This is a genomic window from Streptomyces sp. NPDC101191 (genome assembly GCF_044767915.1).
Classification (GTDB): domain Bacteria; phylum Actinomycetota; class Actinomycetes; order Streptomycetales; family Streptomycetaceae; genus Streptomyces.
The window spans coordinates 4,564-45,248 of sequence record NZ_JBIWOU010000007.1 but is presented as its reverse complement, the minus strand read 5'-3'; the positions used below and the strand labels follow the sequence as shown (position 1 = coordinate 45,248).

The following is a 40,685-nucleotide window of genomic DNA, read 5'->3' as shown; positions in this document are numbered from 1 at the left end:
CGCCCGGGGGGCTGGGGCCGCGGCCGGGTTGGGTGTTGGGGGCGGGGGCCCGCGGGCCCCCCGGGGGGGGGGCGGGGGGTGGCCGGCCCGCCGGGGGGGGGGGGGGGGGGCCCCCCCCCCCCCCCCCCCGGCCGCTGCCGTGTGACGGCTGCCGTTACTTCTTGCGGCCGCGCTTCTCGCGCACACGCACGGAGATGTGGATCGGGGTGCCCTCGAAGCCGAACTCCTCGCGGAGGCGGCGCTCGACGAAGCGGCGGTAGCCCGCCTCCAGGAAGCCGGAGGCGAAGAGGACGAACCGCGGCGGCTTGGTGCCCGCCTGCGTACCGAACAGGATGCGCGGCTGCTTGCCGCCGCGGATCGGGTGCGGGTGGGCGGCGACGAGCTCGCCGAGGAAGGCGTTCAGCCGGCCGGTGGGGACGCGGGTCTCCCAGCCGGCGAGGGCGGTCTCGATCGCCGGGACCAGCTTCTCCATGTGGCGGCCGGTCTTGGCGGAGACGTTGACCCGGGGCGCCCAGGAGACCTGCTGCATCTCGGTCTCGATCTCGCGCTCGAGGTAGTAGCGGCGCTCCTCGTCGAGCTCGTCCCACTTGTTGTAGGCGATGACGATCGCGCGGCCGGACTCGACGGCCATGGTGATGATGCGCTGGTCCTGGACCGAGATCTTGTCGGTGGTGTCGATGAGGATGACGGCCACCTCGGCCTTCTCGACGGCGGCGGCCGTGCGCAGGGAGGCGTAGTAGTCCGCACCCTCCTGGAGGTGGACCTTCTTGCGGATGCCCGCGGTGTCCACGAACTTCCAGGTCTTGCCGCCGAGCTCGATCATCTCGTCGACCGGGTCGCGGGTGGTGCCGGCCAGCTCGTTGACGACGACGCGGTCCTCGCCGGCGACCTTGTTGAGCAGGGAGGACTTGCCGACGTTGGGGCGGCCGATCAGGGCGATGCGGCGCGGGCCGCCGACGGCGTTGCCGAAGCGCTGCTCGGGGGCCTCGGGCAGGGCCTTGAGGACCTCGTCGAGCAGGTCGCCGGTGCCGCGGCCGTGCAGCGAGGAGACGGGGAACGGCTCGCCGAGGCCCAGGGACCACAGCGTGGCCGCGTCGGCCTCGCCGGACTGGCCGTCGACCTTGTTGGCGGCGAGGACGACCGGCTTGCCCGCGCGGCGCAGCAGGCGGACCACGGCCTCGTCGGTGTCGGTGGCGCCCACGGTGGCGTCCACGACGAACAGGCAGGCGTCGGCGGCCTCGATGGCGTACTCGGCCTGGGCGGCGACGGAGGCGTCGATGCCGAGGACGTCCTGCTCCCAGCCGCCGGTGTCGACGACCTTGAAGCGGCGGCCCGCCCACTCGGCCTCGTAGGTGACGCGGTCGCGGGTGACGCCCGGGCGGTCCTCGACGACGGCCTCGCGGCGGCCGATGATGCGGTTCACCAGGGTCGACTTGCCGACGTTCGGGCGGCCGACGACGGCGAGGACGGGCAGCGGGCCGTGCCCGGCCTCCTCGATCGCGCCCTCGACGTCCTCGAGGTCGAAGCCCTCGTCCGCGGCGAGCTCCATGAACTCCGCGTACTCGGCGTCGCCAAGTGCCCCGTGGTCGTGCTGGTCGTTCATGAAGTCCGTTCCTCGATCATTCGTGGTCGGTGGGTCCCCGTCGCCGGGGCCCACTACTGAGAGTGTCACTCAGCGCCCGGTGAGGCGCCTGGCGTTTTTCAGGTGGTCGGTGAGCCGCTCCTGGATGCGGACGGTCGCCTCGTCCAGCGCCTTGCGGGTGCGGCGGCCGCTGCCGTCGCCGGCCTCGAAGGCGTCGCCGAAGACGACGTCGACGTGGCTGCGGACCCGGGGCAGTGCCTTGACCAACCGTCCGGGCCGGTCGGTGCTTCCCAGCACCGCCACGGGGACGATCGGGGCGCCGCTGCGGAGGGCGAAGTAGGCGAGGCCGGCGCGGAGGGAGGCGAAGTCCCCCTCGCCCCGGGTGCCCTCGGGGAAGATCCCGAGGACGCCGCCGTGCTCCAGGACCGCGAGGGCGTTGCCTATCGCGGTGCGGTCGGCGGAGTGCCGGTCCACCTTGAGCTGCCCGATGCCTTCCAGGAAGGCGCCCAGCGGCCCGACGAACGCTTCCTTCTTGATGAGGAAGTGCACGGGCCGCGGAGCGGTGCCCATCAGCATGGGGCCGTCGATGTTGTGCGCGTGGTTGACGGCGAGGATGACGGGGCCGGAGGCCGGCACCCGCCAGGCGCCGAGGACGCGCGGCTTCCAGAGGCCGTACATCAGCCCGATGCCGATGCCCCGGCCGACGGCGGCTCCCCGCGCGGAGGGCTGGGTCACCTGGCGGCCGTCCGCTTCTCCTCCACCAGGGTGACGACGCACTCGATGACCTGGTCGAGCGTGAGCTCGGTGGTGTCGACCTCGACGGCGTCGTCGGCCTTGGCCAGCGGGGAGGTCTTACGGCTGGAGTCGGCCGCGTCCCGCTTGATCAGGGCCTGCCGGGTGGCGTGGACGTCGGCGCCCTTGAGCTCGCCGGAGCGGCGCGCGGCGCGGGCCTCCGGAGAGGCGGTCAGGAAGATCTTGAGGTCGGCGTCGGGCAGGACGGTGGTACCGATGTCCCGGCCCTCGACGACGATGCCCAGCTCGGCGCCCTTGGCGATGGACCGCTGCAGCTCCGTGATGAGGGCACGCACCTCGGGGACGGCGCTGACGGCGCTGACCTGGGAGGTGACCTCCTCGGTGCGGATCGGGCCGGCGGCGTCGACACCGTCGACGGTGATGGTGGGCCGGAGCGGGTCGGTGCCGGACACGATGACAGGCTTGGCGGCGGCGTTGGCGACCGCGTCGGCGTCGTTGACGTCGACGCCGTTGCTGATCATCCACCAGGTGATGGCCCGGTACTGGGCCCCGGTGTCGAGGTAGCTCAGCCCCAGCTTGGCGGCAACCGCCTTCGAGGTGCTCGACTTGCCCGTGCCGGAGGGGCCGTCGATGGCGACGATCACGGTTTCCACGGTGGGGAACGCCTTCCTGGGTGAGCGGGAGGTCCCGGCGGACGCGCGGGGACTCCCACAAGGTTACCGAGTCCCCCGCACCCGTTCGGCCCAGCGCCCCTTACCTCCGGCCGCGCCCTCCGCCCGGCGTCCACCCGCGCGGCGCCGGCCGGGCCCGCAGGGCGTGCGCCGGGCCGGGCGGCCGGTGCCGTCCGGCCGGCCGTCCGGGCCCGCGCGGCCCGCGCCCGGACGGAAGGGCGTCGCGCCCGTGAGCGCGGGCAGCGGCCGCCGTCAGCTCTGCCGCAGGGCCCAGCCGCGGTCCCGCAGGGACTCGGCGAGGACCGGGGCGGCCGTCGGCTCGACCATGAGCTGGACGAGGCCCGCCTGCTGCCCCGTCGCGTGCTCGATGCGGACGTCCTCGATGTTGACGCCCGCACGGCCCGCGTCGGCGAAGATGCGGGCGAGCTCGCCCGGCTGGTCGCTGATGAGGACGGCGACCGTCTCGTACGTCGCGGGGGCGGCGCCGTGCTTGCCGGGGACGCGGGCGCGGCCGGCGTTGCCGCGGCGCAGGACGTCCTCGACGCCGGACGCGCCGGCCCGGCGCTCGGCGTCGTCCTCGGACTCCAGCGAGCGCAGCGCCCGTACCGTCTCCTCCAGGTCCGCCGCGACGCCCGCGAGGACGTCGGCGACGGGCCCGGGGTTGGCGGAGAGGATCTCGATCCACATGCGCGGGTCGGAGGCGGCGATCCGGGTGACGTCGCGGATGCCCTGCCCGCAGAGCCGCACGGCCGACTCGTCGGCCCGCTCCAGCCGCGCCGCGACCATGGACGACACGAGCTGCGGGGTGTGCGAGACGAGCGCGACGGCCCGGTCGTGGGCGTCGGCGTCCATGACGACGGGGACGGCCCGGCACAGCGCGACCAGTTCCAGGGCCAGGTTGAGGACCTCGGTGTCGGTGTCGCGGGTGGGCGTGAGGACCCAGGGGCGGCCCTCGAAGAGGTCGGCGGTGGCGGCCAGCGGGCCGGAGCGCTCCTTGCCGGACATCGGGTGGGTGCCGATGTACGCGGTGAGGTCCAGGCCCAGGTCGAGCAGTTCCCGCTTGGGTCCGCCCTTGACGCTGGCCACGTCGAGGTAGCCGCGGCCGAGTCCGGCCCGGATCGCGTCGGCGAGGGTGCCGGCGACGTGCGCGGGCGGCACCGCGACGATCACGAGGTCCACCGGCCCCTCGGGCGCCCCGTCCGTGCCGGCGCCGAGCGCGGCGGCCGTACGGGCCCGGGCGGGGTCGTGGTCGCGCAGGTGCACGGCGATCCCGCGCCCGGCGAGGGCGAGCGCCGCCGAGGTGCCGATCAGGCCGGTTCCGATGACGAGCGCGGTTCTCACTGGGCGATGTCCTTGCGCAGGGCGGCCGCGGCACCGAGGTAGACGTGCGCGATCCGGGACTTGGGCAGATCCGTCTCGACGTGCGCGAGGAGCCGTACGACCCTCGGCATCGCGCCCGCTATGTCGAGCTCCTGGGCACAGATCAGCGGAACGTCCACGATCCCGATGCGGCGGGCCGCCGCGGCGGGGAAGTCGCTGTGCAGGTCGGGCGTGGCCGTGAACCAGATGCTGATGAGGTCGTCCGCGCTCAGCCCGTTGCGTTCGAGGACGGCGGTGAGCAGCTCCTCGACCTGCTCGTGCATGTGGCCGGCCTCGTCCCGCTCCAGCTGGACGGCGCCTCGGACCGCTCGTACCGCCACCTCGTCACTCCTTCGTCGCCTGCGTCGGTGCTCCGTCGGCCAGCCTAGTCAGCCGTACGGAGTCACCGTCGCGGCGCCCGCCCTCCGAGACGGGCCGGTCGGCAGGCGAGCTCGGAGGTTCCGCTGCCGGAGAGGTCAGGGGTTCTGCTGCCCGACGAGGTGCCGACGAGGTCCTCCGGCGACTCGCTCCGGGGCGGCGATCCGCCCGGCTCGGCTCGTCCACGACCTGCGTTCAGGGACCGGGCGATCCCGTCGGCCGCCTGGGCCCGGCTCACGCCGGCCTCGGCGGCGACCTTCCGCGGGTCCGGTCGTCACCCGGACCGACCCGTTCCGCCAGTCGGGGCAGCGGCCGCGCACGGGGTACAACTGTCGCATGTTGCTGCACGTCGTACCGCTGGACGAATGGTCCGCAGACCCCGAGCTCCCCTACGCCCCGCCCTCCCTCGCCGCCGAGGGCTTCGTCCACTGCTCCCCCGACGAGCCGGCGGCCCTCGCCATCGCCGACGCGCGCTACCGAAACGTGCCGGGGACGCTGCTGGTCCTGGTGATCGACGAGACACGGCTGTCCGGCGAGGTCCGCTGGGAGGGCTCGGAGGACATGCTGTACCCGCACGTGTACGGGCCGGTCGAGCGGGCCGCGGTCACGGCGGTCCTGGAGGTGCGGCGGGACGGGGACGGCCGAGCGAGGGAGCTGGCGCCCCGGGCGTAGGCGTGTTGCGGCGCGGGCGGCGGGAAGCTGGCCAAGCTGGGCGGCATGACTGCTGACGCCCTGCCCCGCCTGTCGCGCCGTGCGACGCTCCTCGCCGGCACGGTCCTCGTCACCGGCTGCGGTGACGACGGATCGGACACGACGACGGAGACCCCGCCCGCGCCGACCCCGCCCGCCGCGTCGTCCGCGCCCTCCTCCCCCGACGCCTCGTCCTCCTCCTCCGGCGCCTCGCCCGGAGCCTCCTCCGGCGGACCGGCGCTGGCGAAGACCTCCGACGTCCCGGTCGGCGGAGGCACGGTCTTCAAGGACGCCAAGGTCGTGGTCACCCAGCCCACGGCGGGCGACTTCAAGGCCTTCTCGGCGGTCTGCACCCACCAGGGCTGTCTGGTGAACAAGGTGGCGGACGGCACGATCGACTGCCCCTGCCACGGGTCCAGGTACCGGATCACGGACGGTTCGGTCGTGGCGGGCCCGGCACCCCGCCCGCTGCCCGCCGAGCAGATCCGGGTCTCGTCGGGAACGATCACCCTGGCCTAGCCTGTCGCGCATGACTCCTGAGCAGCTGGTGCGCGACCACACGATCTACTCCTGTGTCATGGGGTCACGCGCGTTCGGTCTGGCGACCGAGGACAGCGACACCGACCGCAGGGGCGTCTTCCTCGCCCCCACCCCGCTGTTCTGGCGCTTCGACAAGCCGCCGGCCCACGTGGAGGGCCCGGCCGAGGAACAGTTCAGCTGGGAGCTGGAGCGCTTCTGCGAGCTGGCCCTGCGCAACAACCCGAACGTCCTGGAGTGCCTGCACTCCCCCGTGGTCGAGCACGCGGACGTCCTCGGCCGCGAACTGCTGTCCCTGCGCGGGGCGTTCCTCTCCCGCCAGGCCCACACCACGTTCGTCCGCTACGCGGGGGGCCAGCGCCGCAAGCTGGACGCGGACGTCCGCCAGTACGGCGCGCCGCGCTGGAAGCACGCGATGCACCTGCTGCGCCTGCTGACCAGCTGCCGCGACCTCCTGCGCAGCGGCGAACTGCGCATCGACGTCGGCGACGAACGGGACCGCCTGCTCGCGGTCAAGCGCGGCGAGGTGTCCTGGCCCGACGTCGAGTCCTGGATGAACCGCCTCCAGGACGAGGCCGACCGCGCCCGTGCCACCACCCCCCTCCCCGACGCCCCGGACCACGCCCGCGTCGAGGACTTCCTCGTCCGGGCCCGGCGCGCCTCAGTCCTGGGGCTGCTGGAGGCGGACCCGGACGACGAGGTCGTGCAGCGCGCCGAGGGCACCGGGCTCGTCCGGTAGCCCCGACCCGGCCTGCGCCGCGTCCAGGACCGCGTGCAGGCGCTCCACCTCCGCGCGTACGGCCTCCGTCGGCACCTGCGCGGCCCCGTGCTCGGCGGCCTCCTTGGCCGCGACGAGACCGGGCAGCCGGGCCGGCGCCTCGGGCACCTCGGCCGTGAGCGTGGGCAGGTGTGCCTGGACCTCGCCGGACCGCATGAGATGGATCCCGGTCAGGAGCGCCCGGTAGGTGTAGAGCAGCGGCTTCAGCTCGCCGCTCCGCTCGTACAGACGCCACTGGGTGCCGGCGAACCCGCGGTAGTGGTGGGCGTGGTGCGAGGTGAGCACGCCGGGCACGAGCGCGCACAGCTCGGCGTGCGCGGCGGTGGTGTGGGCGACCAGCGGCGAGGTCAGCTGTTCGAGGACGTAGCCGTTGCGCCGCAGCATGAGCCGGACGAACTTCCGCAGGTCGTGCGTCACCAGGTCCATCTCGACCCCGTCCCGGTCCCACATCCGGCTCCGGGTCTCCTCGGGCTCGCGCAGCCCGACGAGCCCCTCGACGGGCAGCAGGTGCACGCCCCGGAGGTCGACGTCCGAGTCCCGGGACGGGAAGCCGTAGAGGTGGGCGCCCGAGACGGTCGCGAAGAGCAGCGGATCGGGCTCCTCGGCGACCACGGCCGCGAGGTCGAGCCCGGAGAGCCCGGGCAGGTCGGAGGGTTCAGCAGGGTGCGGCACGGTTCACGCGTCCCAGAGTGCGCCGAAGGCCAGCAGTTCGTCGCGGTACTCGACGGGGGCGGTCCACTCCTCCGGCCAGGCGTCCGCGCCCAGATGGGCGCCGGCGAAGGCGCCGGTCAGGGCGGCGATCGAGTCGGAGTCGCCACGGGTGCAGGCGGCCCGGCGGAGAGCTGTCAGGGGCTCGTCGGGGAAGAGCAGGAAGCTGAGCAGGGCGGTGGCGAGCGCCTCCTCGGCGATCCAGCCGTCGCCGGTGTACTCGCAGGGGTCGACCTCCGGGTCGGCGGTCCGCTGGACGGCGTCCAGCCGCTCCAGGATCGCCAGGCACTCGTCCCAGCCGCGCCGGATGAAGTGCACGGCGTCGGGGTCCTGGGAGCGGGTCCAGAGGTCGCCGAGCCAGCGCTCGTCGTAGCGGGAGCGGTTGTCCAGGGCATACGAGCGGAGCCGGCCGACCAGGCCCGTGGGGTCGGCGCCCTCGGCGAGCAGGTACACGGCGCGCGCCGTCAGGTCGGAGGCCGCGAGGGCGGTGGGGTGGCCGTGCGTCAGGGCGGACTGGAGCTGGGCCGCTCCGGAGCGCTGCTCGTCGGTGAGTCCGGGAACGAGGCCGATGGGGGCGACGCGCATGTTGGCGCCGCAGCCCTTGGAGTGGATCTGGCTGGCGTCCTGCCAGAGGCGGTCGGTCGACAGCAACTGGCAGGCGATCATGCACGTACGGCCGGGGGCGCGGTTGTTCTCCGGGGACCGGTGCCAGTCGACGTACTCCTCGCGAAGCGGCCGGGTAAGCCGCAGCGGCGCGAGGACACCCCGGTCCATGGCGGTGCGGATGCCCCGCGCGAAGGCGAGGGTCATCTGGGTGTCGTCGGTGACCCGCCCCTTCTCCGGCAGCGCGAGCTGCCGCCAGGGCCCGTACCAGCTGATGATCCTCGGTACGTCGATGAACTCCGTGGGCAGGCCCAGCGCGTCGCCCAGTGCCAGGCCCATCAGGGCCCCCGTCGCGGCCTTCTTCGTCCCCCGTGTGGTCATTCCGTCCGTCCTTCCGGTCGCAGCAGCGGCGGATGCAGGGCGGTCGCCTCGCCCGCCCGGTAGAGGGCGGCCGGTTTCCCGCGGCCGCCGGTGCGGCGCGGTGGTGCCTCGACGGGCCGGACGAAGCCGGGGGTGGCGAGGACCTTGCGCCGGAAGTTGGGGCGGTCGAGTGCGACGCCCCAGACCGTCTCGTAGACCTGCCGCAACTCGCCGAGGGTGAACTCGGACGGGCAGAAGGCGGTGGCGAGACACGTGTACTCGAGCTTGGCGCCGACGCGTTCCCGGGCGTCGGCGAGGATGCGGTCGTGGTCGAAGGCCAGGTCGCGGGCGTTCTCGTACGGCAGCCAGCGGGCCTGGGCCGCGTCGCCGCCGCCGCGCGGTTCGGGCAGGTCGGGGACGAGTGCGGTGAAGGCGACGGACACGACCCGCATCCGGGGGTCACGGTCCGGGTCGCTGTAGGTGCGCAGCTGTTCCAGATGGAGCCGGGCCGTGGTGGTGCCGGACAGGCCCGTCTCCTCGGCGAGTTCGCGGCGCGCGGCCTGTTCGGCGGACTCTGCGGGGAGGACGAAGCCGCCGGGAAGGGCCCAGGCGCCGGCGTAGGGCTCCTGACCGCGTTCGACGAGCAGGACGTGGAGGCTTCCCTCGCGGACGGTGAGGACGGCGAGGTCGGCGGTGAGGGCGAAGGGCTCGAAGGCGTACTTGTCGTAGCCCGCCGGGCTCGGCCGTGCGGTGGTCATCTGCGTTCCGGGAGGGGGTCGGTGAACTGCCAGCCCTCGGCGAGCAGGGCGTCCACGGCGGCGACGGCCGTCGCGAGGCGCTCCTCGTGGGGGCCGGTGAGGACGACGGTCCGGCGGCCGGTGTGGGCGAGCTGGGTGAGGAAGCGCGCGGTCATCCAGGGCCGCAGGTGCTCGCCGTCGCGCAGTCCGTCGTCCTCGAAGGGGACGCCCCGGTGGTCGGTGAGCAGCCACAGGTCCTGCCGGCCGCGTGCGGCGATCTCGCCGGTGCCGGCGCTGGTGGTGCCCATGTAGCGCTCGTGCCAGATGGTGGTGGCGAAGGCGTCGGTGTCGCAGAAGAGGACCGGCGAGCCGTCGCGGGCGGCCTCCTCCTCCAGCTCCGACTGACGCAGGGCGATGACGGGGAAGTCGGCGGAGTGGAAGCTCACGTCGGACCAGGAGGCGCCGGGCCGCTCGGCGCGGAGCTCGGCGAGCTTGAGTTCGCTGTACTCCCGCCCGTACTCGGGTACGGAGCGGGTGCGGGACCAGACCCCGCCGCGACCCCGGTAGTGGTCGGCGAGGGCGAGCGTCATGGTCGTGGTCCCCGTGGACTCGGCGCCGAGGACGACGACCCGCCGGGTGAGCGCGGCCCGTACGGGGGCCTCCAGGTAATCCCAGCAGGCGACGGGGTCGGCGCGGACGGCCGTCCCGGAGACCGGGTGCCGGAGCCGGTCGGGGTCGACGCAGACGGACACGGCGCCGAAGCGGCGGCCGAGTTCCTCTCCGTACGGCTCCGAGGTGAAGACGGCGTCGACGGGCTCGGGCACGGCGGCCCGGAAGATCTTCATGTGGGCGTCCCACACGTCGGGGTCCCGGAGGTCGACGGGGACGTCGTCGAGGGCGCCGACGACGAGCGCGTCGGGGTGGATCTCGCGCATCCAGGCCACCCGGTCGGCGAGCGGCACGGACTCCACGGACGAGGCGCAGACCAGCACCGTGAGGCGCTCGCAGCGCTCGCGCGCGGTGCGGACGAGGTGGTGGTGGCCGGCGTGCGGCGGATAGAACTTGCCGAGGACCAGACCGTGCCCGTAGCGGCTCATGCGCCCGCCTCCCGGACGCGGAGGGTCCCGGCCAGGTCACGGCGCCAGTCCCGCAGCCCGATGGCGCAGAGCGTCATGAAGCCGACGTAGAGCAGGGAGGTCAGGTAGAGCTCCTTGTACGCGTACAGCGGCACGTAGATCACGTCGGCGGCGATCCAGAGCCACCAGGACTCCAGGCGCTTGCGGCACTGGCCGTAGGTGGCCATCAGGGAGAGGGCGGTGGTCAGGGCGTCCCAGAAGGGGACGGTCGAGTCCGTGGCCCGGTCGAGGAGCAGGGCGAGGGCGAGGGTCCCCACCGCCCCCGCCGCCAGCAGCCAGGTCCACTCGGTGCGGCTCGTGCGCCGTACCGGGAGGGTGCCGGAGCCTGGTCCACCCCCGTGGGTCCAGGTCCACCAGCCGTAGACGGCGAGGGCGATGAAGACGAACTGGAGGCCGGCATCGGCGTAGAGCCCGCTCTGGGTGAAGAGCAGGACGAAGAAGAGGTTGTTGGCGATGCCGATGGGCCAGTTCGCGACGTGCTGGCGGGCGACGAGCCAGACGCAGAGCGCGCCGCTGCCGAAGCCCAGGACCTCGGTCCAGCTGACCGGGGTGTCGAGCAGGGTGAAGAGCGGCCGCTGCAGTGGTTCCAGGACGTTCGCGAGACTCATCCCGCCTCCTTGAATCCTTAAGAGTCAGCCTGACTATAAATGCTGGCGCGACTCGACCACAAGTACGAAAAAGGCCCGTGACCGCCGGGCATGGCGGTCACGGGCCTTCAGGGCCGAGAGGGGCCACCGGTGTGGTGGCTCCCGGGTGCGGGCTACCGGTGTGCGGCGGGCCGGTACGCGGCCGGCGGGTGCATCGCTGCCGGAACGCGGCTACCGGCCCGGGTCCACGGGCCTCGGCCTACAGGTCTCTGTCTACAGGTCTCGGTCTACAGGCCGACTTCCTTCATCAGCATGCCGACCTCGGTGTTGCTCAGGCGGCGCAGCCAGCCCGACTTCTGGTCGCCCAGGGTGATCGGACCGAAGGCGGTGCGGACCAGCTTCTCCACCGGGAAGCCCGCCTCGGCGAGCATGCGGCGCACGATGTGCTTGCGGCCCTCGTGGAGAACTACCTCGACGAGGTAGTTCTTGCCGGTCTGCTCGACGACCCGGAAGTGGTCGGCGCGCGCGTAGCCGTCCTCCAGCTGGATGCCGTCCTTGAGCCGCTTGCCGACCTCACGCGGCAGCGGGCCGGTGACGGCGGCCAGGTAGGTCTTCTTCACGCCGTACTTCGGGTGGGTGAGACGGTGGGCCAGCTCGCCGTGGTTGGTGAGCAGGATGATGCCCTCGGTCTCCGTGTCGAGCCGGCCGACGTGGAAGAGCCGGGTCTCACGGTTGGTGACGTAGTCGCCGAGGCACTGACGTCCGTCCGGGTCCTCCATGGTGGAGACGACACCGGCCGGCTTGTTCAGCGCGAAGAACTGGTACGACTGGGTCGCCACGGTCAAGCCGTCGACCTTGATCTCGTCCTTCGGCTCCACGCGCATGCCCTGCTCGAGCACGATCTCGCCGTTGACCTCGACACGGGCCTGCTCGATCAGCTCCTCGCACGCACGGCGCGAGCCGTAGCCGGCCCGGGCCAGCACCTTCTGCAGGCGCTCGCCCTCCTGCTCGGCGCCCGGGAAGGTCTTCGGGGTCTTGATCTCCGGCTTGTTCGCGTACCGCTCGCGGTTGCGCTCCTCGGCCCGGGCGTCGTACTCGCGCGAGCGCGACGGAGCCGTGCGGCCGCCGGCGCGCTTCGGGGACTGCTTGGGGCCGCCCTTGGCGCCGCCGCGGGCCGCGTCGCCGCGACCGCGCTGCGGGCCGTCGGACGGACGGCCGGCCATGCCGTCGACGTCGTAGCTGCGGTCCTCCGGGCGGGGGCGACGCGGACGGTCGGCGCCCTGGGCGCCCTGGCCCCGGCCGCCCTGACCGCCGCGGCCGCCCTGACCGCCCTGACCGCCCTGGCCGCCGCGGCCGCCCTGGCCGCCCCGGTCGTCGCGGCTGTTGCCCGCGCCCCTGTAATTGCCGCGGCCGCCGCTCTTGGCACCACGGCTCCCGCCGTTGTTTCCGCTGTTCCTGCCGCTGCTGCTTCGCATCAATCTTCCGTCGTCTCGTCTGCGTGATCTTCTGCGTCCGGATCGAACGACGGCACTCCTTCGAGGCTGTCCGGCTCGACCGCCTCGGCCTCGGGGAGGAAGGGGGCGAGCTCCGGGAGTTCGTCCAGGCCGCGCAGGCCCATCCGCTCCAGGAAGTAGTTCGTCGTCCTGTACAGGATCGCACCTGTTTCGGGTTCCGCGCCCGCCTCCTCCACCAGACCCCGCTGCAGGAGGGTGCGCATGACGCCGTCGCAGTTCACCCCGCGCACCGCGGAGACCCGTGAACGGCTCACCGGCTGGCGGTACGCGACGACCGCGAGCGTCTCCAGGGCCGCCTGGGTGAGCCGGGCCTGCTGCCCGTCCAGGACGAAGGCCTCGACGGCCGGGGCGTACTCGGCGCGGGTGTAGAACCGCCAGCCCCCGGCGACCAGGCGCAGCTCGAAACCGCGTCCCTGCACCGTGTACTCGTCGGCGAGCTCGCGCAGGGCGTCGCCGACCTCGCGCGGGGTGCGGTCGAGCACCTTGGCGAGGTGGGCCTCGGTGGCGGGCTCGTCGACGACCATGAGGACGGCTTCGAGGGCGGGCTTGAGATCGCTCACGGGGCGGCCTCCTGGTCTCTCGGGCCTTCCCGGTCTCTCCGGTCCGCCTGGTCCTGTGGGTCTGTCCGCTGGTCCTGCCGGCCCTCTCGGCCCTGCGGGCCCTGCGGGTCCTCCTGGTCGAACTCGTCGGTCACGGCCCCGGAGAGGTCCGCCTCCCCGCCCGTCCAGGACACGGTGAGGTCGCCGAGGGCGGTCTCCTGGTCGAGCGCGACCGCCTTCTCGCGGTAGAGCTCCAGGAGGGCCAGGAAACGGGCGACGACGGTGAGGGTGTCGTCCGCGCCCTGGACGAGTTCGCGGAAGCTGAGCGTGCCGCGCCGGCGCAGCAGGGCGACCACGATCCCCGCCTGCTCGCGGACGCTCACGAGCGGGGCGTGGATGTGGTCGACGTACACCTGCGGCTTGGCCTTGGGCTGCATGGCCTTCACGGCGAGCCGGGCGAAGCCCTCGGCGCCGATGGAGATGACGACCTCGGGCAGCAGCTCCGCGTGGTGCGGTTCGAGACCGACGGTGCGCGGGTAGCGCCGCCCCTCGGCCTCCCACCGCTCGTTGAGGATGTCGGCGATCCGCTTGTACGCGCGGTACTGCAGCAGTCGCGCGAACAGCAGGTCCCGTGCCTCCAGGAGCGCCAGGTCCGCCTCGTCCTCGACCTCGGCGGCCGGCAGCAGCCGGGCCGCCTTGAGGTCGAGCAGGGTCGCGGCGACCACGAGGAACTCGGTGGTCTGGTCGAGGTCCCAGTCGGGCCCCATCGCGCGGATGTGCGCCATGAACTCGTCGGTGACCTTCGAGAGCGCGACCTCGGTGACGTCCAGCTTGTGCTTGGCGATCAGCTGGAGCAGGAGGTCGAACGGCCCCTCGAAGTTCGCGAGCCGCACGGTGAACCGCCCGTCGCCCGGCCCGGCCGCGTCGGCCCCGTCCACCACGGGCGCCGCGGATCCGGCGACCGGCGCGCCGGTCGCAGCGGCTTCCGACGGACCGGCTGCCGCCCAAGGGTCCGCGGCCGGACGCGCTGCAGCCAGAGGAGCCGCCGGCGAGCCGGGCGCCGTCCGAGGAGCTTCCGCCGGAGGGGTTTCGCCCTCGGGGGCCTGGACCGGCGGGGTGTCCACCGCGGGCGCCCGGTCCGCAGGGGCCTCCGCCCGCGAGGGAACCACCGCATGCGCCTCGTCCACAGGGGCCCCCGCCGACAGGGAAACCACCGCAGCCGCCTCGCTCGCGGAGGCTTCCGCCACAAGGGATCCGGCCGCGGGAGCGTCCACCGCGCCCGTCCGGACCTCCGGGAGCTCCCCCAGGGCCGCCTCAGGGGCCGCCTCAGGGTCCTCCGGGGCTCTCGCGGCCGCTGACGGGGCCGACCGGGCGTCCGGCTCGTCCCAGGCCTCCGTCTCCGGCCGTGGTTCCGGCTGCGCCTCCGCCTCCGGCTCCGTGGTGGCCGCGGGCGGTGTCTGCGGGGCGGACGGGAACGCCCCCGGGCCGCGCCCCAGAAGGCGGCGGCGTGGGCGGGACGTTTCGTCAGGGGGTGGAGGCATCGGGGTCCTGGTGGAGCGGGGGTGCGGCAGAGCCGCAGGCTACCCTCAGCGGCCGCGCAGGCGGCGCACGAGGATGCTCGCGTCGCCGCGGGACTCCAGGTCCGCCAGGACCACGGCGACCGCCTCGCGGACGATCCGGCCGCGGTCGACAGCGAGGCCGTGCTCGCCGCGCAGCACCAGGCGCGCGTGCTCCAGGTCCATCAGCTCCTCGGCGGAGACGTAGACCGTGATCTTCTCGTCGTGCCGCTCACGCCCGCTCGGGCGCCGGTTGGTGGTGCGGCTCCGCCGCCGCGCCGGGCCGGCCGGAGCGGTGGCGGCCTTCGCGGGCGCCTCCGGCTCCGTCGCGCGGGCCCGCGGCTCCGCCGCCTCCGAGTCCGCCGCGGCGTGCTCCGCGGAGCCCGAGCCGTCCGCTCCCGCCGCTGCCACCGAGTCGCTCTCGCCGGCCGGTGCCGGAACGGTCCGGCGCGGCGAGGACGCCTGGAGCGCCATCCCCCCGGTCGTACGGAACAGTTCGTCGGCGCCGGGAAGACTCACTCGGCGTGACACCGGGCGAGCACCTCCCTGGCGAGCTGACGGTAGGCGGCGGCGCCCACGGAGTTGGACGCGTAGGTGGTGATGGGCTCGCCGGCGACCGTGGTCTCCGGGAAGCGGACCGTACGCCCGATGACCGTGTGGTACACGTGCTCGTCGAAGGCCTCGACGACGCGCGCGAGGACCTCGCGGGAGTGCACCGTGCGCGAGTCGTACATCGTGGCGAGGATGCCGTCGAGCTCCAGGTCGGGGTTGAGCCGCTCCTGGACCTTCTCGATCGTCTCGGTGAGCAGCGCGACACCGCGGAGCGCGAAGAACTCGCATTCCAGCGGCACGATGACCTTGTGAGCGGCCGTCAGGGCGTTCACGGTCAGCAAGCCGAGCGAGGGCTGACAGTCGATCACGATGTAGTCGTAGTCGTTCATCAGCGGCTTCAGGGCGCGCTGCAGCGTCGACTCGCGCGCGACCTCGGAGACCAGCTGGACCTCGGCCGCCGACAGGTCGATGTTGCTGGGCAGCAGGTCCATGTTGGGGACCGCGGTCTTGAGCAGCACCTCGTCCGCCGACATGCCCCGCTCCATGAGCAGGTTGTAGACGGTGAGGTCGAGCTCCATCGGGTTCACGCCGAGGCCGACCGAAAGGGCGCCCTGCGGGTCGAAGTCGACGAGCAGGACCCGTCGTCCGTACTCCGCGAGCGCGGCACCCAGGTTGATGGTCGACGTGGTCTTGCCGACGCCGCCCTTCTGGTTGCACATCGCGATGATCTTCGCGGGGCCGTGGTCGGTCAGCGGGCCCGGGATCGGGAAGTACGGCAGGGGCCGTCCGGTGGGGCCGATCCGCTCGCGGCGCTGACGGGCAGCGTCGGGTGCGAGGGTGGCCGCGTACTCCGGGTCGGGCTCGTACTCGGCGTCGGGGTCGTAGAAGTGCCCCTCGGGCACCTCGTCATAGGCGGCGAAGTGGGTGGACTCTCGGCCCATCTCGTTGCCGGCCGTGGCGTTCACGTGTAGGCCGTCCGTCATCTTCATCGTATGGGCTGGCGTCATGGTCTGGTGCGTCGCGAAGGTCCGCACCGCGACGGAGCCGATCGGGGCTCCTGGCTCCGCACCCCCGGGAGTAAATGTCGACTCATTCACAAGTCGTCTTACCTCCTTGGATGTGACCAGGAACATTTATCGATAGGTCAGCGTGGCACCATGCCGACGGTTGGCGACTCTATGGCGTGTCACCGCTCCGCAGCAACACAATCCGCCGGACCCGGCCCGATGTGTCGGCAACCGAACACCTCGCTGTCAAGGGTGCGCAGGCAGGGAACCGCACGTTTCGGGGCTGCGCGAAACGGTTAAAGAGTTACGTTCGAGGCGAGTTGACCAGGCGTCGGAACGTGGCCGGACACACATCGGGCCGGACCTTGCTCGACAAGGTCCGGCCCGATGCGTGAGGTTGACGACGGGGGTTGACACCGCCGCCTACGGGGGTCAGCCCAGGAGGGTGCTCAGCTCGAGGTGCTCGTAGCCGTGCGCCTCGGCGACCTCCTTGTAAACCACCTTGCCGTCATGGGTGTTGAGGCCCTTGGCCAGCGCGGCGTCGCGGCGCAGCGCCTCGACCCAGCCGTTGTTCGCCAGCGACACGATGTAGGGCAGCGTGGCGTTGGTGAGGGCGTAGGTGGAGGTGTTCGGGACGGCGCCCGGCATGTTCGCCACGCAGTAGAAGACCGAGTTGTGGACCTGGAAGGTCGGCTCGGCGTGGGTGGTCGGGTGGGAGTCCTCGAAGCAGCCGCCCTGGTCGATGGCGATGTCGACAAGGACACTTCCGGGCTTCATCTTGGCGACGAGCTCGTTGGTGACCAGCTTCGGGGCCTTGGCGCCCGGGATGAGGACGGCACCGACGACGAGGTCGGCCTCGATGACGGCCTTCTCCAGCTCGAAGGCGTTGGAGACGATCGTCTTGACCTTCGTGCCGAAGATCTTGTCGGCCTCGCGGAGCTTGTTGATGTCGCGGTCCAGCAGGGTCACGTGGAAGCCCAGGCCGATGGCGATCTGCACGGCGTTCCAGCCGGAGACGCCGCCGCCGATGACGACGCACTCGCCGGCGTGGGTGCCGGGCACGCCGCCGGGGAGCACGCCGCGGCCGCCGGCCGAGCGCATCAGGTGGTAGGCGCCGACCTGCGGGGCCAGGCGGCCCGCGACCTCGGACATCGGGGCGAGCAGCGGGAGGGCGCGGTTCGCGGTCTCGACCGTCTCGTACGCGATGGCGGTGGTGCCGGACTCCAGGAGGGCGTCCGTGCACTCCTTGGAGGCGGCGAGGTGCAGGTAGGTGAAGAGGGTCTGGTCCTTGCGGAGGCGGTGGTACTCCTCCGCGATGGGCTCCTTGACCTTGAGCAGCAGGTCGGCGGTGGCCCAGACCTCGTCGGCGGTGCCGAGGATCTCGGCACCGGCGGAGACGTACTCCTCGTCCGTGATCGAGGAACCGACACCGGCGTTCTGCTCGATGAAGACCTGGTGGCCGTTGCGGACGAGCTCGTGGACACCGGCAGGGGTGATGGCCACGCGGAACTCGTTGTTCTTGACCTCGCGGGGGATGCCGACCTTCATCGTCGATCACGGTCCTTGAATCAGGGGATAGACACGGGGGGAACTGCGGGTACTGCGGGGGTGCTGCGCATGCGGCCACGTCGACGGGGAGGCCGACATAGCCATACATACCCGGATGTACTGCGGCACACCGGGGCAGACCGCGATTCAACGCGGCGCACCCAGTCTAATGAAGGAGTTCCCCCTGTCTAGCCTTTCAAAGTATTAATCTTCAGCAGAAGCACTGCGGATTTCGTAGGCGGAGGAGCCGGTTCCCAGCAGTCTTTCCGCAGCGGCCCGGTGCAGCCGGGCGGCCGCCGGGTCACCGAGCCGGTCGAGGGTGTCGGCCAGCCGGAGCTGCAGCGCCGCCTGGAGCCGTACGTCGCCCGCGCGACGCGCCCATTCGATCGCCTCCTCGCAGGTGCGGAAGGCCTCCTCGGGGCGGCCGGCGTACTCCTGGACCCGGGCCGCCTCGCTCAACGCCCTTGCGTAGCCCGGGAGATCGGCCAGACGCCGGTAGCCCGCGGCGGCCGCGCGCCAGTTGCGCAGGGCCTCTCCGTAGCGCCCCGCATAGGTGTGCACCGCGCCGAGCCGGCCGTAGAGCCGGGCCTGGTCGGCGCGCTCGTCGCGGGCGAGGCGCTGCGCGAGGGCCCGCCCGTACCAGTCGCCGGCCCGCTGCCAGTCGCCCAGCTCCTGATAGGTCCCACCTACGGATTCCATTGCGCGGCCGGTCGCATACGGATCATTTGCTGCCCTTCCGGCGTCCAAAGCCGACCGATATCGCAGCAGGGCGTCCTGGGGGCGACCGGTCCGGGCGTCCAGGTCGGCCAGGTTCAGCAGGGCCGCGGCCCGCTCCCGGTGCAGCCCGCGCCGCTCGGCGACGTCCAGGACGAGCCGGTGCAGCCCGTAGAGGTCGGGGGCGGCCGTCTCGGCGCCCCGGTGCGCGGCGAGCGCGCGCACCATGGCGGCGATCAGGCGGCGGGCGAGGGTGTCGAGCTCGCCGTCGGCTACGGCGAGCCGGGCCGCGGCGAGCAGCATGGGCCGGCGGCTGTCCAGCCAGGCGGCGGCGGTGGCGGTGTTCGGGAAGCGCAGGGCGCGCGGCAGCCCGGCGAGCTTGCGGCGGGCCGGGGAGCCCTCGGGTTCGGTGACCGCGCGGCTGGACTGGAGGAGCCGTACGGTCCGCTCCAGCATCCGGGCCCGGGCGAGCTGCACCTCGGGCGCACGGTCGTGCTCCTCCAGTTCGGCCTTCAGCAGCGGTACGAGGTGCCCCGGCACCTCGTACTGTCCGTCCCCGCCGGGGATCTCCCGGACGAGGCCGAGCGCGGCGAAGTCGGCGAGGGTGGTCGCGGCGGCCGAGACGGAGCAGCCGGCCAGCGCGGACGCGGTGTGCGCGTCGGCCCGGCCGAGCGGCGCGAGACACAGGTGGCGCAGTATCCGGGCGGCCGGCTGCGGCAGCGACGAGTGGACGAGGCCGAAGGCCCGGGTGACCGGGTCGCCGGTCAGCCCGCGCAGCCGCTTGGTGAGGTCGGCGACCGACGCCTTGGGGCGGGCGGCCAGCCAGCCGCCGGCCAGCACGAGTGCGCCGGGCAGCCCGCCGCACTCCTCGGCCAGGCTCTCGGCGGCCTGCGGGTCGACCGTGACGCGGACCGAACCGGTGAAGGAGGTGAGCAGCTCGATGGCCGACTTGGGGTCGAGGCCGCCGACGGTGCAGGGCCGGACGTCCGGGATGCCGGTGAGCGGGCCCCGGGCCACGCCCACGACCAGGGCGTCCGGGTTGTCCGGGAGCAGCGGCTCGACCTGTTCGGCGTCGACGGCGTCGTCGAGGAGCAGCAGCGCCCTGCGGTCCGCGAAGGCCTCCCGGACCAGGCCGGTGAGTTCCTCCTCGGCTGCCCCGGGCGGCTCGGCGACGCCGAGCGCGGCGAGCAGCTCCTGGGCGGCCCGTGCGGTGGGGACGGGTTCCCCGCCGGGCTCGGACAGCCGGACCCGGAACACCCCGCCGGGGTACCGGTCGGCGAGTGAGGCGGCCAGCTCCTCGGCGAGTGCGGTGCGCCCGGAACCGGGCTTGCCGGCGACGAGCAGGACCCGGGCGCGGGGCGCCTTGCGGCCGGTCAGGGTGTCGAGCCCGGTGCGTTCGATGTCCGCGCGGAGCGCCTTCAGCTCCCGCTGGCGGCCGAAGAACTGCAAGGCGCCGACCGCTGCCACCGCCTGATCCGTCACGGGCCACGCTCCCGTCCACCTGCGCACGACGATCCCGCGGGGGGCTCCGCGGGGCGATCACGAGCGTAGTTCAGCGGGACCCGCCCACCGGGCGGAGCAGGGCGGACGAATCCCCCGATCGGATCACTGGATTGTCTGACCGGCGCACTCCCCCCGCCGACGCGCCCCTCCGGCGGCACGGGCGCCTCCGGCCTTCGGCACGGGCGCCTCGCCCCTTCGGTACAGGCCCGTACGGCCGCTCCTTCCCTCCGGTAATACGCGGCCACCCCGGCCGCACGGCGGCGCGTCCTGTCCGTACGGCGGCGGCCCGCCCGTACGGCCGCGGGTTCCCGCCCGTACGGCCGAGGCCTCTGCGCGCGTACGGCCGCGAGTTCCCGCCCGTACGCCCCAGCTCCGGCTCCGGCTCCGGCCGTACAACCGCCCGGGCGCCCCGGGCGCCCCGGGCGCCCCGGGCGCCTGGGCCTCGACCGGTCAGGTGCCGAGGCCCTCGACCGGCCAGGTGCCCGGGCGGTCTACCGCCGCCGGCGCGGGTCCCTATGCCTCGAAAGGCCGGGCCGGCCACGGCGCCTCGGCCGGGCGCAGCGCGTCCAGGCCGTCGCCCGTGCGGGCGGCCGTCAGCGAGAGCACGCCGACGACCAGGCAGTTGTTGTGCAGCTCGCCCGCGAGCACGCCCCGGACGAGGTCGGCCAGCGGCACCCGGGCCGACTCCATGTCGGCCTCCTCCTCGGAGACCGCGTACCGCTCGCCCTCCGCCTCGGACAGGTCGCGGGCGAGGAAGATCCGCACGGCCTCGTCGCAGCCGCCGGGGGTGGTGTAGACGTCGGCGAGCACCCGCCAGTCCTCCGCCTTGACGTGCGCCTCCTCGTACAGCTCGCGCTGGGCGGCGTGCAGCGGGTTCTCGCCGGGCACGTCGAGCAGGCCGGCCGGGATCTCCCACAGCTTCTGCCGGACCGGGTGCCGGTACTGCTTGAGCAGCACGACCCGGTCCTGCTCGTCGAGGGCGACGACGGCGACCGAGCCGGGGTGGACCTGGTAGTCACGGCCGACGACCGAGCCGTCCGGCATCTCCACCTCGTCCGTGCGGACACTCGTCTTCTTGCCCGTGAAGGGGGTGGTGGTGGCGACGACCCGCCACTCCTCCGGGGTGTCCTGCACCTGCATGAGCTGTCCTCCCACGATGACCGCATACGAAAGCCGGGGTACGGGCCCCCCGAAGGGAACCCGTACCCCGGCAACGTTAACGCGCGGCCACTACTCGGCCTTCTTGCCCGTCTTGCGCTCGACGGCCGCCTTCACCAGGCCCGCGAACAGCGGGTGGGGGCGGGTCGGGCGGGACTTGAGCTCCGGGTGCGCCTGGGTGGCGACCAGGTAGGGGTGGACCTCACGCGGGTACTCGACGAACTCGACGAGCTTGTTGTCCGGGGAGGTGCCGGAGAAGACCAGGCCGGCCTTCTTCTCGAGCTCCGCGCGGTAGGCGTTGTTCACCTCGTAGCGGTGGCGGTGGCGCTCCTCGACGTACGGCTCGTCGGCGTAGGTCTCGCGGACGACCGAGCCCTCGGCGAGCTTCGCCGGGTAGAGGCCGAGGCGCATCGTTCCGCCCAGGTCGCCGGCGCCCTCGACATAGGCCAGCTGCTCCTCCATCGTCGAGACGACGGGGTGCGCGGTGGCCGGGTCGAACTCGGTGGAGTTGGCCTCGGGGATGTCGGCCAGGTTCCGGGCGGCCTCGATCACGATGCACTGCAGGCCGAGGCAGATGCCGAGCAGCGGCACCTTGTTCTCGCGGGCGTACTGGATCGCGCCGACCTTGCCGGACACACCGCGGTCGCCGAAGCCGCCGGGGATGAGGATCGCGTCGCAGTCGCCGAGCTGCTTCTCGGCGCCGGCCTGGGTCTTGCAGTCGTCGGAGGTGACCCACTTGACCGTGACCCGGGCCTTGTTGGCGAAGCCGCCGGCCCGCATGGCCTCGGTCACCGAGAGATAGGCGTCGGGCAGGTCGATGTACTTGCCGACGAGCGCGACGGTGACCTCGTGCTCCGGGTTGTGGACCCGGTCCAGGAGGTCCTCCCAGACGGTCCAGTCCACGTCGCGGAAGGGCAGGTCCAGCTTGCGGACGACGTAGGCGTCCAGGCCCTCGGAGTGCAGGACCTTCGGGATGTCGTAGATCGACTTGGCGTCGATGGCGGCGACGACCGCGGCCTCGTCGACGTCGCACATCAGCGAGATCTTGCGCTTGATGGCGGTCGGGACCTCGCGGTCGGCGCGCAGCACGATCGCGTCGGGCTGGATGCCGATGTTGCGCAGGGCGGCGACCGAGTGCTGGGTCGGCTTGGTCTTCAGCTCGCCGGAGGGGCCGATGTAGGGCAGCAGCGAGATGTGCACGACGAAGACGTTGTCGCGGCCGACCTCGTGGCGGACCTGACGGACGGTCTCCAGGAACGGCAGCGACTCGATGTCGCCGACCGTGCCGCCGACCTCGGTGATGACGACGTCGACGTCGTCGGTGGCCATGCGGCGGATGCGGGACTTGATCTCGTTGGTGATGTGCGGGATGACCTGCACGGTGTCACCGAGGTACTCGCCGCGCCGCTCCTTGGCGATGACCTGCGAGTAGACCTGGCCGGTGGTGACGTTGGCCGAGCCGTCGAGGTCGACGTCGAGGAAGCGCTCGTAGTGGCCGATGTCCAGGTCGGTCTCGGCGCCGTCGTTGGTGACGAACACCTCGCCGTGCTGGAACGGGTTCATGGTGCCGGGGTCGACGTTCAGGTACGGGTCGAGCTTCTGCATCGTGACCCGCAGGCCCCGGGCCTTGAGGAGCGCACCCAGGCTGGAGGCGGTCAGGCCCTTGCCGAGGGAGGAGGCGACACCCCCGGTGACGAAGATGTGCTTGGTCGTCGTGGTGTTGGGCGGCATCGCCAAGAGGGGGCTCCCGTGGTCGCGTTCTGGAGGTGCGTTCCGGCGTGCCCTCCGGAAGAATCGGGGGGTGCCGTCGCTGCGGTTGCGGGGTCCTCGGCTGTCGCCGTTTCCCACCGGTCCACGGGGTACCAGGGTATCAGCGACATCGGGAGACCGCTTCCGGCCACACGGGGCACTCGGGTGCACACGGTCCGCGACACGCCGTGCCCGGAGCGGGCGCCTCCGGCACCATGGGCGGGGTGGGGCCGGGGCCGAGGCCGAGGTCAAGCCCTGTTCACCCGATCGGACCAGCAGCGTTACAAGATCGGCTCCACCGGTCCCCGGGGTCCGTCGTATCCTGCTCGGACACGCGCTGCCGAGCCGGACCGGCACGGCACCACCCCCGCCCGTCATCCGGTACCAAGAGGCTCGTCAACGATCCCTTGACCGCTGACCAGTACAAGTCGCCCCACGGGGCGGACGTGGCCGTTCGATCTGGAGTGAAGCACGTGGCCGGGCGCATCGAGGATTACGCACTCATCGGAGACATGCAGACCGCCGCCCTGGTCTGCCGGGACGGCAGTGTCGACTGGCTCTGCCTGCCCCGCTTCGATTCGCACGCCGTCTTCGCCGGACTTCTCGGCACCGAGGAGCACGGTTTCTGGCGGGTGGGCCCCGCGGGGCCCGAGGGGGCGCCCGCGGCCCCCGCCGACCGGAGGCGCTACCGCGGCGACTCGCTGATCCTGGAGTCCGAGTGGGACACCCCGCGCGGCACCGTCCGGGTGACCGACTTCATGCCGCCGCGTGACGGCGCGCCCCAGCTGATCCGGGTCGTGGAGGGCGTCAGCGGGCGGGTCCCGATGCGCTCCAGCCTGCGCATGCGCTTCAGCTACGGCCGGGTGGTGCCCTGGGTGCACAAGGTCGGCGAGCGCACCGTGGCCGTCGCCGGGCCCGACTCCGTGTGGCTGGACACCGACGTCGAGACCCACGGCAAGGACCTCACGACGTACTCCGAGTTCACCGTCACCCCCGGCGACACGATCACCTTCACGCTCTCCTGGCAGCCCTCGCACAAGGAGCCGCCGCCGCTGCCGGACCCGGAGGGCTCGCTGGAGGCGACCGCCGACTTCTGGCGCGAGTGGGTCGAGCACTGCACGTACCACGGCCCCTACCGGGAGGCGGTGGTCCGCTCCCTGATCACCCTCAAGGCGCTGACGTACGCGCCGACCGGCGGGATCGTCGCCGCGCCGACCACCTCCCTGCCGGAGGAGATCGGCGGCGTCCGGAACTGGGACTACCGCTACACCTGGCTGCGGGACGCGGCGATCACCCTCTCCTCGATGCTGCGCACCGGCTACCGGGAGGAGGCCCGCGCCTGGCGGGACTGGCTGCTGCGCGCGGTCGCCGGCGACCCGGAGAACCTGCAGATCATGTACGGCATCGCCGGCGAGCGCGAGCTCGGCGAGGCCGAGCTCGACTGGCTGCCCGGCTACGAGAACTCCGGCCCGGTCCGGGTCGGCAACGGCGCCGCCGGCCAGCTCCAGCTGGACGTGTACGGCGAGGTCACCGAGGCCCTGCACCTGGCCCACATGACGGGCCTGTCCCGCAACGACTACGCCTCGCTGCTCCAGATCAAGCTGATCAACTACCTGGAGACGAACTGGGACCAGCCCGACGAGGGCATCTGGGAGGTGCGCGGGCCGCGCCGGCACTTCACCCACTCCAAGGTGATGGCGTGGGTGGCGGTGGACCGCACCATCAAGCTGATCGAGTCCGGCGACGCCGACGGCCCCCTGGAGCGCTGGCGCGAGCTGCGCGACGACATCCACCGGGACGTCTGCGAGAAGGGCTACGACAAGGAGCGCAACACCTTCACCCAGTCCTACGGCTCGCAGGAGCTGGACGCCTCGCTGCTGCTGATCCCGCAGATGGGCTTCCTGCCGCCGGACGACAAGCGGGTGATCGGCACGATCGAGGCGATCCAGCGGGAGCTGTCCACGGAGGACGGCTTCGTGCTGCGCTACCCGACCGCCGGCGAGGAGGCGGGCGTGGACGGCCTGGAGGGCGACGAGGGCGCGTTCCTGGCCTGCTCGTTCTGGCTCGCGGACGACCTGGCGATGATCGGCCGGGTCGACGAGGCCCGGAAGCTCTTCGAGAAGCTCCTCTCGCTCCGCAACGACCTCGGGCTGCTCGCCGAGGAGTGGGACCCGCGGCTGCAGCGGCAGGTGGGCAACTTCCCGCAGGCCTTCAGCCATGTTCCGCTGATCGACACGGCGCTGCGGCTGACCGCCTCCGGCGCGTACGGCGGCTGACCCTCCGACAACACGCGGGGGACCGGGCCCGGACCTACGATGAAAGGGTCCTGTCCCCCGGCGGCGAGTGAGCCGAAGGGCGCCGCGGGCGCCGAGAGGGAGAGCGCGCGCAGGTCCCGAGGGACGAGGGACCGGGCACGGTCGACCGTCGGCACACGCGTCACGCGCCCGGAGGTGAACCGGGCCGAAGAAGAGAAAGGGGGGCGTGCCATGGCTCCCCCGACCACCCTGACGGACAGAGCGCTGACCGGGCTCCGCGAGGATCTGGCCGGTGAGGTGTACCTGCCCGGTGATCCGGGGTACGACGAGGCCCGGACGATCCACAACGGGATGATCGACCGGCGGCCCGCGGTGATCGCCCAGTGCGCGAGCCAGGCGGACGTCTCCAACGCGATCCTCTTCGGGCGCGAGGCGGGCCTGCCGATCGCGGTGCGCGGCGGCGGCCACAGTGTCGCCGGGACCAGCGTGATCGACGACGCCCTGGTCGTGGACCTGCGCCGGATGCACGGCGTCGTCGTCGACCCGGAGAACATGACCGTACGGGTCGAGGGCGGGGCGACGATGGGTCACCTGGACCACGCCTGCCAGCCGTTCCACGTGGCGACCACGGGCGGGCGGGTGTCCACCACCGGGGTCGGCGGCTTCACCCTGGGCGGCGGATCGGGGTGGCTGGAGCGCAAGTTCGGTCTCGCCAGCGACAACCTGCTGGCCGCCGACCTGATCACGGCCGAGGGAAAGCACGTCCACACCGACGCCGAGGAGAACCCGGAGCTGTTCTGGGCGCTGCACGGGGGCGGCGGCAACTTCGGCGTGGCGACCTCGCTGACGCTGCGGCTGCACGAACTGCCCCGGATGAGCGTGGCGATGCTGTTCTTCCTGCCCGACCACGCGCCGGAGGTCGTGCGCACCTTCCGGGACCTCGCCGCGGTCGCCCCGGACGAGGTGGGCGGCGGCGCCATCTACCTGCCGGCGCCGCCCGAGCCGTTCGTCCCCGAGGACCTGGTCGGCAAGCTGGTCTGCGGAACGCTGTTCACGTACGCCGGTCCGGTCGAGGAGCTGCGTGAGATGGCGGCGCCGCTGTTCGCGTGGAAGCCCGTGATCGAGATCGTCACGGACATCGCGTACGTGGAGCTGCAGTCCATGCTCGACGACCCGCCGGGGCTGCGGAACTACTGGTCGGCCGAGTACCTGACGTCCTTCCCGGACGAGGCCGTGGACCGCTTCTGCGAGCGGGGCGCGAAGATGCCGATGCCCGCGGCCATCCAGCAGGTGCTGTTCGTGATGGGCGGGGCGGTCGCGGCCGGGCCGTCCGACTACCCGCAGCCATGGCGGACCGCCCCGTGGGCGGTGCACCCCTTCGCGACCTGGGAGGACCCGGCGCTCGACGACCGGGCGATGCAGTGGGTCCGGGACGTGCGGACCGACGCGAAGCCGTGGGCGCTCGACGCGACGTATCTGAACTTCGTCGGCACCGAGGGCGACCAGCGGGTCGTCTCCTCCTTCGGCGAGGAGAACTACCGGCGGCTCACCGCCGTGAAGGCCGCCTTCGACCCCGACAACGTCTTCCGCTACAACCACAACATCGCCCCGGCCCCCTGAGGGCCCGCCGGCGTCAGCCGAGGGCGGCGATCACCTCCCTGGCGGCCCGCTCGCCCTCGGTGGCGCCGCCTTCCATGAAGCCCTGGAAGTCGTAGGAGCAGTGCTCGCCGCCGATGTGGACGTTGCCCTGGGCGGTGCCCTCGTAGCCCGCGTAGCGGTGCAGGTAGCCGACCGGCCAGTAGGAGTACGCGCCGAGCGCGTACGGGTTCTTGTGCCAGGCGGAGAGCTGGGCGCGCCCGGTGTAGGCCTGGGAGGTGCCCGGGTAGAAGGCGTCGATGCCCTTCAGGTAGCGGGTGACGAGATCGCGCACGTAGGGGTCGGACTCGGTGGAGAACGGCCCCGCCGGGTTCAGGTTCCTGGCCAGGGAGCCGCCGCCGTACTGCAGGAGGATGCCGCCGGTGCCGCCCTGGACCTTGGTGGTGTCCCAGGTCTGCTGGACCTCGGTGTCGGTGAAGCAGTCGCCGGCGGAGACCCCGGGCCAGGGGCCGGTGCCCCGCCAGGGCCGGGTGCCGAACTGCATGTTGAGCTTGGTGCAGTAGCCCATGCGCGCGTCCCGCAGCAGGTTCGTCATGCGGGGGTCGAAGCCCGCACGGAAGAGGTCGAGCCGCTGCAGGACCGGCAGCGGTACGCACAGGACCGTGTGGTCGGCGGTGACGGTCCGGGTGGCGCCCGCCTCGGTGAAGGTGAGCGTCTGCGTGCCGTCGGCGTTCGCCCGTACGGCGTCCAGGGACCAGCCCATGCGCAGGGTGCCGGGCCTGAGGGCACCGGCGATCGCGTTCGGCAGCCGGTCGTTGCCGCCGACGACGTGGTAGCGCTCGTTGGACAGGCCCCAGATGTTGAAGTTGCCGGGATTGGTCTGGTAGCCCATCAGGAGGACGAGGGCGAGCGCGGACTGTTCGGTGGTGTCGGCGCCGTACTCCACGTTGTAGGCGACGTCGAAGAAGCGGCCGAGCCGCGAGGAGTGCCCGCCGGGGACCCGGCTCTCGATCCACTCGTACAGCGACATGTCGTCGAGGGCGGTGCCGGTGGGCGTGGTCCGGTTCCAGGACACCTCCCCCGCCTCCGACAGATCGCGGCGCAGCGACTGGTAGACCGCGTTGAAGTCTGCGTCGGCCTGGGCGCGGGGGTAGTAGGCGCCGTCGAACCAGAGGACCTCCTCGGCCCCGTTGGGCCCGCCGCCGAGGAAGTCCTCGGTGGCGAGGCCGAAGCGACGGCAGAGCGCGAGCATCTTCTTGTGACTGGTGTCGATGAGCTCGCCGCCGATCTCGGAGGTCTGCCCGTACGCCCAGTGCGCGCGCTGGGTCCACATGCGGCCGCCGACCCGGGTGGGGTTGGCCTCGTAGAGGACGGGGTCGAGGCCCGCGTCCTGGAGGGTGAGGGCGGCGGTGAGGCCGGCGATGCCGGCGCCGACCACGGCCACCCGGGCGGGGGTGACCGCCTTGGCGACCGCCGGGGCGGCCGCGGTCGTGCCGGCGGACACCGCGATGCCCGCGGCGGCGGCGTACTTGAGGAGGGACCGGCGCCCGAGGGCGTCGTTCCTCATGCCGCGGAGTTCGTCGACGGGGACGTTCAGGCGTCGGGCGGCGGCGTGCTCGGCGGCCAGGTGCTTCAGGAGGTGCATCGGGTTGGTGCGTGCCATGGGGCGCTCCTGGAGGTGGGTGGGGTCAGCTCTGGGGTACGGGGGCGGGGGCGGGGGCCTCTTCGGCGGTGCGCTCGGCGGCGTCCTCCAGGACGATCCGGCCGATGATCTCGTAGCGCTCGGGGCGCCTGAGCTTGAGGTAGAAGCCGAGGCCGAGGCCGCCGAAGAAGACGGCGCCGACGATCCAGGGGATCGCCTTGAAGAAGAGGGAGTCGGCGGCGAGACCGGCCGCGGTCTCCATGTTCATGATCAGCAGCACGACGACGGCGATCATGCCGACGCCGCCGAGGAGCGGGGCCGTGAGGGTCCTGAACCAGTGCCGGTCCTCGGGGTGGTTCGCGCGGAAGTAGCCGATGACGGCGAAGGAGCAGAGCGTCTGGACGATGAGGATGGCCATCGTGCCGAGGATCGCGAGCAGGGTGTAGAGGTGGATGTACGGGTCCTGGCCGGTGAGCCAGAAGGCGGCGACGAGCGCGACGGCGATCGTGCTCTGCACGTACGAGGCGATGTACGGCGAGCCGTGCCGGGGGTGGGTCCGGCCGAGCGCCGGGTGGAGGAAGCCCTCCCGGCCGATGGCGTACAGATAGCGGGAGGCGCACTGGTGGAAGGCCATTCCGCAGGCGAAGGAGCCGGTGAGCAGCAGCCACTGGAAGGCGTCGACGGCCCAGGCGCCGATGAAGGTCTCGGTCGGCGCGAAGAACAGGTCGAGCGGGGAGGAGGAGGCGGAGAGCTTCACCGACCCGGCGAGGCCGTTCCCGGCGATCGTCATCCACGAGACGTAGATGTAGAAGAGACCGACGCCGATGACGGAGATCAGGGTGGCGCGCGGGATGACCCGCTTGGGGTCGCGGGACTCCTCGCCGTACATCGCGGTCGACTCGAAGCCGACCCAGGACCAGAAGGCGAAGAAGAGGCCGAGGCCCGCGGAGGTGCCGGAGAAGGCGTTCCTGGGGTCGACCGGCTCGACCGGGATGCCGTCGGGGCCGCCGCCGGCGATCAGGACGGCGGTGGCGACCGCGAAGAGGACGGCGATCTCGGCGACCAGCATCACCCCGAGGGCCCTGGCGGTGAGGTTGATGTCGAAGTAGGACAGGACGGCGGTGACGGCCAGCATGACCGCCGCGTACAGGATCCACGGCAGGTCCGCACCGAGCTGGTCGGCGACGGTCGTCTTCGCGAAGTAGGCGAAGACCCCGACGATCGAGGCCTCGAAGACGATGTACGCGAGGACGGCGAGCATCCCGGAGGCCATCCCCGCGATCCGGCCGAGGCCGTGCGAGATGTAGCCGTAGAAGGCGCCGGCGGCGGTGATCCGTTTGGCCATGGCGACGTAGCCGACGGAGAAGACGGTCAGCACGACGGTCGCGAAGAGGTAGCCGGCGGGCGCTCCGGTGCCGTTGCCGAAGCCGACGGCGATGGGGAGGTTGCCGGTCATCGCGGTGATGGGGGCGGCGGTGGCGACCGCCATGAAGACGACGCCGACGAGACCGACCGAATTCGCCTTCAGCCGGTGGACCTGGGGGGCCTGGTGCCCCGCTGCGGTGGGGTTCTCTGCCATGGCGCGAGAGCATCCTCGCGCGTGACGCAGGCCACAATCGACAGGCGGTCACGCAATTGCCGCCGTGGGGCGACGAGTTGTCGCCCTGGTGTACGAACTGTCGGGTCCGGTGACGTCGCGGTGATGTCCCCGCAACGCGGACGCGGGTAGCGTCCGCACATGTCCATGGAAAGTCAGGGCGGGATCACCGTACAGCGCGCACTCGAGCTTCCGGGTCTGCGCAGCGGGCTCCCGGAGGTCGTCGCGGGCGCCGACCGGCTGCAACGCACCGTGCGCTGGGTGCACGCGGGCGAGGTCCCGAACATCGCCTCGCTGCTCAAGGGCGGCGAACTGCTGCTCACCACCGGGCTCGGCCTCGGCACCCGGCCCGCCGAGCAGCGGGCGTTCGTCCGCCGGCTCGCGGAGCGGGGCATCGCGGCGCTCGTGGTGGAGCTGGGGCCGCGGTTCGCGCGCCTGCCCGCGACGATCGTGGAGACGGCCCGGTCGGCGGGGCTGCCGCTGGTCCAGCTGCACCGCGAGGTCCCGTTCGTCGCCGTCACGGAGGAGATCCACACCGAGATCGTCAACGGGCACTACGCGCTGCAACGGCAGGCCGAGGAGGTCCACCGGCAGTGCACCGAGGCCCTGCTGGGCGGTGGCGGGGTGCCGCAGGTGCTGCGGATCCTCGCCGACTTCGCACTGAACCCGGTGTTCCTGGAGACCGCCGACGGGCAGCTCCTGTACGCGGCGGGCACCGAGTCCGAGCCCGCCGACCCGCTCCAGGTGTGGGACGGGCTGCGCGGGCAGCGGGCGGCGCGCGAGTCGGGGCCGCCGACCGGCGCGGTGCTCGTCGACGTGCCGGGCGGCGGCCCCGGCACCGCCTCCGTACGGGCCCGGCTGGTCTTCCTCCCCGTCTCCTCCCCCCTGTCGCCGGTGCACCGGATGGCCGCCGAGCGGGCGGCCGGGCTGCTCGCGGTCGTCCTCATGCAGGCCCGGCAGGAGGAGGAGCTTGCCGCACGGGGCCGCGGCGACTTCCTGACCGATCTCGCCGAGGGCCGGATCACGGCCGAGGACGCGCCGGCCCAGGCCCGGGTGCTCGGCTTCAGGCCGGGCGACGGACCGCTGCTGCCGGTCGTGATGCGGCTGGCCTCCGAGCTGTCCCCCTCGGGCAACTGGGCGCTGCTCGCCCGGGCGGTCCTGGAGGAGCTCTCCTCGGTCGGCGTGCCGGTCCTGCTCGGCGTCCGCCCGGTGGAGGGCCGCGTCCCGCTGCTCCTCGGGCTGCGCTCGGAATCGGAGCGCACCGCGGTCGCGGACCGGGTGGCGGCGGCGCTGCGGGCCGGGGTCGAGCGGGCCGGCCTGGTGGGGGCTTCCCCGGGCGGAGCCCGCGGGAGCGCGGGCACCCAGCCGCCGGTGGTCGTGGTCGGCGTCGCGGGCGGCTGGGCGGCCGCTTCGGCGGGCCTGCGGCACGCGGCGGAGACCGCCACGGCGGCGCAGGGCCTGTCGGACCGGCCCTGGTACGACGCCCGGCGGCTCGACACCGACCTGCTGCTGTGGCGGCTGCGGGACCATCCGGACCTGGCGGCCTTCGTCGACCGGGCGATCGGCCCGCTCCGCGACCACGACCGCACCTCGCGCCCGCCGCTGCTGCCGACCCTGGAGACGTATCTGGCCCATGCGGGGCGCAAGGCCGAGACGGCCCGCGAACTGCACCTCAACCGCCAGACCCTCTACAACCGCCTGGCCCGCATCTCCGAGCTCCTCGGCACGGACCTGGACGACCCGCAGACGGTCCTGGCCCTGAGCCTGGCCCTGCGGGCCCGCCGCCACACGCAGTAGGGGTTCGCGTCCAGGGGCGATCGTTCCGCAGGGCGGAACGGGTGGGCGCAGACCCCCGGCCCGCAGGCACCGGTCGACCCCGGGCACCTCTCGCCTGGGCGCCGGAGGAGCAGGCCCGCCAGGCGCGCCTCGAAGTGCGGTCCCGTGCGTCCCCCTCCCGCCCAGCGGGGCGATGGCGCACACGGGGAAGGAAAGCGCCTCGCGGCGGGGCGGGGCGCGGCGCCCGGCGCGCTACCGCCCCATCAGCTCGTCGTAGACGCTCAGCACGTGCGCGATCGTCTCGTCCTCCGTCGGCCAGGTCCCGGCCTGCACCCGCCCCGCCGCCGCGAGGTCGAGCCGCCGGTCCGCGTCGTCGAGCAGTCCGCGGACGGTGGACGCGAGGGCGTCCGCGTCGCCGTACGGGACGAGCTCGGCCGCGTCGCCCACCAGTTCCGGCACCCCGCCCACCGCCGTGGCGACCAGCGGCACGCCCAGCCGCAGGGCCTCCTGCGCGAGCAGCGAGCGCGCCTCCCAGCGCGAGGGGAGCACGGCGACGTCCGCGGCGGCCAGCAGCTCCGCCACGTCGTCCCGGCGCCCGATGAGCCGCACCGGCAGCCCCTCCGCGGCGATCCGCCGCTGCAGCGCGGGCCGTTCGGGCCCCTCCCCCGCGATGACGAGCAGCGGCTGCGGCTCGAGGTCGCGCCACGCCCGCGCCGCCGCCAGCAGCACGCCGTACCCGCGCCCCGGCTCCAGCGCGCCGACGGCCACCAGCAACGGACGTTCCACCGCGCCGAGTTCGGCCCGCGCCTTGCCGTCGTGCAGACAGACCGGCGCCCGCGCGGCCGGTACGGTCACGGGCGCGAGCCGCGCGTCGCGGGCGCCGCGCCGCCGGGCCCGGTCGACGAGGTCGGAGGAGGTGCCGAGGACGACGGTCGCCGCGCGCACGGTCCTGCGCTCCAGGAGGCGGACGACCCCGGCGCGCGCCCCGGCCAGGCGGCTGCGGGTGTGCCAGGTGGTGACGAGCGGCGTGCGCGGGCCGCCGCCGGACAGCGCGAGGGTGGCCCGCACCGAGGCGTCGAGGCCGTGCGCGTGCACGATGTCCGCGCCGATGCAGGCGTTGCGCAGCACGGCGACGCTCGCGGGCCCCCCGCACTGCGGCACGGGGACGACGTGCGCGCCGGCGCTCGTGAAGTCGTAGACCTCGTCGAGTTCGGGCGGGGCGCACACGGTCACCCGCACGCCCCTTGCCACCAGCCCCGAGGCGAGCGACCTGACGTGCGCGCTGCTGCCCGCGCTGCCGCCGCCCAGTACTTGGACCGTACGGAGCTGTGTCACGCGCCAAGGATGCCAGCCCGCACGCACGTTCCGGCACCGAAGTGGCCTCGTTCCCGTGCCGACCGCCTCGACACACCGGCCGGGTTCACTCACATGGGTGAGCGCGCGAGCTCGCTGCCCCTCTCCCCCGTAGACCGCCACGGCGAGGAGTCCCGCCGCGTGGGCGGCGAGGCGGAGCCGGCCGGCGCCGGGGGGACCGGGCCCGGCCAGGGGGTCGCGGCGCAGCTGCCGGCCCCCTGGCCCGGCCGGCGCCGGGCGGCCCCTGCCCTCAGGCGTCGGCCCGCGCGGTCGCGAGAAGCTCCTCGGCGTGCGCGCGGGCGGTCTCGGAGTCCTCCTGGCCGGCGAGCATCCGGGACAGCTCGCGGACCCGGTCCTCGCCCTCCAGGACGGTGACGCCGGAACGGGTGACCGAGCCGTCGTTGGTCTTCTCGACGAGCAGCTGGCGGTCGGCGAAGGCCGCCACCTGCGGCAGGTGGGTGACCACGACGACCTGCGCGGACTTGGCGAGCTTGGCGAGCCTGCGGCCGATCTCGACCGCGGCCTTGCCGCCGACGCCCGCGTCGACCTCGTCGAAGAGATACGTCGGCACCGGGTCCGTACCGGCGAAGACGACCTCGACGGCGAGCATCACGCGGGACAGCTCACCACCGGACGCGCCCTTGGCGATCGGGCGCGGCGGGGCGCCGGGGTGCGGGGCGAGGAGCAGTTCGACCTCGTCGGCGCCGGACGGGGTGTAGGCGACCCGGCGGCCGCCCACCTCGACCCCGTCGGGGTCCTCGGTCTGCCGGACCGCGAAGGACACCCGGGCGTGCGGCATGGCCAGCGAGGCGAGCTCGGCGGTGACGGCCCCGGCGAAGCGGTCCGCCGCCTCCGTGCGGGCGTCGGTGAGCCGCTGCGCGAGCGTCGACAGCTCGTCGCGCAGCCGGTCGCGCTCGGCGGTCAGCTCGTCGATGCGCTCGTCGTCCCCGTCGAGCTCGGTGAGCCGGGTCGCGCTCTGCTCCGCCCAGGCGAGCACGGCGGAGACGTCCTCGCCGTACTTGCGCGTGAGCTGGGTCAGGGCGGCGCGGCGCTCCTCGACGGCGGCGAGCCGCAGCGGGTCGGCGTCCAGATCGTCGGCGTAGCCGGCGAGCTCCCCCGCGACGTCCGACAGCAGGATGGAGATCTCGCCCATCCGGTCGGCGAGCGCGGCGAGCGCCGGGTCGTGCGCCCGTACGGCCTCCAGGGCACGGCCCGCGCCCGCGACGAGCGTCGTCGCGTCCACGGCCTCGGGGTCCTCCGGCTGCCCGGCCAGCGCGGCGTGCGCGAGCGCGGCGGCGGACGCGAGGGACTCGGCATGCCCGAGCCGCTCCGCCTCGGCGGCCAGCTCGACGTCCTCACCGGCGCGCGGCTCGACGGCCTCGATCTCCCCCAGCCCGAAGCGCAGGAGATCGGCCTCCTGGGCCCGTTCCCGGGCCCGGGTGGTGATCTCCTCCAGCTCGGCGGTGACGGCCCGCAGCCGCTTGTACGCCTCGCCGTAGGCGGCCAGCGGCACGGCGACGGCCTCGCCCGCGTACCGGTCCAGGGCGCCGCGCTGCCGGGCCGGCTTGAGCAGGCCCTGCTGGTCGGTCTGGCCGTGCACGGCGACGAGCTCGTCGGCCAGTTCGGCGAGCAGCCCGACGGGCACGGAACGCCCGCCCAGGTGCGCGCGGGACCGGCCCTCGGCGGAGACGGTACGGCTGACGAGCAGCGCGCCGTCGTCGAGCTCCGCGCCCGCCTCCTCGGCGCGCACGGCCGCGGCCGCGCCCGGGGGCAGCGCGATGCGGCCCTCGACGACGGCCGATCCCGCCCCGATCCGCACCAGGGCCGGGTCGGCGCGCCCGCCGAGCAGCAGCCCGAGGCTGGTCACGACCATGGTCTTGCCCGCACCGGTCTCACCCGTCACCGCGGTGAAACCGGGCGACAACTCGACGACAGCGTCGTCGATGACTCCGAGCGACCGTATCCGCATCTCCTCCAACACGGGGAAGACCTTACGAGGTCGGGGCGCCCCTGTGCGACGGCCCCTGCCGACCGGCGGTGAACCCGCAGGTCGGCGCGCGTCCGTCCGGCCCCCGTTCACCCGCTAGTGGGGCGCCCCGCGCCAGCCCGAGACCGGCAGCGCGAACTTCGCCACGAGGCGGTCGGTGAACGACGCGTGGTGCAGACGGGCCAGCCGGACCGGCACGGCGCCGCGGCGGACCTCGACGCGGGCGCCGGCCGGGAGTTCGACCGTGCGACGCCCGTCGCACCACAGCACGCCGTGCGGGGTGTGCGGTTCGACCTCGACGGCGAGCACCGAGTCGGGCGTGGTGACGAGCGGCTTGGCGAACAGCGCGTGCGCCCCGATCGGCACCATGAGCAGCGCCTCCACCTCGGGCCAGATCACCGGCCCGCCGGCGGAGAAGGCGTACGCGGTCGAGCCGGTCGGGGTGGCGCAGATCACCCCGTCGCAGCCGAAGCCGGTGACCGGGCGCCCGTCGATGGCGAGGACGACCTCCAGCATCCGTTCCGGGGACACCTTCTGCACGGCGGCCTCGTTGAGCGCCCAGTCCCGGTGCAGGACGTCGCCGTTCTGGTAGACGGTGACGTCGAGGGTCATCCGCTCCTCGACCTCGTACGCGCGGGTGACGACCCGGTCGACGACCTTGTCGAGGTCGTCGCGTTCGGCCTCGGCGAGGAAGCCGACCCGGCCCAGGTTGACGCCGAGCATCGGCACCCCGGAGGCCCGGGCGAACTCGGAGCCGCGCAGCAGGGTGCCGTCGCCGCCGAGGACGACGAGGAGTTCACAGCCGTCGAGGGCGTCGGAGCAGGCCTCCGGCACCTTCTCGACGGCGGCCGGCAGCGGCAGGTCGGCCGCCTCCGACTCCAGGACGCGCACCCCGATGCCGCAGCGCAGCAGCCCGAGGACGACGAGTTCGGCGCTGCGCACGGCGGCCGGCCGGCCGGTGTGCGCGAGCAGGAAGACAGTGCGGCTGTTCTCGGTAGACGTGCTCGAACCAGTGCTCAACGAGGTCCTTCCGCCACGGCGCGGTCGACTTCCGCAGGATCAAGTGCGGGCGCCCCGGCCCGCAGCCACAGAAAGTACTCGACGTTGCCGGACGGCCCGGGCAGTGGGCTGGCGGTGACGCCGAGGACACCGAGCCCGAGCTCACCCGCCCGCCGGGCAACGTTCTTCACGGCGTCGGCGCGGAGTTCGGCACTCCGCACCACGCCGCCGGTCCCGAGCCGCTCCTTGCCGACCTCGAACTGCGGCTTGACCATCAGCACCAGGTCGGCGTCGGGCGCGGTGCAGGCCACCAGGGCGGGCAGCACGAGCCCGAGCGGGATGAAGGACAGGTCGCCGACGACGAGGTCGACCGGGATGCCGTCGATGGCGTCGAGGGTCATCTCGCGCACGTTCGTCCGGTCCTTGACGGTGACCCGCTCGTCGCTCTGCAGCGACCAGGCGAGCTGTCCGTAGCCGACGTCGACGGCGACGACGTGGGCGGCGCCGGCGCGCAGCAGGACGTCGGTGAAGCCGCCGGTGGACGCGCCCGCGTCGAGCGCGCGCCGGCCCTCGACCCGCAGCCCCTGCGGGACGAACGCGGCGAAGGCGCCGGCCAGCTTGTGACCGCCGCGCGACACGTAGTCGGGGTCGCTGTCGTCCTGGGCCACGACGATGGCCGCGGCGGTCTCGACCTGGGTGGCGGGCTTGGTGGCGACGGTCTTGCCGACGGTCACCCGGCCCGCGGCGATCAGCTGGCTGGCGTGCTCGCGCGAGCGCGCCAGCTTGCGCCGTACCAGCTCGGCGTCGAGACGGCGGCGTGCCGGTCCTGCCACGTTCGGTTCAGCTCCTGTTGTCGTACGGACGGGGTGCGGGCGGTGCGTCGAGCGCGGTCAGCTCGGCGCGCAGCCCACGGTGTACATCCTCGTACACGTCGAGGTGTCCGTCGGCCGTCAGGTGGTCGGCGTCGCCGAGCCGGTCCAGGAGCGCGTCGACGGCGGGCCTGCCGGTGGGCGTGCGGACGACGCCCAGCGGGGCGGGTCCGGCGGCCTCGTACGGGTCGGCGGAGGCCGGTCCCGCGGGCACCGCCTCCGCCGGCTCCTCCGGTCGGGCTTCGGGTGTCGCGTCGCTCATGCCCCGACGCTATCGCGAAGGCCTGGGGTACGGTCGACCGCGATGGCGACGATCACGGAGTGCCGTGAGGCACTGAAGAAGCTCTCGGACAATCTGGCGGCGGCGGACGGCGAGGTGCGCGGCGCGGCCGCGCTCGACCGCACCCTCAGCTGCCACCTCACCGACCTGGACACGACCTTCACCGGCCGGCTGGCCGACGGGCGGATCGAGGTCGAGGACACGGTGGCCGGTCCGCCGCCCGGAAAGGCGCAGATCCGGCTCCGGATGACCGGCGACGACCTGGTCGCGATGGTCGACGGACGGCTGAACTTCGCCAAGGCCTGGGCCTCCGGCCGGGTCGGCCTGGAGGCGGGCTTCCGGGATCTGCTGAAGCTGCGGGCACTGCTCTGAAGGCTCCGGCGGTCACCGCGGCCGACCGTCCGGCGGTCAGTGCTCCAGCGGCTGCGGCCTCCGTGCCTTCCGGCCGGCCGGGACGACCAGCGGGGTGCCGGTCTCCGGGTCCTCGATGACCTGGCAGCGCAGCCCGAAGACGCGCTCGACGAGCTCGGCGGTGACGACCTCGTGCGGCGGGCCCTCGGCGACGACCTCGCCGTCGCGGCAGGCGATGAGGTGGGTGGCGTAGCGGGCCGCGTGGTTGAGGTCGTGGAGGACCGCGACGAGCGTGCGGCCCTGCGTCTCGTGCAGCTCGGCGCACAGGTCGAGGACGTCGATCTGGTGCTGGATGTCGAGGAAGGTGGTCGGCTCGTCGAGCAGCAGCAACGGCGTCTGCTGGGCGAGCGCCATGGCGATCCAGACCCGCTGGCGCTGGCCGCCGGACAGCTCGTCGACGTACCGCTCGGCGAGCTCGGCGACCCCGGTCGCCTCCATCGACTCCCGCGTGATCCGCTCGTCCTCGGGCGACCACTGCCGCAGCAGCCCCTGGTGCGGGTAGCGGCCGCGGGCCACGAGGTCGGCGACCGTGATGCCGTCCGGCGCGACGGAGGACTGCGGGAGCAGCCCGAGCGTCCGCGCCACCTTCTTCGCGGGCATCGAGTGGATGGCCTGCCCGTCGAGCAGGACCCGCCCCTCGGTCGGCTTCAGCATCCGGGACAGCGCGCGCAGCAGCGTGGACTTTCCGCAGGCGTTGGGGCCGACGATGACCGTGAAGGAGTGGTCGGGGATCACGACGCTCAGGTCGCGGGCGATGACCCGCTGGTCGTAGGCGAGCGTGACCGACTCGGCGCTCAGCCGCTGCTGCGCCTGCTGCTGCCCGTTCATTCCCTGGCTCCTGACGGTGTTCTCGATGGTCATATCCGGCCGGCCTTCCGCTCGCTGACGAGCAGCCACAGCAGGTAGCAGCCGCCGAGGACGCCGGTGACGACACCCACCGGCAGCTGGCGCTCGCCGAAGGCGTTGGTGGCCGTCCAGTCGGCGACCAGCAGCAGCGCGGTGCCCATCAGCGCGGAGGCGCCGAGGTTCGGGCCGGGTGAACGGGTGAGCCGCCGGGCCAGCTGGGGCGCGCTCAGCGAGACGAAGACGATGGGGCCGGCGGCCGCCGTGGCGACGGCCACGAGCAGCACGGCCGCGGCCATGAGGACGATCCGGGTCCGCTCGACCCTGACGCCGAGCGCGTACGCCGCGTCGTCGCCCATCTCCAGCATCCGCAGCGCCCGCCCGTGCCCGAGGATCAGCGGCAGCAGCACGCAGCTGACGGCGAACAGCGGCCAGAACTGCTCCATGTCCCGGCCTTCGAGCGAGCCGGTCATCCACACGGTCGCGCGGGCCGCGTCGACGAGCTGCGCCTTGGTGAGCAGGTAGTTGATGACGGCGGTGAGCATGGCGGCGGCGCCGATGCCGATGAGCACGAGGCGGTAGCCGTGCACACCGCGCTTCCAGGCGAGCAGGTAGATCACCAGGCCGGTGAGGAGACCGCCGACGATCGCGCCGCCGGCGGCGGCCGTCGCGCTGCCCTGGAAGAGGACGATGACGGTGAGCGCGCCGACCGTGGAGCCCTGGCCGAAACCGATGACGTCGGGGCTGCCCAGCGGGTTGCGGGAGATCGCCTGGAAGACGGCACCGCCGGTGCCGAGCGCCGCGCCGACGAAGAGGGCCACGAGGACCCGGGGCAGCCGCAGGTCCATGACGGCGATCCGCTGCACCTCGGTGCCGCCGCCGAGGAGGGTGGCGACGACGTCGCCGGGGGCGACCGGGAAGTCGCCGCTGCCGATGAGGACGACGGCCGCGGCCAGCGCGATCACGAGCAGGCCGAGGACGGACAGGAGCGCGCGCGGCTCGTACCGTACGGAGAGCCCGCCGGTCCGCAGGATCTTGGTGCTCACAGCTTGGCCATCCTCTTGCGGCGGACGAGGTGGATGAAGACGGGCCCGCCGACGAGCGAGGTGACGATGCCGACCTGGAGCTCGGCGGGGCGGGCGACCACCCGGCCGAGGACGTCGGAGCCGAGCAGGAGGACGGGCGAGAGGACCGCGGCGTAGGGCAGGATCCACCGCATGTCGGGGCCGGTGAAGGACCGCGCGATGTACGGGACCATCAGGCCGACGAAGACGATCGGACCGCAGGCGGCGGTCGCCGCGCCGCACATCAGCGTCACGGACACCATCGCGGCGATCCGGGTCCGGGTGAGGTTCGCGCCGAGCGCCCGCGCGGTGTCGTCGCCCATCTCCATGGCGTTCAGCGGCCGGGCGATCAGCAGGGCGAGGACGGCTCCGCCGAGGATGAAGGGGGCCACCCGCCCGACGGTGTCCATGTTGGCGTCGGCCAGGGAGCCGACCGTCCAGAAGCGCAGCCGGTCGAGGGCCGCGGAGTCGAGCAGCTGGACGGCGTTGACGTAGCCGTACAGCGCGACGGTGGCCGCGGTCCCCGCGAGCGCGAGCCGCACGGGGGTGGCGCTGCGGCTGCCGCCGAGGACGTACACGAGGACCGAGACGACGGCCGCGCCGACGAAGGCGAACCACACGTACGCGGCGGTGTCCGTGACGCCGAGGAAGGCGATCGCGGACACCACGGCCGCGGCGGCGCCGGCGTTGACGCCGAGGAGACCGGGCTCGGCGAGCGGATTGCGGGTGAGGCCCTGCATGACGGCACCGGCGAGACCGAGCGCCAGACCGACGAGCAGCCCGAGGAGGGTGCGGGGCACGCGGACGTCGTGGATGACGACGTCGTTGCGGATGCCGCTGTTCTGGAACAGGCCGTGCCAGACGTCGCCGAGCGGCACGGGCTTGGCACCGATCATGATGCTCAGGACACAGACCAGCAGCAGGACCCCGGCGGCCACGACCAGTCCGACGGCGCGCGCGGCATTCCGGCGCGTCGGCTTCTGGGCAGGACCGACCGGCTCCGCGCTCGCACGGGAGGGACTCTCGACCAACACGAGGTTAGGTTAGCCTACCCTCCCATCGGTGATCGATCCCGTGCACCGTGCACCCCCGTACGGGGCCGGCGCACCGGCGTACGGACTCCGGCGGGCGCACCGGCGCGCGGACTCGGGCGGGCGGCGGGCATGCGGACTCGGGCGGGCGGCGGGCGGCGGGCGGCGGGCGTACAGCACGCCGGCGCACGCCGCACCCGCCTACGAGGCAGCACGTCGCCCGAGGGCCGGGCCACCGCCCGAGAGCCGGGCCACCGCCCGAG

36 protein-coding genes are annotated in these 40,685 nt (G+C 73.3%); 7 read left to right on the top strand and 29 right to left on the bottom strand.

Features of this window, described 5'->3' with window-relative positions; translation table 11 throughout:
• Positions 1–154: 154 nt before the first annotated feature.
• The 5 genes from der to aroH all read right to left on the bottom strand — a co-directional run bounded on the left by der (position 155) and on the right by aroH (position 4,706).
• The gene (gene der / locus ACIRQF_RS26390) at positions 155–1,603 is read right to left on the bottom strand and encodes a ribosome biogenesis GTPase Der (RefSeq protein WP_376638164.1); all 1,449 of its coding nucleotides are present in this window, start codon (positions 1,601–1,603) and stop codon (positions 155–157) included.
• A 69-nt stretch (positions 1,604–1,672) separates the two neighbouring features.
• Positions 1,673–2,260 (bottom strand): lysophospholipid acyltransferase family protein, encoded by a 588-nt coding sequence (locus ACIRQF_RS26385; RefSeq protein WP_376638195.1) that lies wholly within the window; start codon positions 2,258–2,260, stop codon positions 1,673–1,675.
• Positions 2,261–2,313: 53 nt separating this feature from the next.
• On the bottom strand, positions 2,314–2,988 hold the full coding sequence (gene cmk, locus ACIRQF_RS26380; RefSeq protein WP_389759210.1) for a (d)CMP kinase: 675 nt from the start codon (positions 2,986–2,988) through the stop codon (positions 2,314–2,316).
• A 270-nt stretch (positions 2,989–3,258) separates the two neighbouring features.
• Positions 3,259–4,347: a prephenate dehydrogenase gene (locus ACIRQF_RS26375; RefSeq protein WP_376638166.1), complete on the bottom strand. Its 1,089-nt coding sequence runs from the start codon at positions 4,345–4,347 to the stop codon at positions 3,259–3,261.
• Complete coding sequence (aroH, locus tag ACIRQF_RS26370; protein ID WP_376638167.1) at positions 4,344–4,706, bottom strand: chorismate mutase; 363 nt, start codon at positions 4,704–4,706, stop codon at positions 4,344–4,346. The genes ACIRQF_RS26375 and aroH overlap by 4 nt, the downstream gene beginning before the upstream one ends.
• 373 nt (positions 4,707–5,079) lie before the next feature.
• Between aroH and ACIRQF_RS26365 the strand changes: the two genes are divergently transcribed.
• From ACIRQF_RS26365 to ACIRQF_RS26355, 3 genes are read left to right on the top strand one after another with little or no spacing between them, the layout of a single operon-like run.
• Positions 5,080–5,415 carry a DUF952 domain-containing protein gene (locus ACIRQF_RS26365; RefSeq protein WP_389759208.1) on the top strand — a complete coding sequence of 112 codons (336 nt, stop codon included), beginning with the start codon at positions 5,080–5,082 and terminating at the stop codon, positions 5,413–5,415.
• A 45-nt stretch (positions 5,416–5,460) separates the two neighbouring features.
• Positions 5,461–5,952 (top strand): Rieske (2Fe-2S) protein, encoded by a 492-nt coding sequence (locus ACIRQF_RS26360; RefSeq protein WP_404095554.1) that lies wholly within the window; start codon positions 5,461–5,463, stop codon positions 5,950–5,952.
• A 10-nt stretch (positions 5,953–5,962) separates the two neighbouring features.
• Positions 5,963–6,709 carry a DNA polymerase beta superfamily protein gene (locus ACIRQF_RS26355; protein ID WP_382485683.1) on the top strand — a complete coding sequence of 249 codons (747 nt, stop codon included), beginning with the start codon at positions 5,963–5,965 and terminating at the stop codon, positions 6,707–6,709.
• Here the strand turns inward: ACIRQF_RS26355 and ACIRQF_RS26350 are convergent.
• The 14 genes from ACIRQF_RS26350 to ACIRQF_RS26285 all read right to left on the bottom strand — a co-directional run bounded on the left by ACIRQF_RS26350 (position 6,632) and on the right by ACIRQF_RS26285 (position 22,701).
• Positions 6,632–7,420, bottom strand: coding sequence for a DNA polymerase beta superfamily protein (locus tag ACIRQF_RS26350; protein WP_389759205.1), 789 nt, complete (start codon positions 7,418–7,420; stop codon positions 6,632–6,634). The genes ACIRQF_RS26355 and ACIRQF_RS26350 overlap by 78 nt on opposite strands.
• Positions 7,421–7,423: 3 nt before the next feature.
• Positions 7,424–8,440: an ADP-ribosylglycohydrolase family protein gene (locus ACIRQF_RS26345; protein ID WP_404095551.1), complete on the bottom strand. Its 1,017-nt coding sequence runs from the start codon at positions 8,438–8,440 to the stop codon at positions 7,424–7,426.
• Positions 8,437–9,177 carry an NUDIX domain-containing protein gene (locus ACIRQF_RS26340; RefSeq protein WP_376638173.1) on the bottom strand — a complete coding sequence of 247 codons (741 nt, stop codon included), beginning with the start codon at positions 9,175–9,177 and terminating at the stop codon, positions 8,437–8,439. The genes ACIRQF_RS26345 and ACIRQF_RS26340 overlap by 4 nt, the downstream gene beginning before the upstream one ends.
• Positions 9,174–10,253, bottom strand: coding sequence for an AAA family ATPase (locus ACIRQF_RS26335; RefSeq protein ID WP_389759202.1), 1,080 nt, complete (start codon positions 10,251–10,253; stop codon positions 9,174–9,176). Before ACIRQF_RS26335 ends, ACIRQF_RS26340 begins: the two co-directional genes overlap by 4 nt.
• Positions 10,250–10,900 (bottom strand): nicotinamide riboside transporter PnuC, encoded by a 651-nt coding sequence (gene pnuC / locus ACIRQF_RS26330; protein WP_376638175.1) that lies wholly within the window; start codon positions 10,898–10,900, stop codon positions 10,250–10,252. The genes ACIRQF_RS26335 and pnuC overlap by 4 nt, the downstream gene beginning before the upstream one ends.
• 266 nt (positions 10,901–11,166) lie before the next feature.
• Positions 11,167–12,354, bottom strand: a complete 1,188-nt coding sequence (locus ACIRQF_RS26325) for a pseudouridine synthase (RefSeq protein ID WP_404095547.1) — start codon at positions 12,352–12,354, stop codon at positions 11,167–11,169.
• Positions 12,354–12,953 (bottom strand): SMC-Scp complex subunit ScpB, encoded by a 600-nt coding sequence (gene scpB / locus ACIRQF_RS26320; RefSeq protein ID WP_389759200.1) that lies wholly within the window; start codon positions 12,951–12,953, stop codon positions 12,354–12,356. Before scpB ends, ACIRQF_RS26325 begins: the two co-directional genes overlap by 1 nt.
• Positions 12,950–14,473 (bottom strand): segregation/condensation protein A, encoded by a 1,524-nt coding sequence (locus ACIRQF_RS26315; protein WP_404095543.1) that lies wholly within the window; start codon positions 14,471–14,473, stop codon positions 12,950–12,952. The genes scpB and ACIRQF_RS26315 overlap by 4 nt, the downstream gene beginning before the upstream one ends.
• A gap of 45 nt (positions 14,474–14,518) precedes the next feature.
• Positions 14,519–15,019, bottom strand: a complete 501-nt coding sequence (locus tag ACIRQF_RS26310) for a hypothetical protein (RefSeq protein WP_404095541.1) — start codon at positions 15,017–15,019, stop codon at positions 14,519–14,521.
• Positions 15,004–16,029, bottom strand: coding sequence for a ParA family protein (locus ACIRQF_RS26305; protein ID WP_404096094.1), 1,026 nt, complete (start codon positions 16,027–16,029; stop codon positions 15,004–15,006). Before ACIRQF_RS26305 ends, ACIRQF_RS26310 begins: the two co-directional genes overlap by 16 nt.
• 450 nt (positions 16,030–16,479) lie before the next feature.
• A complete protein-coding gene (gene ald, locus ACIRQF_RS26300; protein ID WP_376638180.1) occupies positions 16,480–17,595 on the bottom strand; it encodes an alanine dehydrogenase in 1,116 nt (371 codons plus the stop codon).
• A gap of 204 nt (positions 17,596–17,799) precedes the next feature.
• Positions 17,800–19,791: a tetratricopeptide repeat protein gene (locus tag ACIRQF_RS26295; RefSeq protein WP_404095538.1), complete on the bottom strand. Its 1,992-nt coding sequence runs from the start codon at positions 19,789–19,791 to the stop codon at positions 17,800–17,802.
• Positions 19,792–20,325: 534 nt separating this feature from the next.
• Positions 20,326–20,952: an NUDIX domain-containing protein gene (locus ACIRQF_RS26290; protein ID WP_376638182.1), complete on the bottom strand. Its 627-nt coding sequence runs from the start codon at positions 20,950–20,952 to the stop codon at positions 20,326–20,328.
• A 90-nt stretch (positions 20,953–21,042) separates the two neighbouring features.
• Complete coding sequence (locus ACIRQF_RS26285) at positions 21,043–22,701, bottom strand: CTP synthase (RefSeq protein ID WP_376638197.1); 1,659 nt, start codon at positions 22,699–22,701, stop codon at positions 21,043–21,045.
• 491 nt (positions 22,702–23,192) lie between these two features.
• Here ACIRQF_RS26285 and ACIRQF_RS26280 point away from each other — a divergent pair, with 491 nt between their 5' ends.
• Positions 23,193–24,995: a glycoside hydrolase family 15 protein gene (locus ACIRQF_RS26280; protein ID WP_376638198.1), complete on the top strand. Its 1,803-nt coding sequence runs from the start codon at positions 23,193–23,195 to the stop codon at positions 24,993–24,995.
• A 210-nt stretch (positions 24,996–25,205) separates the two neighbouring features.
• Positions 25,206–26,594, top strand: coding sequence for an FAD-binding oxidoreductase (locus tag ACIRQF_RS26275; protein ID WP_382485704.1), 1,389 nt, complete (start codon positions 25,206–25,208; stop codon positions 26,592–26,594).
• A 13-nt stretch (positions 26,595–26,607) separates the two neighbouring features.
• Here ACIRQF_RS26275 and ACIRQF_RS26270 read toward each other — a convergent pair whose 3' ends face one another.
• Both ACIRQF_RS26270 and ACIRQF_RS26265 read right to left on the bottom strand, forming a co-directional pair.
• Complete coding sequence (locus tag ACIRQF_RS26270) at positions 26,608–28,233, bottom strand: flavin monoamine oxidase family protein (protein WP_404095535.1); 1,626 nt, start codon at positions 28,231–28,233, stop codon at positions 26,608–26,610.
• A gap of 25 nt (positions 28,234–28,258) precedes the next feature.
• Positions 28,259–29,791: an APC family permease gene (locus ACIRQF_RS26265; RefSeq protein WP_404095532.1), complete on the bottom strand. Its 1,533-nt coding sequence runs from the start codon at positions 29,789–29,791 to the stop codon at positions 28,259–28,261.
• A gap of 165 nt (positions 29,792–29,956) precedes the next feature.
• Between ACIRQF_RS26265 and ACIRQF_RS26260 the strand changes: the two genes are divergently transcribed.
• On the top strand, positions 29,957–31,606 hold the full coding sequence (locus tag ACIRQF_RS26260; protein ID WP_404096090.1) for a PucR family transcriptional regulator: 1,650 nt from the start codon (positions 29,957–29,959) through the stop codon (positions 31,604–31,606).
• Between the two features lie 231 nt (positions 31,607–31,837).
• On the opposite strand, the gene ACIRQF_RS26255 is transcribed toward ACIRQF_RS26260, so the two are convergent.
• From ACIRQF_RS26255 to ACIRQF_RS26235, 5 genes are all read right to left on the bottom strand, one after another.
• Positions 31,838–32,920: a glycosyltransferase family 4 protein gene (locus ACIRQF_RS26255; RefSeq protein WP_404095529.1), complete on the bottom strand. Its 1,083-nt coding sequence runs from the start codon at positions 32,918–32,920 to the stop codon at positions 31,838–31,840.
• A gap of 268 nt (positions 32,921–33,188) precedes the next feature.
• Positions 33,189–34,907, bottom strand: coding sequence for a DNA repair protein RecN (recN, locus tag ACIRQF_RS26250; protein WP_376638200.1), 1,719 nt, complete (start codon positions 34,905–34,907; stop codon positions 33,189–33,191).
• Between the two features lie 114 nt (positions 34,908–35,021).
• A complete protein-coding gene (locus ACIRQF_RS26245; protein ID WP_376638187.1) occupies positions 35,022–35,945 on the bottom strand; it encodes an NAD kinase in 924 nt (307 codons plus the stop codon).
• Positions 35,942–36,757: a TlyA family RNA methyltransferase gene (locus ACIRQF_RS26240; RefSeq protein ID WP_365346771.1), complete on the bottom strand. Its 816-nt coding sequence runs from the start codon at positions 36,755–36,757 to the stop codon at positions 35,942–35,944. The genes ACIRQF_RS26245 and ACIRQF_RS26240 overlap by 4 nt, the downstream gene beginning before the upstream one ends.
• Before the next feature lie 7 nt (positions 36,758–36,764).
• On the bottom strand, positions 36,765–37,055 hold the full coding sequence (locus ACIRQF_RS26235) for a hypothetical protein (RefSeq protein ID WP_389759191.1): 291 nt from the start codon (positions 37,053–37,055) through the stop codon (positions 36,765–36,767).
• 42 nt (positions 37,056–37,097) lie between these two features.
• Here ACIRQF_RS26235 and ACIRQF_RS26230 point away from each other — a divergent pair, with 42 nt between their 5' ends.
• Positions 37,098–37,445 carry an SCP2 sterol-binding domain-containing protein gene (locus ACIRQF_RS26230; RefSeq protein ID WP_382485719.1) on the top strand — a complete coding sequence of 116 codons (348 nt, stop codon included), beginning with the start codon at positions 37,098–37,100 and terminating at the stop codon, positions 37,443–37,445.
• A gap of 36 nt (positions 37,446–37,481) precedes the next feature.
• Here ACIRQF_RS26230 and ACIRQF_RS26225 read toward each other — a convergent pair whose 3' ends face one another.
• From ACIRQF_RS26225 to ACIRQF_RS26215, 3 genes are read right to left on the bottom strand one after another with little or no spacing between them, the layout of a single operon-like run.
• A complete protein-coding gene (locus tag ACIRQF_RS26225; RefSeq protein WP_404095524.1) occupies positions 37,482–38,345 on the bottom strand; it encodes an ABC transporter ATP-binding protein in 864 nt (287 codons plus the stop codon).
• Positions 38,342–39,373: a FecCD family ABC transporter permease gene (locus tag ACIRQF_RS26220; protein WP_376638191.1), complete on the bottom strand. Its 1,032-nt coding sequence runs from the start codon at positions 39,371–39,373 to the stop codon at positions 38,342–38,344. Before ACIRQF_RS26220 ends, ACIRQF_RS26225 begins: the two co-directional genes overlap by 4 nt.
• Positions 39,370–40,329 (bottom strand): FecCD family ABC transporter permease, encoded by a 960-nt coding sequence (locus ACIRQF_RS26215; RefSeq protein WP_376638201.1) that lies wholly within the window; start codon positions 40,327–40,329, stop codon positions 39,370–39,372. The genes ACIRQF_RS26220 and ACIRQF_RS26215 overlap by 4 nt, the downstream gene beginning before the upstream one ends.
• Positions 40,330–40,685 lie beyond the last annotated feature (356 nt).

Coding starts and splice junctions, on each gene's coding strand:
- der (WP_376638164.1), bottom strand. CDS start 1,603: ATGAACGACCAGCACGACCACGGGGCACTTGGCGACGCCGAGTACGCG.
- ACIRQF_RS26385 (WP_376638195.1), bottom strand. CDS start 2,260: ATGTACGGCCTCTGGAAGCCGCGCGTCCTCGGCGCCTGGCGGGTGCCG.
- ACIRQF_RS26365 (WP_389759208.1), top strand. CDS start 5,080: ATGTTGCTGCACGTCGTACCGCTGGACGAATGGTCCGCAGACCCCGAG.
- ACIRQF_RS26360 (WP_404095554.1), top strand. CDS start 5,461: ATGACTGCTGACGCCCTGCCCCGCCTGTCGCGCCGTGCGACGCTCCTC.
- ACIRQF_RS26355 (WP_382485683.1), top strand. CDS start 5,963: ATGACTCCTGAGCAGCTGGTGCGCGACCACACGATCTACTCCTGTGTC.
- ACIRQF_RS26345 (WP_404095551.1), bottom strand. CDS start 8,440: ATGACCACACGGGGGACGAAGAAGGCCGCGACGGGGGCCCTGATGGGC.
- ACIRQF_RS26340 (WP_376638173.1), bottom strand. CDS start 9,177: ATGACCACCGCACGGCCGAGCCCGGCGGGCTACGACAAGTACGCCTTC.
- ACIRQF_RS26335 (WP_389759202.1), bottom strand. CDS start 10,253: ATGAGCCGCTACGGGCACGGTCTGGTCCTCGGCAAGTTCTATCCGCCG.
- pnuC (WP_376638175.1), bottom strand. CDS start 10,900: ATGAGTCTCGCGAACGTCCTGGAACCACTGCAGCGGCCGCTCTTCACC.
- ACIRQF_RS26325 (WP_404095547.1), bottom strand. CDS start 12,354: ATGCGAAGCAGCAGCGGCAGGAACAGCGGAAACAACGGCGGGAGCCGT.
- ACIRQF_RS26315 (WP_404095543.1), bottom strand. CDS start 14,473: ATGCCTCCACCCCCTGACGAAACGTCCCGCCCACGCCGCCGCCTTCTG.
- ACIRQF_RS26305 (WP_404096094.1), bottom strand. CDS start 16,029: ATGAAGATGACGGACGGCCTACACGTGAACGCCACGGCCGGCAACGAG.
- ald (WP_376638180.1), bottom strand. CDS start 17,595: ATGAAGGTCGGCATCCCCCGCGAGGTCAAGAACAACGAGTTCCGCGTG.
- ACIRQF_RS26290 (WP_376638182.1), bottom strand. CDS start 20,952: ATGCAGGTGCAGGACACCCCGGAGGAGTGGCGGGTCGTCGCCACCACC.
- ACIRQF_RS26285 (WP_376638197.1), bottom strand. CDS start 22,701: ATGCCGCCCAACACCACGACGACCAAGCACATCTTCGTCACCGGGGGT.
- ACIRQF_RS26275 (WP_382485704.1), top strand. CDS start 25,206: ATGGCTCCCCCGACCACCCTGACGGACAGAGCGCTGACCGGGCTCCGC.
- ACIRQF_RS26270 (WP_404095535.1), bottom strand. CDS start 28,233: ATGGCACGCACCAACCCGATGCACCTCCTGAAGCACCTGGCCGCCGAG.
- ACIRQF_RS26265 (WP_404095532.1), bottom strand. CDS start 29,791: ATGGCAGAGAACCCCACCGCAGCGGGGCACCAGGCCCCCCAGGTCCAC.
- ACIRQF_RS26260 (WP_404096090.1), top strand. CDS start 29,957: ATGGAAAGTCAGGGCGGGATCACCGTACAGCGCGCACTCGAGCTTCCG.
- recN (WP_376638200.1), bottom strand. CDS start 34,907: ATGCGGATACGGTCGCTCGGAGTCATCGACGACGCTGTCGTCGAGTTG.
- ACIRQF_RS26235 (WP_389759191.1), bottom strand. CDS start 37,055: ATGAGCGACGCGACACCCGAAGCCCGACCGGAGGAGCCGGCGGAGGCG.
- ACIRQF_RS26230 (WP_382485719.1), top strand. CDS start 37,098: ATGGCGACGATCACGGAGTGCCGTGAGGCACTGAAGAAGCTCTCGGAC.
- ACIRQF_RS26225 (WP_404095524.1), bottom strand. CDS start 38,345: ATGACCATCGAGAACACCGTCAGGAGCCAGGGAATGAACGGGCAGCAG.